Here is a 53,685-nt window from a genome sequence, read left to right as displayed (position 1 = left end):
CGGCACCGCCGGCCGGCATCGCGCGTGCCAGTGCCGCCGGTGCCGGCGTCGCCACCTGCTCGGCCCCGCCCTGTCCCGGGCGGAAGGCCAGCATGCGCAGCAGCGTCATCGTAAAGCCCGCGTACTCGTCCGGCGCCAGGCCGATCTCGTTACGGCCGACCACCGCGATCTGGTAAAACAATTGCACTTCCTGCGGATCGAACAGCGTGGCTAGGCGCTGGATATCGGCCAGTTCGGGCAAATCGTCCGGCAAAGCGGTCGGCACCGTCTGCGCCAGCGCGACCCGGTGCAGCAGCGTGCCGAGGTCCTGCAGCGCGCCGTTGTACGACAGGCTGCGGCTGGCCATCTCGTCGGCCACCGCCATCAGGTCGGCGCCGTCCTGGTTGGCCAGCGCATCGAGCAGGCGGATCAGGTAGGACTGGTCGAGCGCGCCCAGCATGCCCTGTACCGCGTCCAGCGTGACGGCACCGGCGGCATAGGCGATCGCCTGGTCGGTCAGCGACAGCGCATCGCGCATCGAACCGTGGGCACCTTGGGCCAGCAGGCGCAGCGCCGGCTGTTCGAAGCTGACGCCTTCCTGGCCGAGGATGTTTTCCAGGTGGCCGACGATGTGGCCTGGCGGCATTTGCTTGAGGTTGAACTGCAGGCAGCGCGACAGCACGGTGACCGGGATCTTTTGCGGATCGGTGGTTGCCAGGATAAATTTTACGTGCTCGGGCGGCTCTTCCAGCGTCTTCAGCATGGCGTTGAAGGCGTGGTTGGTCAGCATGTGCACCTCGTCGATCATGTAGACCTTGAAGCGCGCATTGCTCGGCGCATACACCGCCTGTTCCAGCAGCTGGGCCATCTCGTCGACGCCGCGGTTCGAGGCCGCGTCCATCTCGACGTAGTCGACGAAGCGGCCGGCATCGATCGCCCGGCAGGGTTCGCATTGGCCGCACGGCGCGGCCGTGATACCGCCCTGCCCGTCCGGACCGACGCAGTTGAGCGACTTGGCCAGGATACGCGACAGGGTGGTCTTGCCCACCCCGCGCGTGCCGGTGAACAGATAGGCGTGATGCAGCCGTCCGGTGCGCAGCGCATGGGTCAGGGCACGGACAACGTGCTCCTGGCCAACCAGCGTGTCGAAGTTCCGGGGACGGTATTTGCGGGCGAGGACTTGATAGGACATGGCCGGGATTTTACCGCAGTTGGCCGTTGCCGCGAACAATCGGACAAGGATTGCTGAGCAGGTCCACAACGTGCAGCGGGTACGGACGTGACTAAACCGCTGAGCAATTCAGAAGTGGAAAATAAGGGGAGAACCAAGAAGGGAAAGTAGGCGAGCCTGATCTGCGGCACTTGCGGTGAACGGCTTTGGCTGCTTCGTTCCCGACCTGACCAGGTAAACCATGCCGCAATGCGCAGGGGCCCGCCAGCGCTCATTATAACCGACCATGGACATCCCGGCAAACCCGGTAGTTTGCCAACGGAAAAAGCTGCGTCCGACGGATCGAAACCAGTGCCGCGATTAGTTCCTGCGGCACCTGGCCTGCGCTATCTGACCTGCTCTACATATATATAGTAGATACCCGACACGGATTGACCGTCAGATACCCAGCTGTTGCCAGATGTCGTCCACGCGCGCCTTGACCTGCGGCGTCATCACGATCGGCGTGCCCCACTCGCGGTTGGTCTCGCCCGGCCACTTGTTGGTGGCGTCGATGCCCATCTTGCTGCCCAGGCCGCTGATCGGCGATGCGAAGTCGAGGTAATCGATCGGCGTATTGTCGACCAGCACCGTGTCGCGGGTCGGATCGACACGGGTCGTAATGGCCCAGATCACTTCCTTCCAGTCGCGCACGTTGACGTCCTCGTCCACCACGACGATGAATTTAGTGTACATGAACTGACGCAGGAAGCTCCACACGCCCATCATCACGCGCTTGGCATGGCCGGCATACTGCTTCTTCATCTGCACCACCGCCATCCGGTAGCTGCAGCCTTCCGGCGGCAGGTAGAAGTCGGTGATCTCGCTGAACTGTTTTTGCAGCAGCGGAATGAAGACTTCGTTCAGCGCCACGCCCAGCACGGCCGGCTCGTCCGGCGGTTTGCCGGTGTAGGTCGAGTGGTAGATCGGATCGCGGCGCATGGTGATGCGGTCGACCGTGAATACCGGGAACCAGTCCTGCTCGTTGTAATAGCCGGTGTGGTCGCCGTAGGGGCCTTCGAGCGCGTGCTCGTAACCGGACGGGTGCGACTCATCCGGATAGATATGGCCTTCCAGCACGATCTCGGCCGAGGCCGGCACCTGCAGCTCGCTGCCGATAGCTTTGGTGAGCGTGGTGCGCTGGCCACGCAGCAGGCCGGCGAACTGGTACTCCGACAAGGTGTCCGGTACCGGCGTCACTGCGCCCAGGATGGTGGCCGGGTCGGCGCCCAGCGCCACCGCGATCGGATACGGCTTGCCCGGGTTGGCGATGCAATGCTCGCGGAAGTCGAGCGCGCCGCCGCGGTGCGCCAGCCAGCGCATGATGACCTTGTTCGGTCCCAGCACCTGCTGGCGGTAGATGCCCAGGTTCTGCCGTTTCTTGTTCGGCCCCTTGGTGATGACGAGACCCCAGGTGATCAGCGGTGCGACGTCGCCCGGCCAGCAATGCTGGATCGGCAGGCGGCCGAGGTCGACGTCCTGCCCTTCCCACACGATTTCCTGGCAAGCCGCGCCCTTGACTTCTTTCGGCGACATGTCCCAAACCGACTTGACGAGCGAACCGAGGTCCATGATGTCGCGGAAACCCTTGGGTGGCTCCGGTTCCTTCAGGCGCGCCAGCACGTGGCCGATCTTGCGCAATTCGCTGACGTCGTCGGCACCCATGCCCAGGGCCACGCGCTGCGGCGTGCCGAACAGGTTGGCCAGCACCGGTATCTGGTGGGGCGCGCCAGCCAAACCGGTCGGATTCTGGAACAGCAGGGCCGGACCGGCGGCGCGCAGGGTGCGATCGCACACCTCGGTTATCTCCAGATGGGTCGAAACAGGCGCCGTGACACGCTTTAATTCCCCAATTTCTTGCAACTTGGCAATAAAATCACGTAAGTCTGAATAATTCATCAAGTTTTAATTCTTTTTTACATGTTTGTAACGGGTCTAGCAATCTGCGGCAAGTGGTTGATTTGCCACGGAATTGATGAGCTGCGCAACAAAAGTTAGATTTATAAGTAATAACGCACGATAGAGCTAGTATTGACTTGATATAAACGAGCTTCTACAATCCGCCTACCAAGTGAGACAGGCCCGTCCAGGACGTGATTTTAGCCGGTCTCCTTCTTACACGGGGTCGGGGCCCCAAGACATTTTAAGGAGTGTTTTTCACTGGGCGTCTGCCCAAACAACCCCGAGACAGTTGTTAGCCACTGGGCGCCTCCATCGCAGCGCGACCCAGCTGTAGCAAGCAATGACGGCGTAAGTCGACCGCAACGCGCGGCGACGGACGGTTTTCTGATGCACGGCATGAGATCTCCAAAAAGCAGCGTTTTAACGCCGCGTGGGGGATGCTTTTTCCGCGACAAAGGAGAGACGATGTTTCATCGCTTCATCGGTGCGAGCGCAAGGCTTGCCCAACAATTGGCCAGCCAGCCGATCACGTGGTCGACATCCGTGATCAAGACGGCACGCGGTATTTTGACCACCGCACAACATACGCTGACCGTATTCGGTTTATCCGCAGTCGCCATGGTGGCACTGCTGTACTTCCGCCCCGAGTTCGCACAACGGGTATCGAGCTTCCTGAACCCGCAGCAGAACCTTGCGGCAGCCAAACCGGCACCGGCGGCTTCGGGCGCGGTCCACCTGGCCTCGGCCCATGCCGACGCGGCCGTCGAAGTCGCGGCCGACGAAAAGGCGGCGCGCCCGACGCGCCAGCAGAAGTACGTCACCGACTGGCTGTCGCGCCGCTACCGCGTCGCCGGCGACGCCGCCAACATGCTGGTCTCGACCGCCTACAGCACGGCGCACGAGATCAAGCTGGACCCGCTGCTGATCCTGGCCGTGATGGCGATCGAATCGGGCTTGAATCCGTTCGCGGAAAGCCCGATGGGCGCACAGGGCCTGATGCAGGTGATGTCCAAGGTCCACAGCGACAAGTTCCAGCAGATGGGCGGCGCGCAAGCAGCCCTGAATCCGGTTGCCAACATCCGTGTCGGCGCCCTGATCCTGAAGGACTACGTGAAGCGTACCGGCTCGGTTGAAGGCGGCCTGAAGAGCTACGTGGGTGCCGGCGACGCCGAGACCGATTCCGGCTACGGCTCCAAGGTGCTGGCCGAGTTCAAGCGCCTCAAGCAGGTTGCAGCCGGCAAGAACGTCCCGATCACGACCCCGCCATCGGCCCCGGTCCTGGTCCAGAAGTCGTCCCCGTCCACGCCGAAGCCCGATGCACCGGCCGTCAGCGACGAGACCGCGCGCGGCGCCAGCCAGGGCGGCGAAACCGTCGCCGGGCTGTAAGCACCGCTCATCACACTTTTCCTGGTCGAAAGCCATCGCGGCGGGAGCTGCGGTGGCTTTCATTTTTTGCCGCATATCGCTCGCGTTGTCGCCGCGCGTTACCGTCGCGCATAGTCGCCCCTCATCGTCGTCCCCGCGAAGGCAGGGATCCATGCTGCGCTTCCGAAGCCGGTATTTTTAAAACTCTGCAGCATTTCCAGCAAAGCGAATTCGGTAACTCCGCTTGGGTCCCCGCCTGCGCGGGGACGACGAATCGACGACACCGCTTCGATCGTGATCGACGCGTCGCCAACAAAAAAGCCGTCCCGGTTTCCCGGAACGGCTTCTCGCTAATATATATAGCGTGGGTAAGACTCAGCGCTTGGCTTCCGCCGCCGCCTCGTCCGGCCGCAGCTTGCCGGCCAGGCGGTCCAGCACGCCGTTGACGTACTTGTGGCCGTCGATACCACCGAAGGACTTGGTCAGCTCGACCGCCTCGTTGATCACCACGCGGTACGGGATCTCGATCTTGTTCTTCAGTTCCCAAGCGCCGAGCAGCAGCACCGCGTGCTCGATCGGCGACAGTTCCGTGACCGGGCGGTCGACGGTCGGGGCGATCAGTTCGCGCAGTTCGACCGACTGGGCAATCGCGCCGTTCAGCAACTCGCGGAAATAGTCGCCATCGGCTTTTTCGAAGCCGTGGGCGCTGCGGATGTTGGTGATCACGGTCGAAGCCGGTTCATTGTTCAGCAGCCATTGATACAGGCCCTGCAGGGCGAACTCGCGCGCGCGGTGACGCGGCGTACGGTTCTTGTTCGGGTTGGCGTGAATGGTCTTGTCAGTCATGTTCTTGCCTAAATACGCTTATTCTTCTTCGGCCTGCAGCTCTTCGAGGGCGAGCAGCAGGTTGGCCATCTCGACCGCGACGCGCGCCGCATCGGTGCCCTTCTCGATCATGCGCACTTCCGCCTGCTCGTCGTTCTCGGTGGTCAGCACGGCGTTGGCGATCGGCATGCCGTAGTCGAGGCCGACGCGGGTGATGCCGGCGCCGGATTCGTTCGACACCAGTTCGAAGTGGTAGGTCTCGCCGCGGATCACCGCGCCCAGCGCGATCAGTGCGTCGAACTGCTGGGTCTCGGCCATCTTCTGCAGCGCCAGCGGCACTTCGAGTGCGCCCGGCACGGTGATGTGCAGGATGTCTTCGTCGGCGACGCCGAGGGTTTTCAGTTCGTTCAGGCAGGACGACAGCAGGCCCTGGCCGACGGTCGCGTTGAAGCGCGCCTGCACGATCCCGATGCGCAGACCTTCGCCCGTCATGTTGCTTTCAAAAGTTCCTACCGTCATGGCTATGCCTCTTCTTGTTTGGTTCAATAAATGTGAATGGATGGATGTTACCGCGCCCGCGGTACGGCATCCAGGATCGTTACGCTTCCGGCTTGGCCAGGTAGCCGGTGACTTCGAGGTCGAAGCCGGTCATCGACGGCATCTTGCGCGGGTTGGCCATCAGCTTCATCTTGCGCACGCCGAGCAGCTTCAGGACCTGGGCGCCGATGCCGTAGGTGCGCAGGTCGAGGCTGGCCGCGCGGGCGTTCGGACGCGCCGCCGTCTTGTCCTGGAACTGGCCGAACAGCTGCTCCGCCGTCTCGCTGCAGTTCAGCAGCACGATGACGCCCGACTTGGCGGCCTTGATCGCCTGCATCGACGAGGCCAGGTTCCACGAGTGCGCCGTGGTGCCGTTGTCCAGCAGGTCGATGATCGACACCGGCTGGTGCACCCGCACCAGGGCTTCCTCGTCCTGCGCCGGCTCGCCGTGCACCAGCGCCAGGTGGGCGCAGCCGCTCGGCTTGTCGCGGAAGGCGACCAGGCGGAACTCGCCGTGCACGGTCGACAGCGGGCGCTCGGCCACGCGCTCGACCAGGCTCTCGGTCTGGCTGCGGTAATGGATCAGGTCGGCGATGGTGCCGATCTTGATGTTGTGCTCCTTGCCGAACTCGAGCAGGTCGGGCAGGCGCGCCATGGTGCCGTCTTCCTTGATGATCTCGCAGATCACCGAGGCCGGGCTCAAGCCCGCCATCTCGGTCAGGTCGCAGCCGGCTTCGGTATGGCCGGCACGCATCAGCACCCCGCCCTTGACCGCGCGCAGCGGGAAGATGTGGCCCGGCTGCACCAGGTCTTCGGGCTTCGCGTCCTTGGCCACGGCGACCTGGATGGTGCGCGCGCGGTCGGCCGCCGAAATGCCGGTGGTGACGCCTTCGGCGGCTTCGATCGACACCGTGAAATTGGTGCCGAACGAGGTGCCGTTGCGGGTGGTCATCATCGGCAGTTCAAGACGGTCGCAGATCTCTTCCGACAGGGTCAGGCAGACCAGGCCGCGCGCGTGGCGGATCATGAAGTTGATCGCTTCCGGCGTGACGAAATCGGCGGCCAGGACCAGGTCGCCTTCGTTTTCGCGGTCTTCCTCGTCGACCAGAATGACCATGCGCCCGGCGCGCAGTTCGTCGACGATTTCCTGAGTAGTGGAGATGGACATGCGGGATTCCTTGGTACGGGGACAGCGGCCGGTGGTCTGTGCACCTGGCCAGGTGAATCCGCTATTTTAAAGGATTTACCGGGGCTCGGCCGCATCCGGCTTGCATTTAGCTGCTTGTACACAACTGTCCAGTCCTGAATGCAAGGTAGAATGGATTTTTAAGCAAAAGGACAGCGTCGCATGCTTCCCCGTTTTGGCCGTACCCTGATCCGCCTGGCCGCCATCGCGCTGCTGTCGCTGTCCGCAACCGCCCCCACGATCGCACAGGCAAGCGCGCCGGCCGCCGCCGCGCCGGCAGCGCGCAAGCCGGCGCCTCCCCGACTGGCGCCCCTTAAGCTGAACGATCCGCTGCCGATCGGTCCCCAGGTCAAGGTCGGCAAGCTGGCCAACGGCCTTACCTGGTACGTCCAGCCCAACCGCAAGCCGGAAAACAAGCTCGAGCTGCGCCTGGTGGTCAAAGCCGGCTCCATCCTCGAAGACGAGGACCAGCGCGGCCTGGCCCACTTCACCGAGCACATGGCCTTCAACGGCTCGCGCAACTTCAAGAAGCACGAGCTGGTGTCCTATCTGCAGTCGACCGGCGTCAAGTTCGGCGCCGACCTGAACGCCTACACCAGCTTCGACGAAACCGTCTATATCCTGCCGGTCCCGTCGGAAAAGAAGCAGGACGTCGACAAGGCCTTCCTGGTGCTGCAGGACTGGGCCCAGGGCCTGACCCTGAACGATGCCGACATCGACAAGGAACGCGACATCATCCTCGAGGAACTGCGTCTGGGCAAAGGTGCCGGCGACCGCATGCAGAAAGTGCTGATGCCGAAGATCTACAACGGCTCGCGCTACGCCGAGCGCTTGCCGATCGGCCAGGAAGACACGCTGCGCAACTTCAAGCCGGAGGCGCTGCGCCGCTTCTACCGCGACTGGTACCGGCCCGACCTGATGGCGGTGGTGGTGGTCGGCGACATCGCCCCGGCCGAGGCCGAGAAATTAATCAAAAAACATTTCGATGGCCTGAAGAATCCGGCCCAGGAACGCCCGCGCAACTACGCCACGATTCCGGCGCGGACCGACGCCGAAGCGCTGGTCGTGACCGACCGCGAAGCCGGCCCGGCCGGGATCCTGATCCGCTATCCGGTGCAGCCCTTCCAGGAACGGGAAACGGTGGGCGGCTACCGCGAGCAACTGGTCGAAGCACTGTTCAGCGGCATGCTGAACGCGCGCCTGCAAGAACTGGCGCAATTGCCCAATCCACCCTTCCTCGGCGCCAGCAGCGCGCTCGGCCGCCTGACGCCGCGCTACCGCTCGTATAACGCCGCGGCCTCGCTGGCCGCCGGCGGCGCCACGGCTGCTATCGATGCGCTGGTGCAGGAAAACGAACGCGCACGGCGCTATGGTTTCACGGCGGCCGAACTGGAGCGGGTCAAGAAAACCATGATGCGCACCTACGCGCGCGCCTGGAACGAGCGCGACAAGACCGACTCGTCGGTCCATGCCGATGAACTCATGCGCAATTTCCTGGAAGGCGAATCGATTCCCGGCATCGACGCCGAATACCGCTACGTCACCGAACTCGGCCCCGGCATCGGCCTCGACGAAATCAATGCCTATGCACGCGCCACCATCCCGGCCGATTCGGGCAAGCTGGTGATCTATACCGGTCCATCACAGACCAAAGGCGAGGCCGGGAGCGCGCTGCCGACCGGCGCCGAGCTGCTGGCCGCCGTGGCCGCCGCCGAACGCAGCGAGGTGCGCGCCCACGATGAAAAGGCGGTGGCCGGCGCCCTGATGGACAAGCCGCCGGCGCCGGGCCGCATCGTGGCGACCTCCGTCGACGCCCACCTCGGCCTGACCCACCTGACCCTGTCGAACGGCGTCAAGGTGATCCTAAAGCCGACTACCTTCCGCAACGACCAGGTCCTGATGAGCGCGGCGCGTTTCGGCGGCCAGAGCCTGTTCGACGACAAGGACATGTTCAGCGCACGCTATGCCGACACCATCGTCGCCGCAATGGGCTTGAAGGACTTCTCGCCGCTCGACCTGCGCAAGGTACTGGCCGGCAAGGCGGCCGCCGTCAATGCCGGTCTCGGCAGCAACACCGACGTCGTGGCCGGCGCCGCCGGCGCCGCCGACGTCGAGACCATGCTGCAGATGGCGTGGCTGAAGTTCGCCGGCGTGCGGCGCGACGAGGATCTGTACAAATCCTTCATCGGCAAGCAGATGGAACTGGCGCGCAACCGCCAGTCGCAGCCGGGCGCGCTGTTCGGCGACACCCTGGTCGCCACGCTGTACGGCAACAACCCGCGGGCGCCACGCGCGCTGCGTCCGGAAGACATCGCCCGCATCGACCTCGACCGCGCAATCGCCATCTACCGCCAGCGCTTCTCGAGCGCGAAGGACTTGACCTTTATTTTGGTCGGCAGCTTCGACGTCGAAGCGATCAAGCCGCTGCTGGCGACCTACCTCGGCAGCCTGCCGACCCCCGCCATCCCGACCGCCTACCGCGACCTCGGCCTGCGTCCGGTCAAGGGCGTGGTCAAGCGCGAGGTGAAGAGCGGCCTCGAGGACAAGAGCACGGTGTCGCTGACCTTCACGGGCCCGGCCGAGGTCAGCGAAATGGAAGAACTGCGCCTGTCGGCGCTGACCGAGGTGATGAATATCCGCATCATCGACGTGCTGCGCGAAAAGCTGGGCCTGATCTACGGCGGCGGCATGGAAGGGTCGATGACGCGCGTGCCCTATGCCCACTACACGGTCGGCGTGACCCTGCCGACCGGCCCCAAGAACGTCGACAAGGTGCTGCAGGCAACCTTTGCCGAAATCGAGCGCGTGCGCAGCCAGGGACCGGACCAGGGCGACCTCGACAAGGTCAAGGCCAACTGGCTACAGACCTACCGCAAGTCGCTGCAGGAAAACGGGTACTGGCTGGCGGTACTGCAGACCTCGCTGACCGAGGGCACCGACCCCGGCACGATCCTCAGTGTCGACAAGGAAGTGCAGTCGCTGAGCGTGGCGGACCTGAAGCGGACCGCGCAGCGTTATCTGAATCCGGACAATTATGTGCAGGTGGTGCTGAACCCGGAAAAGTGATGTCTCCGGTTGGCGCTGCGTGGATGGATGCACCGCCTGAACCCGTCCACCCTACCCCGACGCGTCGGTGACGGGTAGGGTGGACAGCTTCGCTGTCCACGCGTTCAACCTGCCTGTGAACGGCCGCTGTGAACGGCCGATCACTTCAAATACTGGTCGAACCAGGCCAGCACCCGCACCCGCTGGTCAGCCACGTGCTCCGGCTTGCGGATCGCGTGGCCCTCGTCCTCGTAGATGACGAGCGCGGTCGGCACCCCCTGCGCCTTCAAACCGTGCCAGAACTCCTGCGACTGCGCCGGCGGACACTCGACGTCGCGTTCGCCGACCATCACCAGCGTCGGCGTGGTGGCCGACTTGATCGACTCGATCGGCGAGGCCGCGCGATAGATCGCCGGATCGTCGTACATGGTGGCCCCGAAGAAGGGCACCATCCACTGGTCGATACCGTTCTGGCCGTAGTAGCTGATCCAGTTGGCGATGCCGGCACTGGCTACCGCCGCCTTGAAGCGCTGGCTGTGGGTCACGCCCCACATGGTCATGAAGCCGCCGTAGGAATGGCCTATCAGGCCGAGGCGCGCACTATCCACCGGTGCCTGGCGGATGGCGGCATCGACGCCGGCCAGGATGTCGCGCCAGTCGCCGCCGCCGAAATCACGCTTGTTGGCGCTGGAGAAGGCCAGACCCTGGCCATAGCTGCCGCGCGGGTTCGGGAAGAACACGAAATACCCCTTGTCCACCAGCGCGCGCACGAGGTTGTTGCCGCCCTCGCCGCCCGACACGTAGCGCGGCGTGATGGCCGCCGCCGGGCCGCCATGCACCTGCACGATCATCGGGTACTTCTTGCCCGGATCCACCGTTCGCGGTCCGACCAGCCACCCCTGCACGTTGAAGCCTTCGTTGGTCCAGGCAATGCTGCGCGCCTTTACCTGCGGCGCGAAACCGTCGTTGTCGCGGGTGATCGGCACCAGTGCGGCCAGCGGTCCGGCGACGATGCGCGGGCCGTGCTCGTAATCCTCGTGGACCGAGGCCGCGACCTTGCCGTCGGCGCTGAACACGAAACGGCCATCGCGCGCGCCGGACGCCGAGACCGGCGCCTGCCACAGCAGGCGGGCACTGCGCGCCGCCGGATCGATGCTGGCAATGCCGGTGTCGGCGCCAGCCTGCACCGAGGCCAGCAGGGCCGCCCCGCGCCAGCTGATGCCGTTGAAGCTGCCCTTGAAACCCGGCGTGATATCGGTCGGCGTAGCGACGCCCGCCTCGCCACCCTCGATCGGCACCGTGAAGACATCGCCGCCGACCGAGCCGAAATCGCTCATCAGGCCGCCGATGAAGGCGACCGTGCGGCCGTCCGGCGACACGTGCGGCATGTTCATCTGCATCTTCGGCGCCGCCAGCACGCGCAGGCGGCCGGAGGCGGCATCGACGTGGCCCAGGGTCGCGATCCACCAGTTGTTGTCACCGTTGCCCTTGGCACTGGTGACGACGAAGCCCTTGCCGTCCGGCGTCCAGTCGTATTCGTAGATGAATGTGTCGGCCGGGGACACCAGGCGCATCTCGGCGCCGGCCGGTCCATCGACGGCAACGAGCGCGATGCGCTGCTCGTCCTCTTCCTGCGCCAGGCCGATCTCGCCGACCTGGCGCGCACCCGCTTCCACTGCACCGGTGAGCTTTTTGGCGTTGACGGTGGCCAGGAAGGCCAGCTGGCGCCCGTCCGGCGACCAGCGCACCGTGTTGGCGACGCCCTTGAGGGTGGCGATGGTGACCAGCTTGCCGTCGCGCAGCACCAGCACGCTGGCGCTGCCGGCCTTGGCATCGGTCCCGATCAGGGCCATCGACTTGCCATCGGGCGACCAGGCCGGCGCATCGAAGCGGCATTGTCCGCAGGCGACGCTTTCATAGGTAGCGGCGATCCGGCCGCCGGCGGTCTCGCGCACCGTCACATGCGGCGCCCGCTTGTCCCCCTCCACCGTTTCAATGGCGGCAATGCGGTCGCCGGCGGCCGTCATCGCCAGCGCGCGGTAACTGCGCATGGCGGCCGGCTCGGCCGAACAAACGCCGGCGGCGGACAGCAAGCTTGCCAGCACGCCGGCCAGCGTTGCGCCGCGCACCATCTCCCTGGTATTTACCTGTTTCATTTCACGTCCTTGTCGATGAACAAATGCCATCGGGCAGTCTACGCGAAATGGCCGCAGGCGGGCACGTTTGCGCCCCGGAAATCAGACCTTGGCGGCGCTCAGCATGCGCTCGACGTAGCGCGCGATCAGGTCGATCTCGAGGTTGACCCTGGCACCGGCGGACAGGTGCTTCAGGGTGGTGACGGCGATCGTGTGCGGGATCAGGTTGATCGAGAAGCGGCAGCAGGCCGGCTTGCCGGCGCCGCTTGCCGCCACGTCCTCGACCTCGTTGACGGTCAGCGAGACGCCGTTGACCACCACCGAACCTTTATAGGCCAGGAACTTGCCCAGCTCGGCCGGCGCATCCACCACCAGCTTGTACGATTCGCCGACCTGTTCGAAGCTGTGCACGGTACCGAGGCCATCGACGTGGCCCGACACCAGGTGGCCGCCGAGGCGCTCGGCCAGGGTCAGCGCCTTTTCCAGGTTGACCTCGCCCGGCTGGTCGAGGCCGGCGGTACGGTTCAGGCTTTCGCGCGAGACGTCGACGGTGAAGGCGCTTTCGTCCTTCTCGACCACGGTCATGCAGGCGCCGTTGATGGCGATCGAGTCGCCCAGCGCGACGTCCGCCAGCGGCAGGCCGCCGGCGTCGATGGCCAGGCGCACGCCCGCATCGTTGCCGCCTGCCAGCGGGGTGACCGACTTGATGCTGCCGACGGCAGCGACGATTCCAGTAAACATACGTCTAGTTCCTTCAGTTTTTTCTTGGATGACTCGATTGATGATTCAGGATTGCCCGTTTGCGCCCTCAAGCTTGCCGGGAAAGCGCGCCATGATGCGCAGGTCCGGGCCGACCTGGCTCACGGCATGGAAGCGCAGTGCGAGCTTGTCGTCCAGGCGCGCCAGCGGCGGCAGCGCGAACATGCCCTGCCCCTGCCCGATCAGGTTCGGGGCCAGGTAGACCAGCAGCTCGTCGACGCAGCCTTCGCGCAGCAATGAGGCATTCAGCCTGGCCCCGGCTTCGACATGCAGCTCGTTGATCTCGCGCCGGCCCAGCTCCAGCATCAGCGCCGGCAGGTCGACCTTGCCGTGGGCGTTCGGCAGCAGGATGATCTCGTGACCGGCGGCGCGCAGCGCGGCTTCCTTGTCCGGATTCGGAACGGCGGCCACGATCCAGCAGGGTTCGCCCTGCAGGATGCGCGCGTCCATGGCGATATCGAGGCGGCTGTCGACGATCACGCGGCGCGGCGGCACCGGCGTAAAGCCCTCGGGCGCCGCGACGCCGCGCACGGTCAGCTGCGGATCGTCGGCCTTGACGGTGCCGATACCGGTCAGGATCGCGCTGGCGCGGGCGCGCCAGGCATGGCCGTCGGCACGCGCCTCCGGGCTGGTGATCCACTGGCTCTCGCCGCTGTCGAGCGCCGTCATGCCGTCCAGGCTGGCCGCCGTCTTCAGGCGCACCCAGGGCCGGCCATGGCGCATGCGCGTGAAAAAGCCGATGTTCAGCTCGTAGGCCTGCTCGGCCAGCACGCCCTGGCGAACCGACATGCCGGCCGCTTCCAGCTGCGCCATGCCGCGTCCCGCCACCAGCGGATTCGGGTCCACCATGGCCGCCACCACCCGGCCCAGGCCGGCCTGCACCAGCGCGTTCGAGCACGGCGGCGTGCGGCCGTAGTGGCTGCAGGGCTCGAGCGTGACATAGGCGGTTGCGCCGCGCACGTCATGGCCGCGCTGCCTGGCATCGCGCATCGCCTGGATCTCGGCATGCGCCTGGCCTGCCGGCTGGGTATGGCCGGCGCCGATGACCACGCCATCGCGCACGATCACGCAGCCGATACGCGGGTTCGGCGCGGTGATGGTCATGCCTTTGGCGGCCCATTCCAGGGCGAGCGCCATGCCTTCGCTGTCGGTGGTGATCTTGTTCGGTGTCTGCACGGTGTCTTTCGGTTTCGGCTGGGGACGGTCGGCAACGCCGCCGCCGGCGGCAGCTAACCCGGCGGCGCCGGGGCGCCGTCGCAGGCCGCGTCGCGCGCCGGATCGCAGCTGCGCGCCCGTCCCAGCATGTTGATTTTAATACGGCGGATCGCGCCGCCGTGGAACAGCGACAGCGTGCCGTAGCGCGCCGCCGCGCTGTTGCTGTCGCTGCAGCTGCGTCCGGCGCCATTGTAGGCGATATAGTAAGGCGGCGCAGTGCTGGTGAAGGCAAAGGCGACCGCCACGCCGTGCGGCAGCGGATCGTGCTCGGCGATGATGTCGTCGCCCGGCCCCGGCTGGCCGTCGCCGTCACGGTCGACGAACACGCGCCAGCCGCTGCGCCAGTCGGCACCGAGCGGATCGCGGGGCAGCAGCTTGACGGTCTGCCCGCGCGCCAGCGCCTGGCTGCGCGCCAGGCCGAGCGCGGCGAACAAGTCGCCGCTGGCGCTCTTCAGCTGCTGGTGGCGTACCAGCACGGCAAGTTCCGGCAGCGCCAGCGCCAGCAGCACGGCCGCCACGGCCAGCACGACCGTCGTTTCCACCAGCGACAGACCGGCCCGCCGGTACGGTCGATCGCGCTGCGGCATGGCTGCGACGCTCATGGCCAGCAGCTCCCGGTCGAACCCGCGCCCTGCCCATCCGCCATGCCCTGCGCACCGTGGTTGCCCAGGCTGTCCAGCGTCAGCGCCCCACAGTCGGGATCGCGGAAGCGCGCGTCGACCCGGGGCGTGCCGGGCCGGGCGCGGATCTCGATACAGTCGGTCAACACGCGGCCGGGACAGGCATAGGCGTCCAGCTCATAGGCGCTGAGCGCCGCCCGGTCGCCCGACCACCACGAAAAGGCGGCGGCCTCGGCATCGTCCTCCGACGCCGCCGAGAACGGAATATACCTGTTGTGCCGCGAAAAATAGCGCTCCTGGCGCTGCATCGCCTCGATCAGCGCCACCTGCCCTTCGGTGCGCCGGGTGCGCACGATATAACCGGCATAACTGGGCCACGCGATCGATGTGAGGATCGCCATGATCGCCAGCACGATCAGCATTTCGACCAGGGTAAAGCCGTGTCGCCTGTTCATTCCGTCTCCTCGATCTGGATTCAATGGTGGGCCCGCGCGTGCAGCTCGGGCCAATTCGGGATGTCGCGCCAGCTGATGCGGCCGGTCGGTGAACCGGCGCCGGCCGGCGTGCCCGGCGCCGGCGGATCAGTGGGAGCGGCTAGCGGCACAGTGGCCGCCGGCCTGCGCACGATCGCCTGCAGCACGACCTGGGTCGTGGCGCGGGTACCGAAGCCGATGGCGGTAATGCGGAACAGGCTCTGCGACGGCGCTCCGGCGGGCGGTGCAAGCTTTTCGATCAGGTAGCCAGGCAGGCGCGCCGGCAGCATGCCGCCGCCGGTCGCCAGCACGGCACCGGTGAAGTGGCCATACGGCACCACCGGCGTGCCATCCTCGGCAGCGAGATCGACAGCCTGCCACGCAGGCGGCAAGGGCGCTGCCGCCTCCAGGCACAGGCCGAGATCCTGGCTACCGGTGCCGCAGCCGTCGGCGAACCCGCCGCTGCCGCCGGCGAACCAGGCGGTGCGGGGAGAGGATGAGGCGGTAGTGCCGCCGATATCGGCCTCTGCGTCGGCCAGCGCCATCCCGGCCGCCGCGCGCGCCACCGTGCGCTCGCGCTCCATGCGGGCCGCCGCCATCGAGCCAAACGCGGTGCGCGCAATGGAGACGCCGAGGATCAGCGCCCCCATCATCAGGAGCAGCGCGCAGACCAGGACCAGGCCGCGCTCGCGTGGGCGCAGTTGTGGGCGCAAGCGCGGGTGCCAGCGCCGGTGCCCGTGAAGCCGTGCGTACACATGCAGGCATGGCCGGGCTTGCCTCCGGCAGCGACAAGTGGCGCAATGAACGCGCTTCATGGCATCGCCGCCGGCACGGCCACCGTCGCCGTGAACAGCCGCCGTTCGCGCACTCGCAGCGCGGCCGGCATGTCCGCTTCGTGCAGCACGCTGCCGGGATCGGCGTCCATCGTGCCGGACGACCCATACGCCGGGCCCAGCAGTGCGTAGCCGAGCGCCCCGCCCTCGCGCCGCGTCGGCCGCGCGCCGTGCAGCAACAGGCCGATGCGCACGCTGACCACGCGTTTCCAATAAGTCTGCCGGTGCAGCGCCTCCACGTCGGCACCCAGGCCGAGTGCGGCGTCGAGGCCGGCGATGGCGGCGGCATTCAGGTAGCGGTTGGCGACATGGTCGCGCGGGTCGTCGGTGTCGACGCCGTACAGCACCTGGAAGCCGTCGACGCCGCTGACGAGCGCATCGGCGCCCCAGTTGGACGTGCCGCGGTATTTGCAGCGCAGCTCGGCCTCGCCGTCGGTGTTCCTGGCCACGTAGAAGATGCTCCAGCCCTCCTCGCCTTCCGGATGGGCGAAGCCGGCGCAATCGAGCACGCTGCCGTCGCCGCCGGGCGCGACCCCGGCGCCGGGAAAGCGCAAGGCCAGCACGTCGCTGCCATTCACGGCATCCGGCTGGGGCGCGTCGATGCCGAACGTGGTCTTGGCCAGCGAACGGGCGTCGAGCCCGGCCAGGTGCGCCGGCAGCACGGCAGGGTCGCCGCCCGCCTGCGCCGGATCGATCCAGGCCGCCTGGCGCACCGCCCGCGCGATCAGCTCGAGCGCATAGCGTCCGCCGTCGTCGATGGCCGCCGCTTCGGTCTGCGCCGCGTAAGCCTCGCCCGCCAGCCCGAGCAGGCGGCCGGCGCCCAGCACCACGGCCAGGCTCACCGTCAACGCGACCAGCAGCTCGGCCAGCGCCAGCCCGCGTTCGCGGCTGCAGGGGCGCCGCACCGGCGCAACGCGCCCAAGGCGCCGCGCACTCATGCGCCGCCTCCCGCGAGCGCCAGCACGACCCGCGGCAATGCAGCCGCTTCGTCCGGCTCGTGCCATCCGAGCTTGATCACGAGCGGCGCGCCGGCCTCGCCGCTGCAGGACCACGACGGCTCGCCCGACGCGCCCGGCACCGAAGCGTCGCGGCAAGCCACAAGGCGTGCACCCGCAAAGCGCGCTGCCAGCTCGCCTGCCGCCTCGGCCAGGTCGAAGCGGGCCAGCTCGCCCGTGTCGCAAGCGCTGGCGCCATAGCAGGCGGGCCCGGACGGCGGCGGCCCGGCGTCGGTGGCGTAGTCGAGCTGCAGATAGGGATTATCGGCGTCCGCCAGCGCCAGCGCCGCCGGGTTGGCACGCATGCGCTCGGCCAGCGCAGCCGCCAGCTGGACGCCGTCGGCCATGCGCGCCGCCGCGCGGCCGCTGCGCAGCGCCATGGCCTGCACGCCGGCCGCCCCGGCAATGCCGAGCGCGACGACGAACAGGGCCACCAGCACTTCGGCCAGCGTAAAGCCGGCCTCGCCCCGGCTTGCACGGACAGCGGCATGCATCGATCACCTCCACGTTCACGAACAGGAGATGCAACGATATACAGTCGAGCCCGGACCGGCGGTGTGACGCCTCAACCGTACGGACGGAACTAAAAATGGAGTATGAGAGTCAGCAGCCAGTGGGGCTCGCAAACGCCCGAGGGCAAGGCGCAGCCTCGCAGACAGTACGTAACTACGGCGAGAGGCTGCAACGCAGCCATCGGGCGTTTACGAGACCCGCTATTTCTTGGGCTGGCCGACTTCGGCGATCGCTTCCTGAAACTCGGCCAGGTCTTCGAAGTTCTTGTAGACCGACGCAAAGCGGATGTAGGCGATCTTGTCGAGGCGCTTGAGTTCCTGCATCACCAGTTCGCCGACGTGGCCGGTATCGACTTCGCGGCGGCCGCTGGTCAGCAGTTTTTCTTCGATCGAGGCGCAGGCGGCGTCGATCGCCTCGGCCGAGACCGGACGCTTGCGCAAGGCCAGGCGCAGGCTGCCGCGCAGCTTGTCCGACTCGTACTCGGTGCGGCTGCCGTCCTTCTTGACGATGATCGGCATCGACAGTTCGATGCGTTCGTAGGTCGTAAACCGCTTGTCGCATTGGGCGCAGCGGCGCCGGCGCCGGATGGCATCGCCCACCTCGGATACGCGGGTATCGAGGACCTGGGTGTCTTCATGCTGACAGAACGGACATTTCATGGGCGCCGCAAATTGACTGGATACTGCTGTAAAAACGGCGCCCGAAGGCGCCTGTGGAACGCGAGGACTTAAACCTCGTAGACCGGGTACTTGTCGGTCAGCTGCTTGACTTCAGCTTTCACGCGCTCGATGGTCGCGGCGTCGTGCGGGTTGTCCAGCACGTCGGCGATCAGGTGGCCGACCTTGGCCGCGTCTTCTTCCTTGAAACCGCGGGTGGTGAAGGCCGGGCTGCCCAGGCGGATGCCCGAGGTGACGAAGGGCTTCTGCGGGTCGTTCGGGATGCCGTTCTTGTTGCAGGTCATGTGTGCCTGGCCCAAGATGGCTTCCGCTTCCTTACCGGTGAGGCCTTTCGCGCGCAGGTCGACCAGCATCACGTGCGATTCGGTACGGCCCGACACGATGCGCAGGCCGCGCTCGGTCAGGGTATCGGCCAGCACCTTGGCATTGGCGACCACCTGCTTCTGGTAAGCCTTGAATTCCGGCGACTGCGCTTCCTTGAAGGCGACCGCTTTACCGGCGATCACGTGCATCAGCGGACCGCCCTGGATGCCCGGGAAGATCGCCGAGTTGATGGCCTTTTCGTGCTCGGCCTTCATCAGGATGATGCCGCCGCGCGGGCCGCGCAGCGATTTGTGGGTGGTCGAGGTCACGAAGTCGGCGTACGGCACCGGGTTAGGGTACTCGCCGGCGGCGATCAGGCCGGCGTAGTGGGCCATGTCGACCATGAAGTAGGCGCCGACTTCCTTGGCGATGCGAGCGAAGCGCTCGAAGTCGATGCGCAGCGCGAACGCCGAAGCGCCGGCGATGATCATCTTCGGCTTGTGCTCGCGCGCCAGGCGCTCCATGCCTTCGTAGTCGATGTCTTCCTGCTCGGTCAGGCCGTAGGAGACGACGTTGAACCATTTGCCCGACATGTTCAGCGCCATGCCGTGGGTCAGGTGGCCGCCTTCGGCCAGCGACATGCCCATGATGGTGTCGCCCGGCTTCAGCATGGCGAAGAACACGCCCTGGTTGGCCTGCGAGCCCGAATTCGGCTGGACGTTGGCAGCTTCGGCGCCGAACAGTTCCTTCAGGCGGTCGATCGCCAGCTGCTCGACGACGTCGACGTATTCGCAGCCGCCGTAGTAGCGCTTGCCCGGGTAGCCTTCGGCGTACTTGTTGGTCAGCTGGGAGCCCTGTGCCTGCATCACGGCCGGGGACGTGTAATTCTCGGAGGCGATCAGCTCGATGTGGTCTTGCTGGCGGCGATTTTCATTCTGGATGGCATTCCACAGATCCGGGTCAACCTTGGCGAGCGTGTGATCTTTTGCAAACATGAAAAAAACTCCAATCGATAAGAGGTCCAGGCAATGGGCGCGCCCGATCCAGGCGGAGACCGCGAACGGACAGCGGACACGCGACGGACAGTCGGTGCGACCATTGATGGCTGCCCAGGCGAACGGCAAGACGGCATCTCACGTTCCCCGGTGGACGTCCACCTTCGCCGCGCGATCGCACGGTTTTCGCCAGTTACGTGAGAAGTAACAGAGCTGCCGATTGTAAGTGATGTGACGGTTGGGAAGCAAGGAACGGCCATGGCGGGCTGGCAAGACTCATTCGCATGGCCATTTCGGCTACAATCCGGTGATTGTCCTTTCACCGCTTATCCACCCGGAAATCCAACCATGATCGTTTTCATCACCGGCGCATCGGCCGGCTTCGGCGCCGCGATGGCGCGCACCTTCGTCAAGAACGGCCATCAGGTAGTACTGGCGGCACGGCGCAAGGAGCGACTGGAAGCGCTCGCCGCCGAGCTGGGCGAATCGGCGCTGCCGGTCGAGATGGATGTCACCGACAAAACGTCGATCGAAGAAGCACTGTCGATGCTGCCGCAATCCTGGCGCCAGATCGACGTGCTGATCAACAATGCCGGCCTGGCCCTGAACACCAAGCCGGCGCACGAGGTGCCGCTGGCCGACTGGGAGACCATGATCGACACCAACGTCAAGGGCCTGGTGACCATGACCCACGCGCTGCTGCCGTCGATGGTCGAGCGCGGCAGCGGCCTGGTGATCAACCTGGGTTCGGTCGCCGGCCACTACCCTTACCCGGGCGGCAACGTGTATGGCGCCACCAAGGCCTTCGTCGAGCAGTTCACGCTGAACCTGCGCGCCGACCTGGTGGGCACCGGCGTGCGCGCCACCAACATCGCGCCGGGCCTGTGCGGCGGCACCGAATTCTCGAACGTGCGCCTGAAAGGCGACGACGCGGCCGCCGCCAAGGTCTACGAAGGCACCCAGCCGCTGACCGCCGACGACATCGCCGCGACCGCCTACTGGATCGCCACCCTGCCGCCGCACGTCAACATCAATTCCATCGAGATGATGCCGACCTGCCAGGGCTTCGCGCCGTTCAACGTCAAGCGCAGCTGATATTCGAATTCGGGGTCAGAGCACAATTCTTGCAGGCGTCGCTATAGCGCGGCACCGAGGTCGTGCGCGGCGACGCCGCGAAGATGTTTTTGTCAAAATATTCACCAGGAATGTGCTCTGACCCCGAATCGCAGGTTTGTTTCGCTAGCGGCGCATGTTGTGAGAAAGTGTTACAGTTGTTGGCTTGACATCCAGATGTCCCGTCTACTACTTCACATTTCACGCTGATAGCTATGTACGCCAGAGTACATATAGATAATCAAATGGCGTAAAATGTTTCCCACTATCATTTATGGCAGCTGAAATGCCTTCAGTTTTTACCTGGACGGTAAGGGTCTATTACGAAGACACCGATGCCGGCGGGATCGTTTATTACGCCAATTACCTGAAGTTCTTTGAGCGGGCACGCACGGAATGGCTGCGTTCGCTCGGCATTCACCAGCAAGACCTGCTCAGCGCCGAAGGGGCCGCCTTCGTCGTGCGCAGCGCCAGTGTCGAGTATCTCGGTGCAGCGCGCCTGGACGATGAATTGACCCTGCGCCTGAACATCGAAAAGCTCGGCCGTGCCTCGGTCCAGTTTGCCCAGCAAGCCTGGCGCGGCGACACCCTGCTGGCCAGCGCCAGCGTAAAAGTCGGCTGCGTCGACGCCGCCACACTGCGTCCCCGTTCCATTCCTGACATCGCCGCTGATAAAATGCGGGCCGCCTGAACAATTCCATTTGAATAAAGAGACCGCACACCGATGAACGCAGTCCCCGACCTTTCCTTCGTTGACCTGATCAGCCACGCCCACATCCTCGTCAAGCTGATCATGGCCCTGCTGTTTGCCGTGTCGCTGTTCAGCTGGACCTACATCTTCCGTAAGGTATTCGCATTGCGCGCCGCACGCCGCCAGACCGAGCAGTTCGAGCGCAGCTTCTGGGCCGGCGGCAATCTGCACACCCTTCACCAGAGCGCCAGCAGCCAGCGTGACCAGAGCGGCCCGCTGGCCCGCATCTTCGAAGCCGGCATGGGCGAATTCATCAAGGGCAAGCAGGCCGCGCGCGACTCGCTCGACGTCAATGCCGTGCTGGACGGCGCCCGCCGCGCAATGCGCGCCGCCTTCCACCGCGAACTCGATTCGCTCGACACCCACCTGAACTTCCTGGCCTCGGTCGGTTCGGTCTCCCCGTACATCGGCCTGCTGGGCACGGTCTGGGGCATCATGAACGCCTTCCGCGGCCTGGCCAGCGTGCAGCAGGCTACCCTGGCCACGGTCGCCCCCGGTATCGCCGAAGCGCTGATCGCCACCGCCATCGGCCTGTTCGCCGCGATCCCGGCCGTGGTCGCGTACAACCGCTTCACCCACGACATCGACCGCCTCGCGATCCGCTTCGAAAGCTTCGTCGAGGAATTCTCGAACATCCTGCAGCGCCAGTCGCGCTGATCGCCGCGTCGAGGACTCACATGGCCTTCAACAGCAACTTGCGGAGCAGCCGCCGCAAGCTCAAATCGGAAATCAACGTCGTGCCCTACATCGACGTGATGCTGGTGCTGCTCATCATTTTCATGGCGGTACCGCCGTCCCAGAATCCGAGCGAGATCAACCTGCCGAGCGCCGAGCGCACCACCCAGCCGCCAAGCGACTACATCCAGATCGCCGTCAAGGAAAAGGGCGTGCTGTCAATCGGCATCGTCGGCAAGACCCCGCAGGGCCTGGAAGACGTGGCCGACCGCACCGCGCTGATCGAGCGCCTGCGTGCCACCCACGAAGACCATCCCGACTATCCGGTCCTGATCTCGGGCGACCGCGAGAGTAAATACGACGACGTGATCCAGCTGATTTCGGAAGCCAAGAAGATGGGGATCAATCGCGTCGGCCTTGCGACAAAATGACGACCAAGCACGACACCGCCGGCTCGCCCTACCGGGTGCCGCCCGAACCGAAACGCTGGCCGTCGATCAGCCTGGCGGTGGGCGTGCACGCCCTGCTGCTGGCCTTCCTGTATATCGGCGTGAGCTGGCAGACCACTGCGCCGATCCAGGTCGAAGCCGAAGTCTGGGACATGAAGGTCCAGTCGGCCGCCCCGCCGCCACCGCCGCCGGCGCCTGAACCCGAACCCGAACCGGAACCCGAGACGACGCCGCCGGAACCGACGCCGCGCGCGGTCGAGCCGCCCCCGCCCCCGCTGGTTGCCAAGCCGGAGCCGGTCGCCAAGCCTGAGCCGGTCGCCAAGCCTGAGCCGGTCGCCAAGCCTGAGCCGAAGACGCCTGATATCGCCCTCGAGCGCGAGAAGAAGCGCAAGGAAGAGCTGAAGCGCAAGCAGGCGCAGGAAGAGGAGCGCGAACGCGAACGCGAGCTGGCAGAACAGCGCGCGGAGCAAAAGCGGGCCGACGAAAAGAAATCCAAGGCCCTGGCCGAGAAGAAGGAACGCGACCTGGCGGAGAAGAAAGAGCGCGAACTCGCCGAGAAGAAAGAACGCGAAGCCGCCGACAAGAAAGCGCAGCAGGAGCTGGCCAAGAAAGAAGAAGCGGAAAAGAAAAAAGCCGACAAGGAAAAGGCAGAGAAACTGGCCAAGGAAAAAGCTGCCAAGGACAAGGCTGCGAAAGAAAAAGCCGAAGCCGACCAGCTGGCCAAGCTCGCCAAGGCGACGCGTGACGCAGAGACGAAACGCATCACCGGCAGCGGCAATCCGGGCAGCACCGGCACCGCCGAGAAGTCGACGGCACCGCGTCTCGACGCCGGCTACCAGGCCGCGATCGCAGCCAAGATCAAGAGCAATGCGAACTACGCGGGCGACACCGACGTGCCGGGCAATCCGACCGTCAGCTTCAAGGTCGAGCAGTTGCCGACCGGCGAAGTGGTGTCGGTCAGGAAGGTCAAGAGCAGCGGCATTCCCGAGTTCGACGACGCCGTGGAACGCAGTATTAACAAATCGTCACCACTACCGAAGAAGAAAGATGGTACGGTAGAGCGCTCTCTTTCAGTCAACTTCCACATGAAGGACCTGAACTGAAATGACTCGACCTTAACTTATCCGAGAGACTCATGAAGAAACTACATACCCTGCTGTTCTCGGCCAGCCTGCTGATGGGCGCGGCCGCACACGCCCAACTGAACGTCGAAATCGCCGGCGTGGGCGCGAACCAGATCCCGGTCGCGGTGGCCGCTTTTGCCGATGAATCGGTGGCACCGGAACAGGTGTCCGCCATCATCCGCGCTGACCTGCAGCGCAGCGGCGTATTCAAGGTCATCGACGCGCGCCAGACCATATCCGACGGCGCCAGCGTCGACATGGCCGCCTTCAAGGCCAGCGGCGCCGACGCGCTGGTGGTGGGCTCGGTCAAGCGAACCGCCGACGGCCGCTTCGAAGTCCGCTACAAGCTGTACGACACCGTCAAGAAGAGCCAGCTGTCGCAGCTGGGCGATACCGTCAGCCCGCGCAACACCCGCCTCGAAGCGCACCGCATCGCCGACGACGTCTACGAAAAGCTGACCGGCAGCCGCGGCATCTTCTCGACCCGCATTGCCTACGTGAAGGAAAACCGCGCCGGCCGCGACTACCAGCTGGTGGTGGCCGATGCCGACGGCGAAGGCGAACAGATCGCCGCGCACGGCAAGGAACCGATCATCTCGCCGGCCTGGTCGCCGGACGGCACCAAGGTCGCCTACGTATCGTTCGAGCTGCGCAAGCCGGTGATCTACGTGCAGAACCTGGTGACCGGCCAGCGCACCGTGGTCGCCAATGAGCGCGGCAGCAACTCGGCCCCGTCCTGGTCGCCCGACGGCACCAAGCTGGCGCTGGCGCTGTCGAAGACCGGCAATACCCAGATCTTTATCGTGAACGCGGACGGCAGCGGCATGCGCCGCCTGTCCAACAGCAACGGCATCGACACCGAGCCGCAGTTCTCGGCCGACGGCCAGAGCATCTACTTCACGAGCGACCGCAGCGGCGGACCGCAAATCTACAAGATGAGCGTGGGCGGTGGCCAGGCCACCCGCGTCACGTTCAAAGGCAGCTACAACATCAGTCCTCGTGTATCCTCCGACGGCAAGACGCTGGCGTGGATTTCACAACGCGAAGGGGGTTTCTCCCTGTATGCGATGGACCTCGCGAGCGGCCAGGAACTGCGCCTGGCCGACGGGGCTTCCGAACCGAGTTTTTCGCCGAACGGCAAGTACATCATGTATGCGACCAAGGGCGGCGGTCGCGTCGCATTGGCCGTGGTATCGGTCGATGGACGCGTCAAGCAGCGCTTGACGACCCAGGCGGGAAATATCCGGGAGCCCAGCTGGGGCCCGTTTATGAAGTGAAGAAGTAAATATTTTTTGACCAGGAGAAAAACCCCATGAGCAACTTCAAGAGTGTAGCTTTCATCGCGTCGGCAGCCGCCCTGCTGTCGGCGTGCTCGTCGACCCCGAAACTGCAGGAAACCCCGGTTGTCGAAAAACCGCCGGTCGCCAACACCGCCCCGCCGGCCGACACCAGCCGTGACATCCGCCCGGTCGAAACCGGCAACGTCGATCCGCTGAACGACCCGAAAGGCGTCCTGGCAAACCGTAGCGTGTACTTCGACTTCGACAGCTACGTCGTCCGTGACGATGGCAAGGCGGTCGTCGAAAACCACTCGGCGTTCCTGACCAAGAACAAGCAGCGCCACATCCTGATCCAGGGTAACACCGACGATCGCGGCGGCACCGAGTACAACCTGGCCCTGGGCCAGAAGCGCGCCGAAGCCGTGCGCAAGTCGATGGCCGCCCTGGGCGTGGCCGACAGCCAGATGGAAGCCGTCTCGCTGGGCGAAGAAAAGCCGAAGGCAACCGGTTCGGGCGAATCCGTCTGGGCCGAGAACCGTCGTGCCGACATCGTCTATCAGTAATCGGACAATCCTTCGCGGCGTATTCGTCCGCAACGAGCCGTCTGCGGCTGATTGACAGCGGGGCGGGAAGCGGTGCAGACTGCTTCCCGCCCCGTTTCCCCATGAAAGACTCGAAGATGATCACACTGTCCCAGTTCCGCCTCGCGGCCGTCGCCCTCGCCCTGGCTGCCTGGATGCCCCTGCAGGCGAGCGCCGGCATTCTCGATGACGACGAAGCCCGCCGCGCCATCCTCGACCTGCGCGCCAAGGTCGACGCCATGTCCCGCGACCTCAGTGCACGCATCGACACCAAAGCCGACAAGAACGTCACGGTCGACATGCTGAACCAGCACGAGCAGACAATGCGCGAAATCGCCGCCCTGCGCGGCCAGATCGAAGTGCTGGGCAACCAGATCGCCATGGCCCAGAAAGGCCAGAAAGACCTGTACGCCGACCTCGACGCCCGCATCAAGAAGCTCGAGCCGCGCCAGGAAACCATCGACGGCCAGACCGCCGAAGTGCTGCCGACCGAAAAACAGGCCTACGACGCAGCCTACGCCCGCTTCACCTCGGCCGACTACGCCGGCGCCATCAGCGCCTTCCAGGACTTCGTACGCCGCTTCCCGACCTCGGCCTACGCCCCGAATGCCCAGTACTGGCTCGGCAACGCCTACTACATGCAGCGCGACTACAAGAACGCGATCGCCGCCCAGGAAGCCGTACTGAGCAACTACGGCACCAGCCCGAAAGCGCCGGACTCGATGCTGAACATCGCCAGCAACTACGCCGAACTGAAGGACCTGAAAAACGCCAAGAAGACCCTGCAGCAGCTGGTCAAGAAATACCCGGATACCAATGCTGCCCAGGCGGCCAAGGACCGGCTGGCAGCGCTGAAGTGATAGTTGCGCGATCCGTTTTCATGTCGAGCCGGTTCATGAACGTTTGACAGCCCTGCGGATCGGCACTATAATTCTGCTTCTTTCGGGTCGTTAGCTCAGCTGGTAGAGCAGCGGACTTTTAATCCGTTGGTCGCAGGTTCGAATCCCGCACGGCCTACCACGAATTTAGCAGCAGCATTGAAGGCATCATGAGTGATCATGGTGCCTTTTTTGTTTTGCCTACGTTGCGCATTGATTCCCTAAGATTGACACGTATGCAAAACTGTCAGGCGAGCCTTGTTTGGTCTTCCTGCAACAAATCTTGAGTTTCCGAACTCGCATACCCGTACTTCTCATCTCCACCCAAGTAAACGACACGCGGATCGGATGGAAGTGTAGCGTCCTTCCCAAATCCAGCAAGGGAATCGTGAACATGATTTTCAAAAAGGGCGATGATATTTGCGTCTTTCAAACCTCTGTTTTTCAAAAATTCGTCTTCATAAGCCTCCATCAAAGCTTTGTAATGGGGCCTTATATCACCTATTCTTTTTCCGCTAATCGCGTTATTTATTGCGACACGTATCGACACAGTGTCTAGCATCAACTGCCTCTCATAGAGATTCAACATATCTTGAAGGCTTGTCATATTTGGAAGGGCATCTTTTCTCGCTTGAGCACGTAGCCTCTTGTCATGTTCCGCCGAATATTTCTGACGTCCTTTTTCGACATCCAAGTCATGCACTAACGTAGCCTGCTGTGCTGGATCACGTTCTCCTGAATCTGAATCTGTATCTCGTACGTGTACTAGCGCGTTTAAGGAAAGCTGGGCCATATTTTCCTGGGCTGTAAGTGCATCGACCTCCTTGGAAAAAATAGCATTGGCCCGACTGAATTTATTATCGTAATCTCGTATGATTTTAGCTTCGCTTTTGTCGCCAGCTGCTTTACGTCTGATTGACATAAAACGCCACGCGTAAAAAAACTTCATGTGCTTATTGAAACCTTCACCTAAGGTGGCAAAAGAACCAACATCCTTTAAATAATAATTAAAGGTTTTACACAACTCGGGGTCGATTCTAAAATCCTCTTCGTTACCTGGCTGCAGTCTCGGCAACATCGGCACCCCCCGTTGCAATGCAAACTGGTACATATGATTCAATGGAATCAAGCATAATTGCGCTGTGGGGATGATGCTTCTACCACCTTCGCCCGGCGCATAACCTCCTCCGACATCGGAGTGTACTCCTGGGTAGAGAGTTTCAAAAAAATGGCTTGGCCTGATTACTCGCCCCTTGGTGAAGATGCTGATACTATCTACAGGAAATGAGTTTCTGATCTCGTGAGCCGCAATAAAGTGCCTCACTTCCTCTACCGACTCGCGTACCATCAAATTCTTGCCCCAGTCGCGATGCCCGTTTTCGTCACCGGGTGCAGGATCTGCTCCAGGTACGGCATTCTCATTAAATGCAATGACTTCCGGCCTGGTCATCTGGTATTTTCTCAAGCGCTTTTTAATCATACCAGCTGTATTTCCATCGTATGCCTCTTTTAAACCTGTCGTATTTGAACTCATTGACAAGCCGACTGAAGCTACGGTATCAAACAACCCTAGGAAGCGAAATCTTACCGACCATTCACCACGAACTAAAATCCATTTATTATTTACCAGTTTACAGCGCTTATCCATAACTCTGTTCAAAAATACGCGAGCCAGTGCAGCACCACGACTGAACCCGAATACCGCAATGTTGATTTCTTGTATCGCATTGATTGGTGCGTTAGCGCGTGCTAACGGCTCCTTCAGAATATTATCAAATTTTTCAATAGCAAAATCCAGTCGTTCTTCTCCCTTCGCTGCGCAAACCAAGCCTAACGTACTGCCACCATCATCGCCGATTTCAGGAAAATAGGTACCAATCCCTGGAATATACACGGAGTATATTCCATTCTTTTTGTTGTCTTTTTTGTGCGCACGATAAAGCCTCGCTATATTGCTATGCTTTTGCAAGTCGATATCAGCCTCCAGATTATTGCCTGTCCCGTCAAAAAAGAAAGAAATCCAAATATTTTGCTTACAATTCGTAGATACACCTTTTTGCTCGGTAGCGGCGTTTAGTACAGCGCTAATATCTTTAAGTCTACTTGGAGTCGACGCTTTCTCGGGATGATTGGCGGATAGTTGTTCTGCTTGATCGACTCCTTGCCGAAGATCAGACTTCGACGCAAGCAATGTAGGTGCTCTTGAATCCCCAACCTGGTTACCGCTATGGCTTTTCGTCATTTTTGCATCTCGGAAAAGAAGATTTGTCAGGTCGTTTTTCGTCTAAAATCAGAACAGGATCAGATTCAGCTTCTGTCAGCAGAACCTTTATAGAACCGTCAGGATAAAAATGGGTCTCGATAAACCCTGCATTATCTTTGGCAATATCTTGGACAGCGACCTCAGCTTCTTTATAATGAAAGTGCTTTACTTCTGCCACTGCCCCCGTTTTCGGATCTCTTACAACATACTTGCAACCGTCGACTTGCCATCGAACCAGTACATAAAGCGGCTCAATATGTTTTTTCCAAACCCTTACACAACAAGTCTGGCCACTTCCCCCACTATCGGACGAGCTTATTTGAACATTCCCACCGCCAGCCCCATTGATACTGTAGTTATTAATATATCGATCTGTATAATTAAATCCAACCAATCCCAACAACAGATAATCTTTATTGCGTTTTTCTGCAGACCTTTCTTTTTGATCCTGCGCATGACACCCTGTTTGCATGCAAACCAATACAAGAGTTATTGCAATACGGATTAAATATTCGTTAAAATAACGCTGTTCAAATAATATTTTCACACTCACCCCGACTCAGCTTACAATCCATTTTGAAAGATCCAGGACAACTCGAAATCGTCCGATTTCAAACGCCGTATAAGTTCTAGGCGCGATGCCTCGTTCTCATTACCTTCACTACTCAATATCATTGCAATATATATTGAAAATTTTGCGATGGAATCTATGCCGCATTCTTTTGCAAAAGCCATGCTCTCATTGATCAGTGGGTGTCGCCGATCTTTTGAAATTGGCGCAAGCAATTCAGGGAAATTATCCATGAGCAATGCAAAAACTTGATCAACTTCAGATGCCTCAAGCAATGCAAACTCTTGATTCTGACCAATTATTAAGGGAGATGAAATATTTTCAATCAAGCTAAAATTTGTATCGATCCTCTTCATCTCCCCCATTCGGTTCAAATACCGCCATATTTTAATTGGACTAAAAAACTCGTCTGCCTGCATTGCAGTAAGTACTTTGGTTAGGCTTTCGAATACCCTTGGATCAAAAAATCGGAGCATGGCATCCATGTTTTCCGAAATCTTCACGTGAAGACGTGCCACTAGTCGTTCCGACAGAGCAGCAGTGTTCAGAACAGAGGACAGAATGCTAACACTGGACGTATAGGCACCAGCCTCCCCAAGCCAATCTAAAAAACATCGTGATATTAGTAGGTTGCCATTGGCGCCGACCAAAATAAGAATAGGTGCTGCACTTAGGTCACTCGTTTCTCTTGTACAGTCAAACAGACTTTTCCACTTTATAAAATATTTTGATAATTGCTTTTGCACTCCAGGCAATCCGCCAGAATCAAGCAAAAGATACAGATTCAACTCTGGTTCAGCGGCGATAATTTCCTCTAAAACTAATTTGAGATCTAGTTGATAACTCATGCTGACCTAATGACGAAAGGAGAACCAGCGTCACGCGCTTTCATGAGGCACTCAACGCATATGCTAGTGGGTATAGACGGCAATGGATAGCCAAGCTTAACTGGGGCAGTGAAACTCTTCTTTCCAGCATAGACTGTTATTTTCCCTGGACACTGAACTGTAATACTTCCATTTTCAATCGTGATATTCGCGCCCCCAGCCGTAGACAATTTTATTCGCGTTGCAGCAGCCCAATCTATATGTGCATTCGCACTAGTGACATCAACTTCGTCCCGCGCCTGCACCTTTATCTCATCTGCTTGGGCCTGAATATCGATAACGTCCTTCGCAACGATCATCTGCAGACCAATTCCTTGTTCAGATGTCCTAATTGCTCCGGCAAGTACACCAATAGCCTGCCCCGTATGTACTCGTAGCCGACCACATGTGGCGAATTGGGTATCTTGTCCGCTCGCCAGAAGCGCAGTTTCGTTGTTGACCAACTGCAAACTTTGTCCGGCATTTACGCCTAAGCTATCTATGGCGGTGGTCATGATGATTGGAGCGTTGGCATAGAGCACTTTGGTATCTAATATGCCGCGCATTGATGCCGCTATAGCTTTCAACGGCGCCGCCTGATCATCAACGACACTTGCATTCAATTTAGCCGCTCCAATATGGGCAGCCAAACCTACCGTCTGGTGGACTTGGGCTGTCCCGTGAAGTGTTCTTATCAATTCAGATGCCTGATCAAGGAGCGAGACACCTGAGGCATTTTCCGCAGCCGGATCGTGCGTCAATGCGTTATGGCTGATCGAATAACTCGACACGAGCAACCCCTTCCCCGCCCGCACTGCGCCATAAGCATCCGTACGCAGTTCCGCCCCCTTCCCCCGAAAGCTGCCGCGATAATTGTCAGCCGCATGAATCAAATGCCCCAGATCAAGCGACGACGCCCCATGCGTACACCTGAGCTGCACCCGTCCCTGCCCATCGGTATCATCGAACAGCAACTGGTTGTACCCCGACCCGCCAAACTCCTTGCTGCGCACGCCCCATTGCGCAGCTGAGTTGCGATGACCACTATTTTCGGCCGAAGTACCATGCCACACCGGGCTATTGCCCCCAGTCAGATTGCCCTGCCCCGAGCGCGCCTGATCGTGGGCAGGCGCGAAGACCGCCGCATTGCTGTCGGCATCGAACCGCCCACCCGGCGTCGCCGCGATGCCGCCTTCACCGCGGCCGTTGTACAGCGCGCCGACAATGATCGGCCGGTCGATATCGTTCTCAAGAAATTGCACTAGCACTTCCTGGCCGATGCGCGGCAGGAACTGGGTGCCCATACCGCCGCCGGCCACGCGCTGGGCAACACGGACCCAGCAACTGGAGTCGTCGTCCTGCCAATGGAAACGGATGCGCACCCTGCCCAGGCGGTCGCAATACAGTTCGTCGGCGCCGTTGGGCTGGTCGTTGCCGTCGGCACCAACCACGATCGCGCTCTGGCTGCCGAAGGCGGTCGGCTGGTCGTCGGGGATGGGGCGCCAGACAATGTCGGCGGGCAGCGCATCGAAGCAGTTGGCGTAACCGGTCTCGCGCGCCTGCGCCAGTGCCTGCGTGAGGTCGTCGGGCCGGTCCGCAGACACAAGCGATTGCAGCAAGTTTTCAAGCGGTCCGAACAGCTGGGCCAGTGCCTGCTCGGCAACCGTCGGCAGGTTGTTCACGCCTAAGCTGGTCGCGCGCAATACTGTAAACGACGGTGCATCGCCCAGCGATCGCAAGGGCGTCCCGGTGACCGTCATCCGCGTACCGGCACGCAGCGTACGCACGGTGGAACGCCCTTGCCACAGCTGGCCGCGCGCTTCCTGTGCTTCCATGCGCATGTCGGCATGGCGCTGGGCCTGCTCGCGCGTCGCGAAGGCATACGGGCGCGGCGTATCGAAGGATTCCAGCACAGGCAGATTGCGCCCGGGACGGACCAGCGACGGCGAACTGGCGGCCACGATCTGCTTGGCCTTGTAGTCGCTGCTGAGTAAAGTGGTGAGAGAAACGTGCAGGCTGCGCCGGGCGGCCAGCGCCTGTACCGTGTCCTGCCGTTCGACCGAACGCGCGCCGTGGTAGCGGATGCCGTCATCTGCCGCGCTGGTCGCGTCCTCGGGTACCGCGGCGTACCGGGTGCTGTCGGCGAACAGCACGATACCGGGGCCGTATTCGCCCTGTTCGATGCGCCAGCACAGTCCTTCCCCGGCCAGCAGGCGGCGTACGAAGTCGAGGTCCGACTCACGGTACTGGCAGCAATAGCTGCGTGGCGGGACACCTTCCATGCAGGTCGCGACGTCGTCGCTCCAGCGCCAGCGTGCCTGCGGCTGGTAGGCTTCGAACACGCTGTCGACGATCTCGACCACGCTGCGCTCTTGCCATACGCGGCTGCTGCGCACATGCGCCAGGCGCCACAGCCAGGAGGCAATGCGGATGCGGTAGCGCGCCAGGCCGCCATCGCTGCCCAGCATGTCCACCTCGCTGATGTCGCCGGCGAAGCGGGTGCGGGTGCCGTCGGCCAGGCTGATGTCCAGTGCGGCCGGCTGGCCGAGCCAGGTGTCGGCATCGAGGTGCGCGCTGGTCGACAGGACAATCACGTCGCGGGTGCCGATGGCGTCGATCGCGTCGTCGGCGGCGAACGCCTCGACCAGCAGCGTGCCATCGTCATCATCGTCACCCACCGTCAGCGCATACAAGCGGCTGCTACTGGCAAATGCCACCAGCGCGGTGACGATCCGTTCCCTCAGCGCAGTACTCATGACCCGATGGGCTCCCCTGGCAAGTCGTCGACAACCTTGCCAAGCTACCTTACGGTTCTGTAGAACAATTGCGCAACGTCATTTTCCGTGTCGTGCAACGGAAAAGCCGGCGAATCCGTGGCATCCAGCAGACGCCTCGGGGACGATGGCGGAACCTGTCCAATGCAGCGCGGATCGCCGTACCGGACAAGAGCTCAGGTCACGCCGTCCGCCACCGGCATGGCTACCTTGCGCAGGCACACTGAGAAACTCGATGTGCTCGGGTTATCCACGAACACGCAGCGCTTGCCGTTGCGCTTGCAGAAATCCTTGACGCGCCAGTAAGCCTGGTGGCTGATGCAACCGGTCTGGCAGATCACCAGGTCGGCTGCGGCCAGACTGGTGTCGAGCAGTTCGCTGGCCTGCTCGAGGCCGCCGTCGTGGTGCATGAAGCGGGCGCCTTCCTTTTCCAGCAGGTCGCGGTAGTTCGGCACGTTGCCGCTGCGCCCGCCGACGCACAGCACGGTCTTGTCGGCCAGATCCAGCGTCGGCTCGGACCCAGCAGCAGGCACAGGCGGCATCGACGGGGACGGCGATGGCAGTGGCGCGGCCGCCTCCTGGCGCTCGCGCGCAAAGCGCTGGCGCAGCTGCGCCATCTTGTCCGACAGCGCCTGTTCGCGCGCTTCCAGTTCCTCGACCCGGCGCGCCAGGCGCTCGCGGTCGCGCAGGTCCGGCAGCGCGGCCTGCAGCGCGTCCAGTTCGCGCCGCAGAGATTCGATCGTGCTGTCGCGCTGGGCCAGTTCGGCGCGCAGTTGCAAGGCCTCACCAGTCAGCCGGGCCAGCTCGCGTGCCCGGGCGTCGGCGGCGCGCGCGGCCTTGTCGCGCGTCTGGTCGAGTTCGCGGCCGAGGCCGGCGCTCTGCTTCTGCAGTTCTTCGAAGCGCTGGATGTCGACCCGCGCGCTGGCGCCGGCCTGGTGCTGGATCATGTGCATGTCGCGCACCACGTTTTCGACCATGGCCAGGTCGCAGCGTGGATGGGTCAGCGTGGCCCAGAACGGACCGGCGACGTCGCCGCGTTCGACCGCCTGGCGCCAGGCCGCGTGCAGGGCGGCGGCGTCGCGCAGGCCGCGGAACTGGCGCAGCACGGTGGCAAAGCGCTCGTCCAGGGTGCGCTGCAGCAGCTCGGACATGCGGTTGCGGCTCGCGCATTCATGTACGGCCCAGACGTGGACATCGTAGTCGTCGCCTTCCAGCGGCCGTACCAGCAGCTTGTTGACGAGGCGGCGCAGCATTGCCAGCGGCAGGCAGACGCCGACCAGCGGGCAGTGGCAATTGGTCGGCAGCTCCCACAGGCGCCGACGGCGCGATCCGGCAGCCTCGATCTGATCCGGGCCGCTATCCTTGACAGTGTGTTCGCACATGGCCGCCTCCTCAGTGCAGGGCCGGCCGCTCGGCCTTGGCCGCCAGCTGGGTACGGGCTTCGTCCAGCAGGCGCTGGGCCTTGGCGACGATGACGCTCAGCTCGCTGAAGCGGTCAGGTGCCAGGCGCAGCGTGAGCTGGGACAGGTGCAGGTGAATGGTGCCACACTCGGGGCAGGCCAGCACCTGGCCGGCCGGGCCGGAAGACAGGACGATGCAGTTGCAGGAAGAATGAGACGTGGTCATGGCAGCCCTCGGTAAGGAGACGGTTTTACTCTACCCCAGTTCGGCGCCTATGTAAATGAGAATCATTATCATTAAATCGCAAGCCATCTAGTCATAGTTGCAGCAACTCAACAATTCGAGACACTCCCGCCCTCTCCCGTTCCTAAAGGAATATTCTTACGAGGTCACGCATTCATCCGACCCGCCCGTCGGTTACCATCCGACACCCACCGATTTCCTGACCTCATCGCTGCCATGCCCCTCGACCTATCAGAGACCCTCGTGGTCGGCATCTCCGCTACCGCCCTGTTCGACCTGGCGGAAGCCGATGCCGTCTACAAAGCCAAATACGCGAAAAACCCCAACAATGCGCTCGACGAATACCGCGCCTACATGCTGGAACGCGAAAACGAGCCACTGCGCGACGGCACCGGCATGGCGCTGGTGCGCGCCCTGCTCGGCCTGAACCGCTACGCGCCGTCGGAATCGAAGCCGCTGGTCGAGGTGGTTGTCATGTCGCGCAACAGCCCGGAGACCGGGGTGCGCGTCTTCAACAATATCCGCTCGCGCGGCCTCTCCATCTCGCGCCATGCCTTCACCGGCGGCCATTCCGTGGTCGACTACCTGGACGCCTTCGCGGTCGACCTGTTCCTGACCACCAACGTCGAGGATGCCCAGCGCGTGATCGACGCCAAGGCGGCCGCCGCGGCAGTGTTGAAGGCGCCTCCCCAGGGCGGCGATGCGCCGCCCGACGACCAAGTGCGCATCGCCTTCGACGGCGACGCCGTGCTGTTCGACGATGCCAGCGAACTGGTCTACAAGACCGAGGGCCTCGAGCGCTTCCACACCACCGAGAACGAAAAGCAGAAAGAGCCGATGGCCGACGGTCCTTACGCCATCCTGCTGCGCAAGCTGGCCAGCCTGCAGAAGCGACTGCCGTTCGGGGCCGATGTGTCGCCGGTGCGCATCGCGATCGTTACCGCGCGCAGCGCCCCGGCCGAGATGCGCGTGATCAATACGCTGCGCCACTGGGGCGTGTACGTCAACGAGATCTTCTTCCTCGGCGGCGTGCAGAAGACCAAAGTGGTCAAGGCCTTCCGCGCCCACATCTTCTTCGACGACCAGGACCTGCACCTCGACCCGGCCGCCAAGCACGTGCCGTCCGGCCGCGTGCCCTACCGCTCGGACTCGCCGCTGTACTCGCACCTGCATGCGCCTACGGCAACGGCGCCGCTGGTCGACATGGGCAGCGAACCGCCGCTACTGCTCGACAAGGTCGACGCCGGCTGATCTCCTGCCCCTACGCCGCCATCGGCACCATGCCGGCGGCGCGCACCTCCAAGCTGGCCGTGCCGGCATCGCGTCGGCTGCCATCCCGCCCGCCTCCATTCCTGCTCCCGATCCCGCGCCCAGGCGACGTCTTGGCCGCGTTTATTGCTATAAAAGCTTAACCCATGCAAACACACGGGTTTGGTTATAAAATGCGGTTTTTATATTTCTCAGACGCATATACGACGTCCGGAACGAATTTTGAGGCTTCCATGAGCATTCAACTGATCCTGAACCTGGCGATTGCCCTTGCCGTGTGCGTGCTGCTGTATGTCATGCAGCAGCGCCACGTTTCCTTCACCAAGCGGGTGTTCACCGGCCTCGGCCTGGGTATCGTGCTGGGCGCCGCCTTCCAGGCGGTCTACGGCAACGGCGCGCCCGTGATCGCCGCCACCAACGAATACCTGAAGGTGATCGGCGAGGGTTACGTCAAGCTGCTGCAAATGGTGATCATGCCGCTGATCATGGTCTCGATCATCCAGGCCATCCTCAAGCTGCGCGACGCCTCTTCGCTCGGCAAGATCAGCGCGCTGACCATCAGCACGCTGATGGTCACGACCGCCATCGCCGCCTCGATCGGCATCCTGATGGCCAAGCTGTACGGCCTGAGCGCCGTCGGACTGACCTCGAGCGCCGCCGAAATCGCGCGCGGCCACTACCTCGAAGGCAAGCTGTCGACCGCGCAGCAGTTGTCGATCCCGAACATGATCCTCTCCTTCATCCCGGAGAACCCCTTCCTCGACATGACCGGCACCCGCAACACCTCGACCATCGCCGTCGTCGTGTTCTCGATCTTCATCGGGGTCTCCGCCACCGGCATCGCCGGCAAGAAGCCGGAAGTGTTCGAATCCTTCAGCCACTTCGTCCACGTCGCCCACGTGATCGTGATGCGCATGGTGACCCTGGTGCTGCGCCTGACCCCGTTCGGCGTGTTCGCGCTGATCACCAAGGTGCTGGCCAGCTCCAGCCTGCAGGACATCCTGCACCTGATCGGCTTCGTGATGGCCTCGTACAGCGCCCTGCTGCTGATGTTCGGCGTCCACCTGCTGATCATCTCGGGCATCGGCCTGAATCCGGTGCGCTACGTGAAGAAGATCTTCCCGGTGCTGGCCTTCGCCTTCACCTCGCGCACCTCGGCCGGCTCGATCCCGATGAGCGTGCAGACCCAGACCGGGCGCCTCGGGACGCCCGAAGGCATCGCCAACTTCGCCGCCTCGTTCGGCTCGATGATGGGACAGAACGGCTGCGCCGGCATCTACCCGGCCATGCTGGCGGTGATGATCGCCCCGACCGTCGGCATCGATCCGTTCACCGTCGACTTCCTGCTGCCGCTGATCGGCATCGTCACCATCGGCTCGGTCGGCGTGGCCGGCGTCGGCGGCGGCGCCACCTTCGCCGCGCTGATCGTGCTGTCGGCACTCAACCTGCCGGTGGCGCTGGCCGGGCTGCTGATCTCGATCGAACCGCTGATCGACATGGGCCGCACCGCGCTCAACGTCAGCGGCTCGATCACCGCCGGCACCGTCGCCAGCCGCCTGCTCGGGCAGACCGACGTGCAAGTCTTCAACAGCGACGCCGAAGTGAACCTCGACGGCGACCAGCTGGTCGCCTGAATTCCCATTTTGTCATGGCCATCAGGAAAGCATTCTTGATGGCCTGAACGTCCGCCGTAAGCCCCCTCCTACACGACAATTCGTTACACGTTTTCAGCCGGAATCGTGCGCTGAGCTCCCGCAGAATCCGTCTATGATGCCCCCATGTCAAAAAAACAAACGGGCGGGTGATGGAACAGAAGTGGCCTCAGGAAATCTGGTTGGTACGACACGGACAGAGTGCGGGTAACGTCGCGCGCGATGCCGCCGAAGCTGCCGCCGGATTGCGCATCGATATCGCCGAGCGCGACGTCGACGTGCCCCTGTCCGAGCTCGGCGTGCGCCAGTCGCAGGCGCTGTCCGGCTGGTTCGCGGCCCTCGGTCCCGAGCGCCAGCCGACCGTGGTGCTGCACTCGCCCTACGTGCGCGCCGCCCAGACGGCCGACCTGGTCATGGCCGGCATGGACCGCGAGGAGATGATCGCCATCCACGCCGACGAACGCCTGCGCGAAAAGGAATTCGGCATCCTCGACCGCCTGACCGTGCGCGGCATCGCCGAACAGTTTCCCGACCTGCACGAACAGCGTCACCACGTCGGCAAGTTCTATTTCCGGCCGCCCGGCGGCGAAAGCTGGTGCGACGTCATCCTGCGCCTGCGCAGCCTGCTCGACACCATTACCCGCGAGTATGCCGGCGAACGCGTGCTGATCGTGGCGCACCAGGTCATCGTCAACTGCTTCCGCTACCTGCTCGAGCGCATGGACGAGGCCCGCATCCTGGCCGAAGACCGCGCCGGCGACGTGCCCAACTGCTCGGTCACTTCCTACGAATTCGACCGCTCGCTCGGCAAGCGCGGCAAGCTGGCCGTCAAGCTGATCAATTTCGTCGCGCCACTGGAAGCGTCCGGCACCCCGGTCACGGCCAGCAAGGACATGCCTGCCGCACCCAAGGCCTGATCCGCCCACCCACCGACACCCACCATGACGCAGACCCACGCCAGAGCGCGCGATATCGACGACAACCTGCTGCGCAGCTGGCCGCTGCCCGTTCCGTCCGGCGAAGGCGACAAGGAAGTGCGCGGCCACGTGCTGATCCTCGGCGGTTCGCGCGAAATGCCGGGCGCCGTGATCCTGGCCGCCACCGCCGCCATGCGCGCCGGCGCCGGCAAGCTGACCATCGCCACCGGACGCAGCGTGGCCCAGCTGGTGGCGCTCGCCATTCCCGAGTCACGCGTACTGGGCCTGGCCGAGAACGAGGCCGGCGGTTTTACGGTCGAGGCCGTTGCTGCGCTGGATCCGCTGGCCGACAAGATCAACGCCATCCTGGTCGGGCCGGGCATGCAGGACGAGGCCGCCACCGCGCGCCTGGTGCATGCGCTGTTGCCGCGGCTGGAAGGCAGCAATACCAGCGTGTTGCTAGACGCCGAAGCCATGGGCGCGATCCTGCAGCCGCCGGACGCCGCGGCCGGCACGGAAGCCGGCGCCGCTGTCAACGCACCTTTCCGCTTCAACGTTCCAGTGTTGCTAACCCCGCATGCGGGCGAGATGGCGCACCTGACCGGCATCGACAAGGATGCCATCCAGGACGATCCCGACCGCCACGCGCTGGAAGCCGCGCAGCGCTGGAACGCGGTGGTGGCACTCAAGGGCGCCCGCACCGTGATCGCAACGCCGGACGGCGATTGCTGGCAGCACGAAGGCGGCAACGTCGGGCTGGCCACCTCGGGTTCGGGCGACGTGCTGGCCGGGATCATTGCCGGCCTGGCGGCACGCGGCGCCGACCTGGCGCAGGCGGTCAGCTGGGGCGTGGCGCTGCATGCGCGTGCCGGCGTGCGCCTGGCGGAACGTTTGGGAACATTGGGTTATCTCGCGCGGGAATTGCCTGAAGAAATTCCTGCATTGCTCGAACAAGCCGCCGGCGGCAAGGCCGCCCCGGCAGACAGACTATCCGGCAGCACGCCGGTGGAAGTTAAGGGTTGAACATTAAAAGTTCGCTCTTATCTAATCCGCATGTCGTATCGCGGATAAAGCAAGAGGTGGGCAGTTCGGCGAACCGGCAACCAGCGTGCTGGTCTAATTAATACCGTCGAATTCGTGCACCGAACGGGGCCGCGTATTGCGTCGGTTCCCTAAGGTTCCGCAGCCATGCCGTCTGGCCTGGAAGCGAACCCAACTGGCGCCACCGACCCTCCAGCGCCTCACCTGGAGACGGCGGCACAAGATAGACGTGAACGAGGAGTAAAACAAATGAAAACGCTTAACAACGCATCGAAAATTCTGTTCGCAGCAGCCCTGATGGCAAGCCTCGCCGCTTGCAAGAAAAACGACACGACCAGCACCACCGGCACTGGCGACACGTCGGCAACCGCACCGTCGACCACGTCGGGTACCAGCGGCACCGGCGGCACTGGCACCACGGGTGACACCAGCACCGGCACCGGCGCAACCGGCACCACCGGCGGCATGACCGGCGCGACCGGCACCACCGGCGATACCGGCACCGGCGCAACCGGCACCGGCACCACGGGCACCGGCGCAACCGGTACCACGGGCGGCACCACCGGCACGACCGGCACCGGCACCACGAGCGGCAGCTCGGGCACCTCGGGTACCTCGGGCACGGCTGGCAGCGGCACCGGCGCCGACACCACCAACTCGGGTTCCACCGGCGGCACCAGCACCAGCGGTTCGGGCACCGGTCGCTGATCGCCATGGCGCATCGGCAAAGGGTCGATCACGGCCCTTTGCAGCGGCTTTGCCAGCCGCAGCGGCTTTGCCAGCCATTTAGCTGGCAACGGTCGTGCTGCGCTACGACAGACTGCGTCCTCGCCCTTGCTGCATGCACTGGGCGCGGCAGATGCGGCCCTAGTGCATGCCGCCTCGGCGGCGCTTTATAAAGAAAAGGGCCTGCGTTCAACACGCAGGCCCTTTTTACATCCGGCTCTTACTTAACGCAACCAGTCCCTCGATCATGCCGCCGCCGGACGTGCACGGCGGAAAATGAAGCGTATGCCGCGCATGACCATGCGGAACAGCAGGCGCCCGAAGGTCAGGGTCAGGATCGCTTCGATGAAGGTCATCACGAAGGCCGGCAAAGGCGTCAGGCGCGCCGCGCGGCGCTGGAACTTGGCCCCCATGCGGTCGCGTGCGATCTCGATGCTGTCGTAGAAGGTTGGCACGACCAGCAGGGTCAGCAGGGTCGAGGTGATGGTGCCGCCGATGATCGCGATCGCCAGCGGCTGGTAGAACTGGCCGGAATCGCCCATCGCCAGCGCCACCGGGAACATGCCGGCGATCAGCGCGAAGGTGGTCATCAGGATCGGACGCAGGCGCGCGCGGCCGGCTTCCATCAGCGCTTCCTCGCGCAGGCGGTTGCGCTCCTCGGTGGTCATCTCGGTCCTGCCCTTCATGCCCTCGGCCTCGCGCGAACGGGCAGCATCCAGCAGCAGGATCGCGTTCTTGGCCACCAGGCCCATCAGCATGATGATGCCGATGAAGCTCATCAGGTTGAGGGTGCCGTGGGTCAGCAGCAATGCCACCACCACGCCGATCAGCGACAGCGGCAGCGACATCATCACGCCCAGCGGCGCGGTGAAGGAACCGAACTGCATCACCAGGATCAGGTACATCAGGCCGATGCCCGACACCAGCGCGATCGTCATCTGCTGGAACAGCTCGGCCTGGTCCTTGCCGGCGCCGCCCAGCGACAGGCCGTAGCCAGGCGGGAAGTCCATCGACTTGGCCAGCTTCATGGCGTCTTCGGTCACTTCGCCGTTCGAGCGGCCCTGCACGTTGGCCGAGACCGTGATCACGCGCTTGCCGTCCTTGTGCTCGATCGCCGACGGCCCCTTGCCCATCGTGATCTTGGCGATCTGGTCGAGCGGGACCATGGTGTTGGTACCGGTGACGGCGATCGGCAGGCGTTCGATGTTCTCGGTGCCGACGCGGTCTTCCGGCGCCAGGCGCACCGCCACGTCGCGGGTCTCGCCGGTCGGGTCGACCCAGTCGCCGACCTCGATGCCGGCAAAGGCCACGCGCAGCGCGGTGGCGGCGTCGCCCACCGAGATGCCCATCATGTTCGACAGGCCGCGGTCGAGTTCGATCTGCAGTTCGTCCTTCGGATCCTGCTGGGACAAGGTGACGTCGACCGCGCCCGGGACCTGGCGCAGCTTGTCCATGTAGGCGCTGGTGAGTTCCATCAGCTTGCGCGTGTCGGGGCCGGTGAACTCGATCTGCACCGGCTTGCCGTTGCCGTTGAGTTCATCCATGACCACGTACTCGGCACCCACCAGGCGAGAAATCTTCTGGCGCAGCTCGACCGCGATCTCGGCGGCGCTGCGCTTGCGTTCGGCGCGCTTGCCGATATCGACGTAGATGCGGCCGCCGCTCGACTGGATGCTGCTGTTGGTTTCCTTGGCTTCCGGCAGGGTGCGGGCGAGCGCGGCCGCCTCTTCCATCTTCAGCTTGGCATAGCCGACCGAGGACGAGGCCGGGGTGCGCACCTCGATCGCCAGCTGGCCGGCATCCATCTTCGGCAGGAAGGCGGAGCCGCCGAAGTTCACGTGCAGGGCCAGCGCCGCGACCAGGCTGCCGAGGGCGATGACGGCCATCCAGCGGCGGTGGTGCAGCGCCCAGGCGATCACGCGGCCGTAGCGGTCGGCCTGGTGGTCGAACCAGGTGTTGAAGCGCGCCAGTACTTTCTCGATGCCCTTCTTCGGCGCATGGTGGTGGCCCGGTGGGTCGCCCCAGTAGGCCGACAGCATCGGGTCGAGCGTGAAGGAGATGAACAGCGATACGATCACCGAGCAGGCCACGGTCAGCGCGAACGGACGGAACCATTCGCCCGAAATGCCGGGCATGAAGGCCACCGGAATGAACACGGCCATGATCGAGAAGGTGGTCGAGGCCACCGCCATGCCGATCTCGGCGGTACCCTCGAGGGCCGCGGTGCGGCGGTCCGCACCGTTTTCCATGTGGCGCACGATGTTTTCGCGCACCACGATGGCGTCGTCGATCAGCACGCCGATCGCCAGCGACAGCCCGAGCAGGGTCATGAAGTTGAGCGTGAAGCCGCACAGCCAGACCGCGATGAAGGCCGCCATCACCGAGGTCGGCAGCGACAGCGCCGTGATCAGGGTCGAGCGCCAGGAATTCAAGAAGGCGTAGACGACAAAGATGGTCAGGCCGGCGCCCAGCACCAGCGATTCGATCACGTTGTTCAGGCTGCGCTGGGCTTCGTCGCCGCCGTCGCGCGTGATTTCCAGCTTGGTGCCGGCAGGCAGTTCCTTCTGGATCTCAGCGACCATCTCGCGGGTCTTCTTGGCGATCGAGACCGTGGACGCTTCGCGCGAGCGGATGATCTGGATGCCGACGTTCGGCTTGCCGCTGCGCATGGACACGCTGTTGATGTCGCCGAAACCATCCTTGACGTCGGCCACCTGGTTCAGGCGCACGATGGTGTCGCCGTTGCGCTTGACCACGATCTGGGAAAAGTCCTGCGGATGTTCGATGCGGCCGACCAGGCGGATGCCCTTCTCGTCCAGCTCGCTGCGTACTTTGCCCACCGGCGCGTTGGTGTTCTGGCGGCTCAGGGCATTGGTGACCTCGCTGACCGACACATTGTACTCACGCAGTTTGGCCGCGTGCAGCAGCACCGACAGCTCGCGCCGCAGCGAACCGTTGACCTGCACGTTGGCGACACCGTCGATGGCACGGAAGCGATCGGCCAGCTGGTCCTCGGCCAGGCGCGAAATCTCGGCCAGGCTCTGGCCGCTCGACGACAGCGACAGGTTCATGATCGGCTGCGACGACGGATCGACCCGCTGCAGGATCGGTTCGCGCATCTCGATCGGCAATTTATAGCGCACCGAGGCGATGGCGTTGCGCACGTCGTCCGAGGCTTCGATCAGGTTGCGCTTGAAGTCGAACTGCAACACGATGGTCGTGCTGCCTTCGTTACCGTAGGAATTGACCTCGGTGACGCCGGTGATCGCCTGCATCTGCTTTTCGAGACGCTCGATGATCTCGCGTTCGTTGGTTTCCGGCGACGCCCCCGGGTACGGCACGTTGACCACGATGATCGGGATCTCGACGTCCGGGTTCTGGTTCACACGCAGGTGGCTGAGGGCGATCAGGCCCATGCACATCATGCCGATGATCAGCACGAGCGTGGCGATCGGCTTCTTGACACTGAAATTGGACAGGAACATGGCGGCGCTATCCTTTATTTACCCTGGGCCGCGCCGTTGCCGGCGCTGGCGACTTTGGCCGCCGCCATCTCGACCTTCTGGCCATCCTTCAAGTTCGAGCCCGGGTGGCGCAGCACGGTGTCGCCGGCCGCCAGGCCGTTGCGGATCTCGAAATTACCGGTGCGCGGGTCGCGCGCGCCCACGCCGAGGTCGGCCTTGACCAGGGCATTGCCCTTGACCTTCCAGGCATAGGTCTTGTCGCCGTTCCTCACCAGCGCGCTTTCCGGCAGGGTCAGCGCGTCCGCCACCTCGGCATCGATACGCCCTTCCGCATACAGGCCGGATACGCGCGGCTGGTTGCCGCCGGCGAAGCCGACCAGCACCTCGACCTGGCGCGTGACGTCGTTGGCGGACGGATCGATGCGGCGCACGGTGCCGCTGAACTGCTGCTCGCCGTAGCCGTTGACGCGGAACAGGACCGGCTGGCCGACCTTCACCGACGCGATCTTGTCGGCCGAGACCTGGCCTTCGAAGCGCATGCTGGTCGGATCGATCACCTTCAGCAGTTCCTTGCCGATGGAGGCGGTGTCGCCGTTCGAGACCTTGCGCTCGGACACGATGCCGTCGAAGGGGGCGCGCACCACGGTGCGGCCGACCTGCTGGCGTGCCGTCGCCAGGCGCGCGCGCGCCGCCGAGACTTCGCTCTGGGCCGAATTGCGGCGCACTTCGGCATCGTCCAGCGCTTGCGCCGAGGTCATGCCGGAGGCGCGCAGCGTCTTGGAGCGCTCCAGCGCGCGCTGCGACTGGTCGAGCGCCTGGGTGGCGGCGCGCAGCGATTCCTCGGCCGACAGCAGGCTGTCGCGGATCGAGGTTTCGTCGAGCTTGACCAGCACGTCGCCGCGCTTGACCGGGTCGCCGTTTTCCTTCAGCACCTGCAGCACGACGGCCGAGACTTCGGCACGCAGGTCGGCCTTGCGTTCCGGCTGGATCGAGCCGGTGATCACCGGGCCGGATGCGAGCGCATCGCTCTGCACCGTCAATACGTCTTCCGCCGACACCAGCAACTGCACCGGCTTGTTGGCATCGGGCTTGGCGGCGTCCGCGCCGGGTTTGCCGCAGGCAGACAGCGCCGAGGCAAGGGCAAGGACGATCAGGGTTTTGCGCAGCATGGGTGGATCTCCCGAGAATTGGACTCGTTATTTATTGGAATAGTTGGATACAAAAAGCCAGCGGGCAGTATCGGCGAGGCCGACTTGAGCGTCAATCACGGTCAGGCAAACCGTGGAATTCGTGGGATGAACTGCGGATTTTGGGGATGAACTGCAGTTGCGGGCGTTCAAAATACGCGACAGAACGCCCGCGCCGCGGTCACTTGACGAACAGGTGATAGACCAGGTTGCCCATCAGGATGCCGGTGACGATGCCGCCGCCGATCTCCACCAGGGTATGCCCCATGCGTTCGCGCAGGGTCTTGTGCCCGGCCTGGCCGGCCGCCAGGCGGTTGATCGCCGCGGCCTGGCGCCCCACGTGCCGGCGCAGGTTGTTGGCGTCGATCATCACGATGAAGCACAGGGTCACGGCGACACCGAAGGCCGGGTGACCCATGCCTTCGCGCAGGGCGATCAGGGTCGCCATGCTGGTGACGGTGGCACTGTGGTTGCTGGGAAAGCCGCCGTTGCCGACCAGGTCGAAAGCCCAGCGGCGCTGGCGCGCGCTGGTGATCAAAAATTTGATCGGGCCGACCACCAGCCAGGTCAGCACGGGGGTCAGCAGATATGTCAGGTCCATGTGTTATCCAGTAAATAGTACAGAGTCAATTCCGGGCGGAATTATCGCAGAAGCCCTTGCCCACGGCGACATCCGATGCGCCGCCGTGGCCGGAGTTGCGGTTAAACTGCAGTCCAGTGTGGTATTTCCGACAAGGAGTCATTGGATGCAACATTTCAAGCTGTCGTTCGTGGTCACGGCAATCCTGCTGGCGCTGGCCGCATGGTGGGGATACGACCACGGGGGCAGCGCCGGGCTGCTGCAGGCGCTCTGGATCGCCGCCGTGCTGGGTGTGCTAGAAGTCTCGCTCTCGTTCGACAACGCGGTGGTGAACGCCTCCGTGCTGCGCAACTGGAACGATTTCTGGCGCAAGCTGTTCCTGACGATCGGCATCCTGGTCGCCGTGTTCGGCATGCGCCTGCTGTTCCCGCTGCTGATCGTCTCGGTCGCGACCGGACTCGGGCTGGTCGACGTCTGGCACATGGCGGTCAACAGCCCCGACGAGTATGCGCGCAACCTGACTTCCAAGCATGCCGAAGTGGCGGCCTTCGGCGGCGCCTTCCTGCTGCTGGTCTTCCTCAACTTCCTGTTCGATGAAGAAAAGGAACTTCACTGGCTGGGCTGGATCGAAGAAAAGATCGGCAAGTACGGCAGCGAAGGACTGGCCATCCTGCTGACTCTGCTGGCCGTGTTCGGCTGCATGAGCCTGATGCCCGAAGAGCGCAAGCTGGCGGTGCTCATGGCCGGCGTCATCGGCGTGCTCGTGTACGTCGGCGTCAACTGGTTCAGCGGCCTGCTCGAAGAGGAGGAATCCGATCCATCGGTGGGCAAGATCATCTCGCAGGGCAGCATCGGCGGCTTCCTGTATCTGGAAGTGCTGGACGCATCGTTCAGCTTCGACGGCGTGATCGGCGCCTTCGCGATCACCAAGGATGTCGTCATCATCATGCTGGGCCTGGCCATCGGCGCCATGTTCGTGCGTTCGCTGACGGTCTTCCTGGTGCACAAGGGCACGCTGGAACAATTCGTCTTCCTCGAACACGGCGCCCACTACGCGATCGGCATCCTGGCCCTGATCATGTTCGCCAGTGTCGAGTACCATATCCCCGAATGGTTCACCGGCTTGTCCGGCGTGGCCTTCATCCTGGTATCGCTGTGGTCGTCCGTGCGCTGGAAGCGGCGCGCGGCGTTGCAGGGTACCTGAGCCGCAACCTATAACACCTGAAAGGAATCGCGATGGCAATCAGTTTGCAAAAAGGCGGCAACGTCAACCTGTCCAAGGAAGATCCGAACCTGAAAAAGGTCATCATCGGCCTGGGCTGGGATCCGCGTGCGACCGACGGCGCCACCTTCGACCTCGACGGCAGCGCCTTCTTGCTGCGCGGCGATGGCAAGGTACGCGGCGACGCCGACTTCATCTTCTATAACAACCTGAGCTCGACCGACGGCTCGATCAAGCACACCGGCGACAACCGCACCGGCCAGGGCGAAGGCGACGACGAGCGCCTGGAGATCGACCTGACCCGGGTGCCGGCCGACGTCGAGAAGGTCGTGTTCGCGGTCACCATCCACGAAGCCGACCAGCGCCGCCAGAGTTTCGGCCAGGTCAGCCGCGCCTTCATCCGCTGCCTGAACGCGGACGGCGAACGCGAGATCGCGCGCTACGACCTGTCCGAGGACAGCTCGACCGAGACCGCGATGATCTTCGGCGAACTCTACCGTTACGGCAGCGAGTGGAAATTCCGCGCCGTCGGCCAGGGCTATAACGGCGGCCTGGGGCCGCTGGCGCGCTCGTTCGGCGTCAACGTGTAAACCTCGCACGTTTCACCGGTTGAATCTTTTGACAAGGGCGCGCCCATCGGTAATGATGGGCGCGCCCTTGTTGTCCGTACAGCTCATCCCATCATCGAAATCGAACACGACCATGCCGATCACCCGCCCGCGCCGCCCCGGCCTCATCATCGCTTCCATCCTCGTGATCGCAGCTGCGCTGTGCGCGCTGTATGTCTGGACCGTGCTGAGCTGGTCGTATTCCGAAGGCGAACGTGCCGGCTACCTGCAAAAGCTGTCGAAGAAAGGCTGGCTGTGCAAGACCTGGGAGGGCGAGATCCTGCTGTCGAGCATGCCGGGGGCAATCCCCGAGCGCTTCGCGTTCACGGTGCGCGACGACGCCGTGGTGCGCCAGTTGCAGTCGGCCATGGGCCAGCGCGTGCAGCTCAGCTATTCGCAGCACGTCGGCATCCCGACCAGCTGCTTCGGCGAGACCTCGTATTTCGTCGACAAGGCGGTGGTCGGCGGCAGCAATCCGGTGGCGCCGAGCGGCATGTAATCCGCGGCGCCGGCGTACGTTCGCACGTGCGCAACATGACAAGTTGGAAACATTGTGCCACCATATGCTGCTTGTAGAAAAGAAAGGTGGCATATGAAGGTACGGATGGCGAGCGCGGCCGCGCTGGCAGCCTGCATGCTGGCCGCAGTGCCGGCTGTGATGCCGGCTGCGCGCGCATCGACGATCGACGAGTTCAGCCTGACGCGGCCCGAGGGCTTGCGCCACTATCTCGTGGTGCAGCCGGATAAACTGGCAAGCAGCAACCGCCCGCTCGTCATCCTCTTGCACGGCAACGGTTCCAGCGCCGAGATGATGATCGGCATGGATTCGATCGCCGGTTACCGCTCCGAAGACTGGATCCGCCTCGCCGAGCGCGAGCGCGTGATGCTGATCGCACCCGACGGCAGCAAGGCCCGCAACGGCAAGCGCGCCTGGAACGATTGCCGCGCAGACGCTCCCACCAATACCACCAGCGACGACGTCGGCTTCATCGCCGAGCTGATCGACACCGCCGTCGCCCGCCTCGGCGCCGACCCCGACCGTATTTACGTGTTCGGCAGTTCCAACGGCGGCGCCATGGCCTACCGCCTCGCCATCGAACTGGCGCCGCGGCTGGCCGCGATCGGCGTGCAGAGCGCGCTGATGCCGGCCCAGAGCCGCTGCAAGGCGCCGGTCACGCCGGTGTCGGTGTTCGTGTCGCACGGCACCGCCGACCCGGTCATGCCCTACGGCGGCGGCAAGGTCGGCAACTGGGTACTGCGCGAACGCGGCTCCGGCATCGGCGCCGAGGAATCGGTGGCGGTCTGGCGGCGCCTGGCCGGCTTTCCGGAAGCGGCGCAATCCTTCCGCATCCCGCACCTGCAATCGGCCGACCCCACGTCCGCCGTGCGCTACGTCTGGGGCCACGATCCGGCGCGGGTGCAGGTCGAATTCCTGCGCATCGACGGTGGCGGCCACGTGCCCGCCTCGCGGAACGACGAGCTGCCGTGGTGGCTGCGCAAGCTGGTCGGCAACATGAACCGCGACGTCGACCTGGCCGAAGAAGCCTGGATCTTCTTCCGCGACAAGCGCGCGCAGATCAAGCCATGACCAGGGCGATCGATCCTGCCGAGGTCGAGTTCATCGCGATCCGGGCGCAGGGGCCGGGCGGGCAGAACGTCAACAAGGTGTCGTGCGCGGTGCATGCGCGCTTCGACGTCAAGGCGTCGTCGCTGCCGGACGCCGTCAAGGAACGGCTGCTGGCCATGCACGACGGCCGCATCACGCGCGACGGCGTGGTGGTGGTCAAGGCACAGGAGTCGCGCAGCCTGGAGCGCAACAAGGAAGATGCCTTGCGGCGGCTGCAGGAACTGGTCGATCAGGCGAGCATCGTGGTGAAGGCGCGCAAGGCGACGCGGCCGACCCTGGGGTCGCAGCGGCGGCGCGTGGAGGGCAAGGTGCGGGCGGGGAGGATCAAGGCGTTGCGGGGCCGGGTCGCAGAATAATCAGCGACGCTCACGTCGGCCCCGTCACTTGAAACGTCGCCCCTGCGCAGGCAGGGGTCCAAGTTTGCAAGCCTTACGTCAGCGCATATAACTTGGGCCCCTGCCTTCGCAGGGGCGACGGTTTTGGCGCGGGCCTCGCGCTGATTGCGTGGCCCGCCATTGCTCAGCTATTGTTCCGCTGCCTTGCCACCGCATCCGCCAGCCTGGCCGCCGCCTGCGCCGCCGACGGCTGCGTCGAGAACCGGCCGATCACCTCGCGCGCCAGGTCTTCGGATTCGGCGCGCTGCTTGGCTTCGGCCTGGCGCGCCTCGATCTGGCTGCGCAGCGCGCCCAGTTCGGCGACCTGCTCGTCCTGGCGGCCGGCTTCCAGCTCGACCAGGCGGCGCTTGGCTTCCGCCATCTCACGCGTCGCTTCCAGCGATTTGCGCTGCATGTCGGCGGCGTGCTGGGCGTGTTCCAGCAGGGAGCGCTGGGCGTCGCGCTTTTCCGCCGCTGCCTGGGCGGCGGCCTGCTCGGCCAGTTCGCGCGCGCGGGCCAGCGCCGCCCTCTCCTCTTCCGCCTTGGCGCGCGCCTCGGCAGCGGCGACTGCAGCGCGTTCGGACGCCATGCGCGCTGCAGCCGCTTCGCTGGCGCGGGCGTCAAGCACGGCCTGCTGGCGCTGCGCCGACAGTTTCTGTTCCAGCAGCGCCAGCGCCTTGCGCGCGGCATCCGCCGCTTCGCGTTCGGCGCCGGCGACTTCCTCGGCCATGCGCTGCTGGCGCTCTTCGGCCGCGGCACGCTCGGACTGGGCGCGCGCCACCTCGGCCGCACGCGCCGCCTGGGCACGCACGCGGGCGGCGGCCTGGGCTTCTTCACTGCGGGTCAGTTCGGCCAGGCGCTCGGCGTCGGCGCGGGCTTCCGCGGCGATGCGTTCGGCCTGGGCGCGCTCGGCGTCGGCCAGCGCCTCCTCGTGCGCGGCGCGTTCGGCAGCGTGGGCGGCGGCGGCACGCTGGGCGTCGAGCGCGGCCTGACGCATTTCCAGCGCGCGCTGCTCGTCCTCGAACTGGGCACGGGCCAGTGCCGCCTGCTCTTCGTCGGCGGCGATGCGCGCCTGGGCCGCGGCGGCCAGCATGCGCTCGGCTTCGATACGGTCCTGCTGGGCATCGTGCGCTTCCTGCTCCAGGCGCAGGCGCTCGCGCTCGGCGTCGAGCAGCGCCTGGGCGCTGGCTGCGCGCGCCTGGGCCGCCTCGGCGGCCTGGCGCTGCGTTTCCGCCAGCGCGCCGGCGGCGGCCAGCGCCGCTTCGTTGGCGGCGGTCGCAGTAGCCAGGGATTCGTCTGCGGCGGCGGTGGCTGCCGCCAGCGCCTCGTCCGCAGCGGCCCGTGCGGCGGCCAGCGCCTGTTCGCCGGCCATGGTGGCAGCGGCCAGCGCCTGTTCCCCGGCTGCGGTAGCCGCGGCGACGGCCTGCTCGGCGCCGGCATTGGCAGCAGCCAGTGCCGCTTCCGCATCGGCAGTGGCGGCGGCCAGGGCGGCTTCACCAGCAGCGTTGGCCGCCGCCAAGGCTTCGGCCTGGGCCAGGCTCTGCACCGTGCTCTGCTCGGCCAGGCGGCGCGCGCGTTCGTGTTCCTCGGCTTCGCGCAGCGCGGCCTCTCGCGCGTGCTCGTCGGCGCTGGCGCGCAGGCGCGCCGCTTCGGCGGCTTCGCGTTCAGCGGCCAGGCGTGCCTGCGACTGCTGGGCCTCGGTTTCCTCGGCGTGGGCGCGCTCCAGCGCCACCTCGCGCAGCTTGCGGTCGGCCTCGATGCGCGCCTCGGTGGCGGCCAGGATGCGGCTTTCGGCATCGCGCCGCGCCTGGGCGCCGTCCTCGGCCATCTGTTCCAGCCGCTCGCGGTAGATGGCGGCGTCGCGCAATTCCTTTTCGGTTTCCAGGCGCATGCGCAGCGACTGGGCGGCGGTGCGCTCGGAGGCGGCCTGGGCCAGCGCGATCGCTTCGCGTTCCTGCTCGATATGGGCCAGCGCGCGCGCTTCTTCCAGCGCGCGCGCCTCGGCGGCGGCGCGTGCAAAACTCGAGGCCAGCGCCACCTGGTCGGCGCGCTCGCGCGCCAGGGCCAAGTCGAGCGCTTCGGCTTCGGCGGCGGCCAGTTTCTCGGCGGTCTGGCGCGCGGCCTTTTCGGCGCGCTCGCGTTCGCGCGCCAGGATCGCCACCCGGGCATCGGCGCTGGCGCTGTACGACACTTCTTCGCGCGCCGCATGCACGGCGGCCATCCGTTCGGCCGCCTGCAGGCGCGCCTGTTCGGTGTGCTGGGCCAGTTCCTCGGCTTCGCGAACGGCGCGCAGGGCCAGCTCGGCGTCCGCCCTGGCCTGTTCCTCGGCCCGCTTGCGGGCTTCGTCGGCGGCGCGCAGGCGCGCTTCGGCCGCCAGGCGGATCTCGGTGTCGGACTGCACGCGTGCGCGCAGCTCGGCGGTTTCCTGGCGCATCGCATCGAGGCGCTCGGCCGCGGCGCGGGCGGCGGCGCGCAGGGTTTCGATGCGATCGCGGTTGGCTTCGATCGCCTCTTCCGATGCCTGGGCATTGGCCAGCGCGGCGGCCGCGGCCTGGGCGTCGATCGCGGCCCGCTCCTCGGCCAGGCTGCGGGCGCGCGCCTCGGCATGGGCACGGTTCTCGGCCGCCACCGCCGCCTTGGCTTCGGCTTCCACGCGCGCGATGCCTTCCTGGATCGCGCGCTTTTCCAGCTGCTCGCGCTGCGGTTCGGCTGCCGCCGGCTCCGCTGCCGGCGCGGATGTAGCCGCCACCGGAGTCTGGACCGGCGCCGCCGGCGCGGCGGCGGGCGGCATCGGTGCAGCCGGCCTCAGGTCGATGGTGAAATCGGTGTCGTCCTGGGCGGTAGCGTCATGCGGTGGATCGTGGCGGTCGGTCATGGCGGGCTCGTGTTTGTGATTCTGGCCCCGGACTGGGCCTTGTTACGATTATGCAGGATGCGCACCGATGCCGTCACGCTGAGCTGAACTGTAAACCCCTGCCAATTCGGCGTTTGGGTCACACCGGCCACAGCGGCGGCTCATCCATCAGCGCCACCTGCTCGCGCAGTTCCAGGATGCGGTCTTGCCAGTAACGTTGAGTATTAAACCACGGAAACGCCGCCGGGAAGGCCGGGTCATCCCAGCGCATTGCCAGCCATGCCGAGTAATGGATCAGGCGCAGTGTGCGCAAGGCTTCCACCAGGTACAGCTGGCGCGGGTCGAATTCGCGGAAATCCTCGTAGCCGGCCAGCACGTCACCGAGCTGGCGCACCATCTCGGGACGGTCGCCCGACAGCAGCATCCACAGGTCCTGCACGGCCGGCCCCATGCGGCTGTCGTCGAAGTCGACGAAGTGGGGACCGTCGCCGGTCCACAACACGTTGCCGGCATGGCAGTCGCCGTGCAGGCGGATGTGCTCGATGCTGCCGGCGCGCTCGAAGCAGCGGGCGACGCCGTCCAGCGCCTGGTCGAGCACGCTGGTATAGGCGGTCAGCAGTTCCGGCGGGATGAAGCCGTGGCCGATCAGGAAGGCGCGCGGTTCGCGGCCGAAGGTATCCAGGTTCAGCGCCGGACGCTGGGTGAAGGCGCGCACCGCGCCGACCGCGTGGATGCGCCCGATGAAGCGCCCGATCCATTCCAGCGTGCTGGGATCGGACAGCTCGGGGGCGCGTCCGCCGCGGCTCGGGAACACGGCGAAGCGGAAGCCGCCGAACCCGTGCAGGGTGCGTCCTTCGAGCATGCGTGCCGGCACCACCGGCACTTCGGCGTCGGCCAGTTCCTGCACGAAGGCGTGGTCTTCGAGGATGGCGGCATCGCTCCAGCGCTCCGGGCGGTAGAACTTGACCACCACCGGCTGGCCTTCTTCGCGGCCGACGCGGTAGACGCGGTTTTCGTAACTGTTGAGCGCCAGCAGGCGGCCATCGCCGCGCAGACCGACGCTGTCGACGGCCTCGAGCACCATCTGCGGGTCGAGCCGGGAGAACGGATGGCCGCCATCGCGACCGTCCGGCGGTTGATTATCAAGCTGAATATCCATGTTGACATTGTAAGGCGGGTGACGCCGCTGCGCATCGGCAGGCACGATTTGACGAATTTAATCCACTAAATTGGCAAGAAATGCGGCTTCTACGCACATCGACGCGGGCCCCACCCAAAAATAATGACGAAAACAGCAATCATTGCAGCCGCTAGGTGCGTGGACGCACCGAACTGTCCAGCCCGTCTGCGGTTTCATGGCATAACCAACCCCACAAGGAGAACAACCATGAACAAAGCGCTCCCACTGACCGCGCTCGCCGCCGCCCTCGCCTGCAACTTCGCCGCCGCCCAGGATGCGGCCCAGCCGCCGAAGGCGGATGCAGCCATGCAAAAAGTGCTGGATGCCCAGGCCTCGCTGAAACCGAAGCCGATCGAGACCCTGTCGCCCGAGCAGGCGCGCCTGCAGCCGACCCCGGCCGACGGCGTCAAGAAAGTGCTGACCGACATGAAGAAAAGCACCGCGCCGG

47 protein-coding genes, 1 tRNA gene, 1 other RNA gene and 1 riboswitch (1 of these 50 only partly in view) are annotated in these 53,685 nt (G+C 64.2%); of the genes, 22 read left to right on the top strand and 27 right to left on the bottom strand.

Annotated features, from left to right (window positions below; all coding sequences use genetic code 11):
* The 3 genes from dnaX to ubiD all read right to left on the bottom strand — a co-directional run.
* On the bottom strand, positions 1–1,171 hold a 1,171-nt coding region (gene dnaX, locus U1H99_RS23480; RefSeq protein ID WP_323144118.1), incomplete at its 3' end, for a DNA polymerase III subunit gamma/tau.
* 146 nt (positions 1,172–1,317) lie between these two features.
* Positions 1,318–1,416, bottom strand: an RNA gene (ffs, locus tag U1H99_RS23475) — signal recognition particle sRNA small type.
* A gap of 172 nt (positions 1,417–1,588) precedes the next feature.
* The gene (gene ubiD / locus U1H99_RS23470) at positions 1,589–3,088 is read right to left on the bottom strand and encodes a 4-hydroxy-3-polyprenylbenzoate decarboxylase (RefSeq protein WP_323144117.1); all 1,500 of its coding nucleotides are present in this window, start codon (positions 3,086–3,088) and stop codon (positions 1,589–1,591) included.
* 468 nt (positions 3,089–3,556) lie between these two features.
* On the opposite strand from ubiD, the gene U1H99_RS23465 reads away from it, so the two are divergent.
* Entirely contained in the window at positions 3,557–4,477 is a 921-nt protein-coding gene (locus U1H99_RS23465; RefSeq protein WP_323144116.1) for a transglycosylase SLT domain-containing protein, read from the top strand.
* Positions 4,478–4,831: 354 nt separating this feature from the next.
* On the opposite strand, the gene nusB is transcribed toward U1H99_RS23465, so the two are convergent.
* From nusB to ribBA, 3 genes are all read right to left on the bottom strand, one after another.
* A complete protein-coding gene (gene nusB, locus U1H99_RS23460) occupies positions 4,832–5,302 on the bottom strand; it encodes a transcription antitermination factor NusB (protein ID WP_323144115.1) in 471 nt (156 codons plus the stop codon).
* A gap of 18 nt (positions 5,303–5,320) precedes the next feature.
* A complete protein-coding gene (gene ribH, locus U1H99_RS23455) occupies positions 5,321–5,800 on the bottom strand; it encodes a 6,7-dimethyl-8-ribityllumazine synthase (RefSeq protein ID WP_323144114.1) in 480 nt (159 codons plus the stop codon).
* Between the two features lie 79 nt (positions 5,801–5,879).
* A complete protein-coding gene (gene ribBA, locus U1H99_RS23450) occupies positions 5,880–6,986 on the bottom strand; it encodes a bifunctional 3,4-dihydroxy-2-butanone-4-phosphate synthase/GTP cyclohydrolase II (protein WP_323144113.1) in 1,107 nt (368 codons plus the stop codon).
* Between the two features lie 180 nt (positions 6,987–7,166).
* Here ribBA and U1H99_RS23445 point away from each other — a divergent pair, with 180 nt between their 5' ends.
* A complete protein-coding gene (locus tag U1H99_RS23445; protein WP_323144112.1) occupies positions 7,167–10,070 on the top strand; it encodes a M16 family metallopeptidase in 2,904 nt (967 codons plus the stop codon).
* A 140-nt stretch (positions 10,071–10,210) separates the two neighbouring features.
* On the opposite strand, the gene U1H99_RS23440 is transcribed toward U1H99_RS23445, so the two are convergent.
* The 10 genes from U1H99_RS23440 to glyA all read right to left on the bottom strand — a co-directional run bounded on the left by U1H99_RS23440 (position 10,211) and on the right by glyA (position 19,567).
* Positions 10,211–12,205, bottom strand: a complete 1,995-nt coding sequence (locus U1H99_RS23440) for a S9 family peptidase (RefSeq protein ID WP_323144111.1) — start codon at positions 12,203–12,205, stop codon at positions 10,211–10,213.
* A gap of 81 nt (positions 12,206–12,286) precedes the next feature.
* Complete coding sequence (locus U1H99_RS23435; protein ID WP_323144110.1) at positions 12,287–12,925, bottom strand: riboflavin synthase; 639 nt, start codon at positions 12,923–12,925, stop codon at positions 12,287–12,289.
* Positions 12,926–12,970: 45 nt separating this feature from the next.
* Positions 12,971–14,119, bottom strand: a complete 1,149-nt coding sequence (gene ribD / locus U1H99_RS23430; RefSeq protein ID WP_323144109.1) for a bifunctional diaminohydroxyphosphoribosylaminopyrimidine deaminase/5-amino-6-(5-phosphoribosylamino)uracil reductase RibD — start codon at positions 14,117–14,119, stop codon at positions 12,971–12,973.
* A gap of 53 nt (positions 14,120–14,172) precedes the next feature.
* Complete coding sequence (locus U1H99_RS23425) at positions 14,173–14,760, bottom strand: GspH/FimT family protein (RefSeq protein ID WP_323144108.1); 588 nt, start codon at positions 14,758–14,760, stop codon at positions 14,173–14,175.
* A complete protein-coding gene (locus U1H99_RS23420; RefSeq protein WP_323144107.1) occupies positions 14,757–15,233 on the bottom strand; it encodes a type IV pilin protein in 477 nt (158 codons plus the stop codon). The genes U1H99_RS23425 and U1H99_RS23420 overlap by 4 nt, the downstream gene beginning before the upstream one ends.
* A gap of 20 nt (positions 15,234–15,253) precedes the next feature.
* Positions 15,254–15,964 (bottom strand): pilus assembly PilX family protein, encoded by a 711-nt coding sequence (locus tag U1H99_RS23415; RefSeq protein WP_323144106.1) that lies wholly within the window; start codon positions 15,962–15,964, stop codon positions 15,254–15,256.
* Between the two features lie 98 nt (positions 15,965–16,062).
* Positions 16,063–17,022, bottom strand: a complete 960-nt coding sequence (locus U1H99_RS23410) for a PilW family protein (protein ID WP_323144105.1) — start codon at positions 17,020–17,022, stop codon at positions 16,063–16,065.
* The gene (gene pilV, locus U1H99_RS23405; protein ID WP_323144104.1) at positions 17,019–17,573 is read right to left on the bottom strand and encodes a type IV pilus modification protein PilV; all 555 of its coding nucleotides are present in this window, start codon (positions 17,571–17,573) and stop codon (positions 17,019–17,021) included. The genes U1H99_RS23410 and pilV overlap by 4 nt, the downstream gene beginning before the upstream one ends.
* Before the next feature lie 219 nt (positions 17,574–17,792).
* The gene (gene nrdR / locus U1H99_RS23400) at positions 17,793–18,251 is read right to left on the bottom strand and encodes a transcriptional regulator NrdR (RefSeq protein WP_141828753.1); all 459 of its coding nucleotides are present in this window, start codon (positions 18,249–18,251) and stop codon (positions 17,793–17,795) included.
* A gap of 68 nt (positions 18,252–18,319) precedes the next feature.
* Positions 18,320–19,567 (bottom strand): serine hydroxymethyltransferase, encoded by a 1,248-nt coding sequence (glyA, locus tag U1H99_RS23395; RefSeq protein ID WP_323144103.1) that lies wholly within the window; start codon positions 19,565–19,567, stop codon positions 18,320–18,322.
* Between the two features lie 105 nt (positions 19,568–19,672).
* Positions 19,673–19,774: riboswitch (ZMP/ZTP riboswitch) on the bottom strand.
* Positions 19,775–19,915: 141 nt separating this feature from the next.
* On the opposite strand from glyA, the gene U1H99_RS23390 reads away from it, so the two are divergent.
* From U1H99_RS23390 to U1H99_RS23350, 9 genes are all read left to right on the top strand, one after another.
* Positions 19,916–20,662 (top strand): SDR family oxidoreductase, encoded by a 747-nt coding sequence (locus tag U1H99_RS23390; RefSeq protein ID WP_323144102.1) that lies wholly within the window; start codon positions 19,916–19,918, stop codon positions 20,660–20,662.
* Positions 20,663–20,966: 304 nt separating this feature from the next.
* The gene (gene ybgC / locus U1H99_RS23385; RefSeq protein ID WP_323144101.1) at positions 20,967–21,371 is read left to right on the top strand and encodes a tol-pal system-associated acyl-CoA thioesterase; all 405 of its coding nucleotides are present in this window, start codon (positions 20,967–20,969) and stop codon (positions 21,369–21,371) included.
* Between the two features lie 33 nt (positions 21,372–21,404).
* Positions 21,405–22,088 (top strand): protein TolQ, encoded by a 684-nt coding sequence (gene tolQ, locus U1H99_RS23380; protein ID WP_141828749.1) that lies wholly within the window; start codon positions 21,405–21,407, stop codon positions 22,086–22,088.
* A 20-nt stretch (positions 22,089–22,108) separates the two neighbouring features.
* Complete coding sequence (locus U1H99_RS23375) at positions 22,109–22,537, top strand: biopolymer transporter ExbD (protein ID WP_323144100.1); 429 nt, start codon at positions 22,109–22,111, stop codon at positions 22,535–22,537.
* Complete coding sequence (tolA, locus tag U1H99_RS23370) at positions 22,534–23,658, top strand: cell envelope integrity protein TolA (protein WP_323144099.1); 1,125 nt, start codon at positions 22,534–22,536, stop codon at positions 23,656–23,658. The genes U1H99_RS23375 and tolA overlap by 4 nt, the downstream gene beginning before the upstream one ends.
* 32 nt (positions 23,659–23,690) lie before the next feature.
* Positions 23,691–24,956 carry a Tol-Pal system beta propeller repeat protein TolB gene (gene tolB, locus U1H99_RS23365; RefSeq protein ID WP_141828746.1) on the top strand — a complete coding sequence of 422 codons (1,266 nt, stop codon included), beginning with the start codon at positions 23,691–23,693 and terminating at the stop codon, positions 24,954–24,956.
* 35 nt (positions 24,957–24,991) lie between these two features.
* The gene (pal, locus tag U1H99_RS23360) at positions 24,992–25,522 is read left to right on the top strand and encodes a peptidoglycan-associated lipoprotein Pal (protein ID WP_323144098.1); all 531 of its coding nucleotides are present in this window, start codon (positions 24,992–24,994) and stop codon (positions 25,520–25,522) included.
* A gap of 116 nt (positions 25,523–25,638) precedes the next feature.
* On the top strand, positions 25,639–26,400 hold the full coding sequence (gene ybgF, locus U1H99_RS23355; protein WP_323144097.1) for a tol-pal system protein YbgF: 762 nt from the start codon (positions 25,639–25,641) through the stop codon (positions 26,398–26,400).
* An 84-nt stretch (positions 26,401–26,484) separates the two neighbouring features.
* Positions 26,485–26,560 (top strand) — tRNA-Lys (locus tag U1H99_RS23350).
* 105 nt (positions 26,561–26,665) lie between these two features.
* Here U1H99_RS23350 and U1H99_RS23345 read toward each other — a convergent pair.
* The 6 genes from U1H99_RS23345 to U1H99_RS23320 form a co-directional block, all read right to left on the bottom strand.
* Positions 26,666–28,660, bottom strand: coding sequence for a T6SS phospholipase effector Tle1-like catalytic domain-containing protein (locus tag U1H99_RS23345; RefSeq protein ID WP_323144096.1), 1,995 nt, complete (start codon positions 28,658–28,660; stop codon positions 26,666–26,668).
* Positions 28,644–29,228, bottom strand: coding sequence for a DUF3304 domain-containing protein (locus tag U1H99_RS23340; RefSeq protein WP_323144095.1), 585 nt, complete (start codon positions 29,226–29,228; stop codon positions 28,644–28,646). Before U1H99_RS23340 ends, U1H99_RS23345 begins: the two co-directional genes overlap by 17 nt.
* A gap of 17 nt (positions 29,229–29,245) precedes the next feature.
* Positions 29,246–30,100, bottom strand: a complete 855-nt coding sequence (locus U1H99_RS23335) for a DUF4123 domain-containing protein (protein ID WP_323144094.1) — start codon at positions 30,098–30,100, stop codon at positions 29,246–29,248.
* Positions 30,097–32,874, bottom strand: coding sequence for a type VI secretion system Vgr family protein (locus U1H99_RS23330; protein ID WP_323144093.1), 2,778 nt, complete (start codon positions 32,872–32,874; stop codon positions 30,097–30,099). Before U1H99_RS23330 ends, U1H99_RS23335 begins: the two co-directional genes overlap by 4 nt.
* 194 nt (positions 32,875–33,068) lie before the next feature.
* Complete coding sequence (locus U1H99_RS23325) at positions 33,069–34,274, bottom strand: DUF2325 domain-containing protein (protein ID WP_323144092.1); 1,206 nt, start codon at positions 34,272–34,274, stop codon at positions 33,069–33,071.
* Between the two features lie 10 nt (positions 34,275–34,284).
* The gene (locus tag U1H99_RS23320) at positions 34,285–34,518 is read right to left on the bottom strand and encodes a hypothetical protein (RefSeq protein WP_323144091.1); all 234 of its coding nucleotides are present in this window, start codon (positions 34,516–34,518) and stop codon (positions 34,285–34,287) included.
* Positions 34,519–34,752: 234 nt separating this feature from the next.
* On the opposite strand from U1H99_RS23320, the gene U1H99_RS23315 reads away from it, so the two are divergent.
* The 5 genes from U1H99_RS23315 (at position 34,753) to U1H99_RS23295 (ending at position 40,123) form a co-directional block, all read left to right on the top strand.
* A complete protein-coding gene (locus tag U1H99_RS23315; protein WP_141828738.1) occupies positions 34,753–35,787 on the top strand; it encodes a 5'-nucleotidase in 1,035 nt (344 codons plus the stop codon).
* A gap of 251 nt (positions 35,788–36,038) precedes the next feature.
* Positions 36,039–37,439: an L-cystine transporter gene (locus U1H99_RS23310; RefSeq protein WP_323144090.1), complete on the top strand. Its 1,401-nt coding sequence runs from the start codon at positions 36,039–36,041 to the stop codon at positions 37,437–37,439.
* Between the two features lie 200 nt (positions 37,440–37,639).
* Positions 37,640–38,374, top strand: a complete 735-nt coding sequence (locus U1H99_RS23305; protein WP_323144089.1) for a histidine phosphatase family protein — start codon at positions 37,640–37,642, stop codon at positions 38,372–38,374.
* Positions 38,375–38,398: 24 nt separating this feature from the next.
* Positions 38,399–39,397 (top strand): NAD(P)H-hydrate dehydratase, encoded by a 999-nt coding sequence (locus U1H99_RS23300; RefSeq protein ID WP_323144088.1) that lies wholly within the window; start codon positions 38,399–38,401, stop codon positions 39,395–39,397.
* 267 nt (positions 39,398–39,664) lie between these two features.
* The gene (locus U1H99_RS23295) at positions 39,665–40,123 is read left to right on the top strand and encodes a hypothetical protein (RefSeq protein ID WP_323144087.1); all 459 of its coding nucleotides are present in this window, start codon (positions 39,665–39,667) and stop codon (positions 40,121–40,123) included.
* A 263-nt stretch (positions 40,124–40,386) separates the two neighbouring features.
* On the opposite strand, the gene U1H99_RS23290 is transcribed toward U1H99_RS23295, so the two are convergent.
* From U1H99_RS23290 to U1H99_RS23280, 3 genes are all read right to left on the bottom strand, one after another.
* Positions 40,387–43,626, bottom strand: coding sequence for an efflux RND transporter permease subunit (locus U1H99_RS23290; RefSeq protein WP_323144086.1), 3,240 nt, complete (start codon positions 43,624–43,626; stop codon positions 40,387–40,389).
* Between the two features lie 14 nt (positions 43,627–43,640).
* Complete coding sequence (locus U1H99_RS23285) at positions 43,641–44,774, bottom strand: efflux RND transporter periplasmic adaptor subunit (RefSeq protein ID WP_323144085.1); 1,134 nt, start codon at positions 44,772–44,774, stop codon at positions 43,641–43,643.
* 199 nt (positions 44,775–44,973) lie between these two features.
* Positions 44,974–45,393, bottom strand: coding sequence for a divergent PAP2 family protein (locus tag U1H99_RS23280; RefSeq protein ID WP_323144084.1), 420 nt, complete (start codon positions 45,391–45,393; stop codon positions 44,974–44,976).
* Between the two features lie 145 nt (positions 45,394–45,538).
* Here U1H99_RS23280 and U1H99_RS23275 point away from each other — a divergent pair, with 145 nt between their 5' ends.
* The 5 genes from U1H99_RS23275 (at position 45,539) to arfB (ending at position 49,185) form a co-directional block, all read left to right on the top strand.
* On the top strand, positions 45,539–46,576 hold the full coding sequence (locus tag U1H99_RS23275; protein ID WP_323144083.1) for a DUF475 domain-containing protein: 1,038 nt from the start codon (positions 45,539–45,541) through the stop codon (positions 46,574–46,576).
* A gap of 32 nt (positions 46,577–46,608) precedes the next feature.
* Positions 46,609–47,184 (top strand): TerD family protein, encoded by a 576-nt coding sequence (locus U1H99_RS23270; RefSeq protein ID WP_323144082.1) that lies wholly within the window; start codon positions 46,609–46,611, stop codon positions 47,182–47,184.
* Positions 47,185–47,296: 112 nt separating this feature from the next.
* Entirely contained in the window at positions 47,297–47,701 is a 405-nt protein-coding gene (locus tag U1H99_RS23265) for a DUF8785 domain-containing protein (protein ID WP_323144081.1), read from the top strand.
* Positions 47,702–47,794: 93 nt separating this feature from the next.
* Complete coding sequence (locus U1H99_RS23260; RefSeq protein WP_323144080.1) at positions 47,795–48,790, top strand: CE1 family esterase; 996 nt, start codon at positions 47,795–47,797, stop codon at positions 48,788–48,790.
* A complete protein-coding gene (gene arfB, locus U1H99_RS23255; protein WP_323144079.1) occupies positions 48,787–49,185 on the top strand; it encodes an alternative ribosome rescue aminoacyl-tRNA hydrolase ArfB in 399 nt (132 codons plus the stop codon). Before U1H99_RS23260 ends, arfB begins: the two co-directional genes overlap by 4 nt.
* 163 nt (positions 49,186–49,348) lie before the next feature.
* On the opposite strand, the gene U1H99_RS23250 is transcribed toward arfB, so the two are convergent.
* Together U1H99_RS23250 and U1H99_RS23245 are read right to left on the bottom strand one after the other, a co-directional pair.
* Entirely contained in the window at positions 49,349–52,078 is a 2,730-nt protein-coding gene (locus U1H99_RS23250) for a coiled-coil domain-containing protein (RefSeq protein WP_323144078.1), read from the bottom strand.
* 118 nt (positions 52,079–52,196) lie between these two features.
* Positions 52,197–53,216, bottom strand: coding sequence for an SrkA family protein kinase (locus U1H99_RS23245; protein ID WP_323144077.1), 1,020 nt, complete (start codon positions 53,214–53,216; stop codon positions 52,197–52,199).
* Between the two features lie 228 nt (positions 53,217–53,444).
* Between U1H99_RS23245 and U1H99_RS23240 the strand changes: the two genes are divergently transcribed.
* On the top strand, positions 53,445–53,685 hold the 5' end (the start) of the coding sequence (locus tag U1H99_RS23240; RefSeq protein ID WP_323144076.1) for an alpha/beta hydrolase. It continues 806 nt past the right edge of the window; 241 of the gene's 1,047 nt are visible here — the first part of the coding sequence; the start codon lies at positions 53,445–53,447; the stop codon falls past the right edge of the window.

Source organism: Massilia phyllosphaerae (assembly GCF_034659755.1).
In the GTDB taxonomy this organism is placed as follows: domain Bacteria; phylum Pseudomonadota; class Gammaproteobacteria; order Burkholderiales; family Burkholderiaceae_D; genus Telluria; species Telluria phyllosphaerae.
The sequence above is the reverse complement of the archived record's forward strand: the minus strand, read 5'-3'. Positions and strand labels throughout refer to the sequence as shown.

Coding starts and splice junctions, on each gene's coding strand:
- ubiD (WP_323144117.1), bottom strand. CDS start 3,088: ATGAATTATTCAGACTTACGTGATTTTATTGCCAAGTTGCAAGAAATT.
- U1H99_RS23465 (WP_323144116.1), top strand. CDS start 3,557: ATGTTTCATCGCTTCATCGGTGCGAGCGCAAGGCTTGCCCAACAATTG.
- nusB (WP_323144115.1), bottom strand. CDS start 5,302: ATGACTGACAAGACCATTCACGCCAACCCGAACAAGAACCGTACGCCG.
- ribH (WP_323144114.1), bottom strand. CDS start 5,800: ATGACGGTAGGAACTTTTGAAAGCAACATGACGGGCGAAGGTCTGCGC.
- ribBA (WP_323144113.1), bottom strand. CDS start 6,986: ATGTCCATCTCCACTACTCAGGAAATCGTCGACGAACTGCGCGCCGGG.
- U1H99_RS23445 (WP_323144112.1), top strand. CDS start 7,167: ATGCTTCCCCGTTTTGGCCGTACCCTGATCCGCCTGGCCGCCATCGCG.
- U1H99_RS23440 (WP_323144111.1), bottom strand. CDS start 12,205: ATGAAACAGGTAAATACCAGGGAGATGGTGCGCGGCGCAACGCTGGCC.
- U1H99_RS23435 (WP_323144110.1), bottom strand. CDS start 12,925: ATGTTTACTGGAATCGTCGCTGCCGTCGGCAGCATCAAGTCGGTCACC.
- U1H99_RS23425 (WP_323144108.1), bottom strand. CDS start 14,760: ATGAGCGTCGCAGCCATGCCGCAGCGCGATCGACCGTACCGGCGGGCC.
- U1H99_RS23420 (WP_323144107.1), bottom strand. CDS start 15,233: ATGAACAGGCGACACGGCTTTACCCTGGTCGAAATGCTGATCGTGCTG.
- U1H99_RS23410 (WP_323144105.1), bottom strand. CDS start 17,022: ATGAGTGCGCGGCGCCTTGGGCGCGTTGCGCCGGTGCGGCGCCCCTGC.
- pilV (WP_323144104.1), bottom strand. CDS start 17,573: ATGCATGCCGCTGTCCGTGCAAGCCGGGGCGAGGCCGGCTTTACGCTG.
- nrdR (WP_141828753.1), bottom strand. CDS start 18,251: ATGAAATGTCCGTTCTGTCAGCATGAAGACACCCAGGTCCTCGATACC.
- glyA (WP_323144103.1), bottom strand. CDS start 19,567: ATGTTTGCAAAAGATCACACGCTCGCCAAGGTTGACCCGGATCTGTGG.
- U1H99_RS23390 (WP_323144102.1), top strand. CDS start 19,916: ATGATCGTTTTCATCACCGGCGCATCGGCCGGCTTCGGCGCCGCGATG.
- ybgC (WP_323144101.1), top strand. CDS start 20,967: ATGCCTTCAGTTTTTACCTGGACGGTAAGGGTCTATTACGAAGACACC.
- tolQ (WP_141828749.1), top strand. CDS start 21,405: ATGAACGCAGTCCCCGACCTTTCCTTCGTTGACCTGATCAGCCACGCC.
- U1H99_RS23375 (WP_323144100.1), top strand. CDS start 22,109: ATGGCCTTCAACAGCAACTTGCGGAGCAGCCGCCGCAAGCTCAAATCG.
- tolA (WP_323144099.1), top strand. CDS start 22,534: ATGACGACCAAGCACGACACCGCCGGCTCGCCCTACCGGGTGCCGCCC.
- tolB (WP_141828746.1), top strand. CDS start 23,691: ATGAAGAAACTACATACCCTGCTGTTCTCGGCCAGCCTGCTGATGGGC.
- pal (WP_323144098.1), top strand. CDS start 24,992: ATGAGCAACTTCAAGAGTGTAGCTTTCATCGCGTCGGCAGCCGCCCTG.
- ybgF (WP_323144097.1), top strand. CDS start 25,639: ATGATCACACTGTCCCAGTTCCGCCTCGCGGCCGTCGCCCTCGCCCTG.
- U1H99_RS23345 (WP_323144096.1), bottom strand. CDS start 28,660: ATGACGAAAAGCCATAGCGGTAACCAGGTTGGGGATTCAAGAGCACCT.
- U1H99_RS23335 (WP_323144094.1), bottom strand. CDS start 30,100: ATGAGTTATCAACTAGATCTCAAATTAGTTTTAGAGGAAATTATCGCC.
- U1H99_RS23330 (WP_323144093.1), bottom strand. CDS start 32,874: ATGAGTACTGCGCTGAGGGAACGGATCGTCACCGCGCTGGTGGCATTT.
- U1H99_RS23325 (WP_323144092.1), bottom strand. CDS start 34,274: ATGTGCGAACACACTGTCAAGGATAGCGGCCCGGATCAGATCGAGGCT.
- U1H99_RS23320 (WP_323144091.1), bottom strand. CDS start 34,518: ATGACCACGTCTCATTCTTCCTGCAACTGCATCGTCCTGTCTTCCGGC.
- U1H99_RS23315 (WP_141828738.1), top strand. CDS start 34,753: ATGCCCCTCGACCTATCAGAGACCCTCGTGGTCGGCATCTCCGCTACC.
- U1H99_RS23310 (WP_323144090.1), top strand. CDS start 36,039: ATGAGCATTCAACTGATCCTGAACCTGGCGATTGCCCTTGCCGTGTGC.
- U1H99_RS23300 (WP_323144088.1), top strand. CDS start 38,399: ATGACGCAGACCCACGCCAGAGCGCGCGATATCGACGACAACCTGCTG.
- U1H99_RS23295 (WP_323144087.1), top strand. CDS start 39,665: ATGAAAACGCTTAACAACGCATCGAAAATTCTGTTCGCAGCAGCCCTG.
- U1H99_RS23290 (WP_323144086.1), bottom strand. CDS start 43,626: ATGTTCCTGTCCAATTTCAGTGTCAAGAAGCCGATCGCCACGCTCGTG.
- U1H99_RS23285 (WP_323144085.1), bottom strand. CDS start 44,774: ATGCTGCGCAAAACCCTGATCGTCCTTGCCCTTGCCTCGGCGCTGTCT.
- U1H99_RS23280 (WP_323144084.1), bottom strand. CDS start 45,393: ATGGACCTGACATATCTGCTGACCCCCGTGCTGACCTGGCTGGTGGTC.
- U1H99_RS23275 (WP_323144083.1), top strand. CDS start 45,539: ATGCAACATTTCAAGCTGTCGTTCGTGGTCACGGCAATCCTGCTGGCG.
- U1H99_RS23270 (WP_323144082.1), top strand. CDS start 46,609: ATGGCAATCAGTTTGCAAAAAGGCGGCAACGTCAACCTGTCCAAGGAA.
- U1H99_RS23265 (WP_323144081.1), top strand. CDS start 47,297: ATGCCGATCACCCGCCCGCGCCGCCCCGGCCTCATCATCGCTTCCATC.
- U1H99_RS23260 (WP_323144080.1), top strand. CDS start 47,795: ATGAAGGTACGGATGGCGAGCGCGGCCGCGCTGGCAGCCTGCATGCTG.
- arfB (WP_323144079.1), top strand. CDS start 48,787: ATGACCAGGGCGATCGATCCTGCCGAGGTCGAGTTCATCGCGATCCGG.
- U1H99_RS23250 (WP_323144078.1), bottom strand. CDS start 52,078: ATGACCGACCGCCACGATCCACCGCATGACGCTACCGCCCAGGACGAC.
- U1H99_RS23245 (WP_323144077.1), bottom strand. CDS start 53,216: ATGGATATTCAGCTTGATAATCAACCGCCGGACGGTCGCGATGGCGGC.